The sequence below is a fragment of the Paenibacillus sp. MT86 genome (genome assembly GCF_058792535.1).
In genome coordinates this window covers 2,040,687-2,098,357 of the sequence record NZ_CM179499.1, presented here as the reverse complement: position 1 = coordinate 2,098,357, position 57,671 = coordinate 2,040,687, and the positions used below count along the sequence as shown (strand labels likewise).

At 54.2% G+C, this 57,671-nt stretch carries 46 protein-coding genes and 1 other annotated feature (2 of these 47 cut by a window edge); of the genes, 3 read left to right on the top strand and 43 right to left on the bottom strand.

What is annotated here, in order from left to right:
• From AC3RCL_RS09010 to AC3RCL_RS08940, 15 genes are all read right to left on the bottom strand, one after another.
• On the bottom strand, positions 1-1,758 hold the 5' portion of the coding sequence (locus tag AC3RCL_RS09010; protein ID WP_492535223.1) for an HD family phosphohydrolase. The gene continues 543 nt to the left of window position 1, outside the view; 1,758 of the gene's 2,301 nt are visible here — the first part of the coding sequence; the start codon lies at positions 1,756-1,758; its stop codon lies off the left edge, out of view.
• Between the two features lie 14 nt (positions 1,759-1,772).
• Complete coding sequence (locus AC3RCL_RS09005; protein WP_009590792.1) at positions 1,773-2,744, bottom strand: PhoH family protein; 972 nt, start codon at positions 2,742-2,744, stop codon at positions 1,773-1,775.
• A 6-nt stretch (positions 2,745-2,750) separates the two neighbouring features.
• Complete coding sequence (gene yqfD / locus AC3RCL_RS09000) at positions 2,751-3,944, bottom strand: sporulation protein YqfD (protein WP_492535222.1); 1,194 nt, start codon at positions 3,942-3,944, stop codon at positions 2,751-2,753.
• Positions 3,941-4,234, bottom strand: a complete 294-nt coding sequence (gene yqfC, locus AC3RCL_RS08995; protein ID WP_009590797.1) for a sporulation protein YqfC — start codon at positions 4,232-4,234, stop codon at positions 3,941-3,943. Before yqfC ends, yqfD begins: the two co-directional genes overlap by 4 nt.
• A 194-nt stretch (positions 4,235-4,428) precedes the next feature.
• Positions 4,429-5,004, bottom strand: coding sequence for a YqfB family membrane protein (locus AC3RCL_RS08990; RefSeq protein ID WP_492535221.1), 576 nt, complete (start codon positions 5,002-5,004; stop codon positions 4,429-4,431).
• Between the two features lie 21 nt (positions 5,005-5,025).
• Positions 5,026-6,033 (bottom strand): flotillin-like protein FloA, encoded by a 1,008-nt coding sequence (gene floA, locus AC3RCL_RS08985; RefSeq protein ID WP_009590804.1) that lies wholly within the window; start codon positions 6,031-6,033, stop codon positions 5,026-5,028.
• 93 nt (positions 6,034-6,126) lie between these two features.
• Complete coding sequence (locus AC3RCL_RS08980) at positions 6,127-7,488, bottom strand: NfeD family protein (protein WP_015734195.1); 1,362 nt, start codon at positions 7,486-7,488, stop codon at positions 6,127-6,129.
• A 265-nt stretch (positions 7,489-7,753) separates the two neighbouring features.
• Complete coding sequence (locus tag AC3RCL_RS08975; RefSeq protein WP_006209020.1) at positions 7,754-8,194, bottom strand: GatB/YqeY domain-containing protein; 441 nt, start codon at positions 8,192-8,194, stop codon at positions 7,754-7,756.
• Between the two features lie 16 nt (positions 8,195-8,210).
• Positions 8,211-8,384, bottom strand: a complete 174-nt coding sequence (rpsU, locus tag AC3RCL_RS08970) for a 30S ribosomal protein S21 (protein ID WP_005547957.1) — start codon at positions 8,382-8,384, stop codon at positions 8,211-8,213.
• Positions 8,385-8,568: 184 nt separating this feature from the next.
• On the bottom strand, positions 8,569-8,928 hold the full coding sequence (locus tag AC3RCL_RS08965) for a histidine triad nucleotide-binding protein (RefSeq protein ID WP_015734194.1): 360 nt from the start codon (positions 8,926-8,928) through the stop codon (positions 8,569-8,571).
• A gap of 282 nt (positions 8,929-9,210) precedes the next feature.
• Complete coding sequence (locus tag AC3RCL_RS08960; protein ID WP_492535220.1) at positions 9,211-12,654, bottom strand: AAA family ATPase; 3,444 nt, start codon at positions 12,652-12,654, stop codon at positions 9,211-9,213.
• Between the two features lies 1 nt (position 12,655).
• Complete coding sequence (locus AC3RCL_RS08955; RefSeq protein ID WP_251493627.1) at positions 12,656-13,840, bottom strand: exonuclease SbcCD subunit D; 1,185 nt, start codon at positions 13,838-13,840, stop codon at positions 12,656-12,658.
• A gap of 54 nt (positions 13,841-13,894) precedes the next feature.
• Positions 13,895-18,007 carry a helicase-exonuclease AddAB subunit AddA gene (addA, locus tag AC3RCL_RS08950; protein WP_492536305.1) on the bottom strand — a complete coding sequence of 1,371 codons (4,113 nt, stop codon included), beginning with the start codon at positions 18,005-18,007 and terminating at the stop codon, positions 13,895-13,897.
• Between the two features lie 5 nt (positions 18,008-18,012).
• Positions 18,013-21,543, bottom strand: a complete 3,531-nt coding sequence (addB, locus tag AC3RCL_RS08945; RefSeq protein ID WP_492535219.1) for a helicase-exonuclease AddAB subunit AddB — start codon at positions 21,541-21,543, stop codon at positions 18,013-18,015.
• A gap of 305 nt (positions 21,544-21,848) precedes the next feature.
• Positions 21,849-23,222, bottom strand: coding sequence for a class I SAM-dependent rRNA methyltransferase (locus AC3RCL_RS08940; RefSeq protein ID WP_036666082.1), 1,374 nt, complete (start codon positions 23,220-23,222; stop codon positions 21,849-21,851).
• A gap of 209 nt (positions 23,223-23,431) precedes the next feature.
• Here AC3RCL_RS08940 and AC3RCL_RS08935 point away from each other — a divergent pair, with 209 nt between their 5' ends.
• Entirely contained in the window at positions 23,432-24,403 is a 972-nt protein-coding gene (locus AC3RCL_RS08935) for a Na/Pi cotransporter family protein (RefSeq protein WP_492535218.1), read from the top strand.
• Here AC3RCL_RS08935 and AC3RCL_RS08930 read toward each other — a convergent pair.
• The 18 genes from AC3RCL_RS08930 to gpr all read right to left on the bottom strand — a co-directional run bounded on the left by AC3RCL_RS08930 (position 24,400) and on the right by gpr (position 43,170).
• Positions 24,400-24,855 carry an NUDIX hydrolase gene (locus AC3RCL_RS08930; RefSeq protein WP_015734187.1) on the bottom strand — a complete coding sequence of 152 codons (456 nt, stop codon included), beginning with the start codon at positions 24,853-24,855 and terminating at the stop codon, positions 24,400-24,402. The two genes, AC3RCL_RS08935 and AC3RCL_RS08930, sit on opposite strands and share 4 nt — an antisense overlap.
• An 87-nt stretch (positions 24,856-24,942) precedes the next feature.
• A complete protein-coding gene (mtaB, locus tag AC3RCL_RS08925) occupies positions 24,943-26,286 on the bottom strand; it encodes a tRNA (N(6)-L-threonylcarbamoyladenosine(37)-C(2))-methylthiotransferase MtaB (RefSeq protein ID WP_015734186.1) in 1,344 nt (447 codons plus the stop codon).
• Between the two features lie 2 nt (positions 26,287-26,288).
• On the bottom strand, positions 26,289-27,059 hold the full coding sequence (locus AC3RCL_RS08920) for an RsmE family RNA methyltransferase (RefSeq protein WP_009590785.1): 771 nt from the start codon (positions 27,057-27,059) through the stop codon (positions 26,289-26,291).
• A gap of 72 nt (positions 27,060-27,131) precedes the next feature.
• The gene (locus tag AC3RCL_RS08915) at positions 27,132-27,824 is read right to left on the bottom strand and encodes a site-2 protease family protein (RefSeq protein ID WP_015734184.1); all 693 of its coding nucleotides are present in this window, start codon (positions 27,822-27,824) and stop codon (positions 27,132-27,134) included.
• Positions 27,825-27,826: 2 nt separating this feature from the next.
• The gene (gene prmA / locus AC3RCL_RS08910; RefSeq protein ID WP_015734183.1) at positions 27,827-28,804 is read right to left on the bottom strand and encodes a 50S ribosomal protein L11 methyltransferase; all 978 of its coding nucleotides are present in this window, start codon (positions 28,802-28,804) and stop codon (positions 27,827-27,829) included.
• A 184-nt stretch (positions 28,805-28,988) separates the two neighbouring features.
• Positions 28,989-29,189, bottom strand: coding sequence for a YfhD family protein (locus AC3RCL_RS08905; protein WP_009590798.1), 201 nt, complete (start codon positions 29,187-29,189; stop codon positions 28,989-28,991).
• Positions 29,190-29,239: 50 nt separating this feature from the next.
• Positions 29,240-29,611, bottom strand: a complete 372-nt coding sequence (locus AC3RCL_RS08900) for a hypothetical protein (RefSeq protein WP_176502366.1) — start codon at positions 29,609-29,611, stop codon at positions 29,240-29,242.
• 235 nt (positions 29,612-29,846) lie between these two features.
• A complete protein-coding gene (gene dnaJ / locus AC3RCL_RS08895) occupies positions 29,847-30,965 on the bottom strand; it encodes a molecular chaperone DnaJ (protein ID WP_009590783.1) in 1,119 nt (372 codons plus the stop codon).
• 92 nt (positions 30,966-31,057) lie between these two features.
• Complete coding sequence (gene dnaK, locus AC3RCL_RS08890) at positions 31,058-32,896, bottom strand: molecular chaperone DnaK (RefSeq protein ID WP_009590812.1); 1,839 nt, start codon at positions 32,894-32,896, stop codon at positions 31,058-31,060.
• An 84-nt stretch (positions 32,897-32,980) separates the two neighbouring features.
• Positions 32,981-33,595 carry a nucleotide exchange factor GrpE gene (grpE, locus tag AC3RCL_RS08885; RefSeq protein ID WP_096773032.1) on the bottom strand — a complete coding sequence of 205 codons (615 nt, stop codon included), beginning with the start codon at positions 33,593-33,595 and terminating at the stop codon, positions 32,981-32,983.
• A 59-nt stretch (positions 33,596-33,654) separates the two neighbouring features.
• The gene (locus tag AC3RCL_RS08880) at positions 33,655-35,190 is read right to left on the bottom strand and encodes a TCP-1/cpn60 chaperonin family protein (protein WP_096773031.1); all 1,536 of its coding nucleotides are present in this window, start codon (positions 35,188-35,190) and stop codon (positions 33,655-33,657) included.
• Between the two features lie 13 nt (positions 35,191-35,203).
• Entirely contained in the window at positions 35,204-36,238 is a 1,035-nt protein-coding gene (gene hrcA, locus AC3RCL_RS08875; protein WP_015734180.1) for a heat-inducible transcriptional repressor HrcA, read from the bottom strand.
• A gap of 108 nt (positions 36,239-36,346) precedes the next feature.
• The gene (locus AC3RCL_RS08870) at positions 36,347-36,808 is read right to left on the bottom strand and encodes an N-acetyltransferase (RefSeq protein ID WP_036666086.1); all 462 of its coding nucleotides are present in this window, start codon (positions 36,806-36,808) and stop codon (positions 36,347-36,349) included.
• Between the two features lie 75 nt (positions 36,809-36,883).
• Complete coding sequence (gene hemW, locus AC3RCL_RS08865; RefSeq protein WP_096773030.1) at positions 36,884-38,050, bottom strand: radical SAM family heme chaperone HemW; 1,167 nt, start codon at positions 38,048-38,050, stop codon at positions 36,884-36,886.
• Between the two features lie 207 nt (positions 38,051-38,257).
• Complete coding sequence (gene lepA / locus AC3RCL_RS08860; protein WP_492535217.1) at positions 38,258-40,075, bottom strand: translation elongation factor 4; 1,818 nt, start codon at positions 40,073-40,075, stop codon at positions 38,258-38,260.
• Between the two features lie 89 nt (positions 40,076-40,164).
• The gene (locus AC3RCL_RS08855; RefSeq protein WP_492535216.1) at positions 40,165-40,578 is read right to left on the bottom strand and encodes a hypothetical protein; all 414 of its coding nucleotides are present in this window, start codon (positions 40,576-40,578) and stop codon (positions 40,165-40,167) included.
• A gap of 54 nt (positions 40,579-40,632) precedes the next feature.
• Positions 40,633-42,006, bottom strand: coding sequence for a stage II sporulation protein P (locus AC3RCL_RS08850; protein ID WP_492535215.1), 1,374 nt, complete (start codon positions 42,004-42,006; stop codon positions 40,633-40,635).
• Positions 42,007-42,168: 162 nt separating this feature from the next.
• Positions 42,169-43,170: a GPR endopeptidase gene (gene gpr, locus AC3RCL_RS08845; protein ID WP_015734174.1), complete on the bottom strand. Its 1,002-nt coding sequence runs from the start codon at positions 43,168-43,170 to the stop codon at positions 42,169-42,171.
• A gap of 162 nt (positions 43,171-43,332) precedes the next feature.
• Here gpr and rpsT point away from each other — a divergent pair, with 162 nt between their 5' ends.
• Positions 43,333-43,605, top strand: a complete 273-nt coding sequence (gene rpsT / locus AC3RCL_RS08840) for a 30S ribosomal protein S20 (RefSeq protein WP_009590780.1) — start codon at positions 43,333-43,335, stop codon at positions 43,603-43,605.
• Between the two features lie 242 nt (positions 43,606-43,847).
• Here the strand turns inward: rpsT and holA are convergent, their stop codons facing one another.
• The 6 genes from holA to AC3RCL_RS08810 form a co-directional block, all read right to left on the bottom strand.
• Entirely contained in the window at positions 43,848-44,867 is a 1,020-nt protein-coding gene (gene holA, locus AC3RCL_RS08835) for a DNA polymerase III subunit delta (protein ID WP_096773028.1), read from the bottom strand.
• A 287-nt stretch (positions 44,868-45,154) separates the two neighbouring features.
• Positions 45,155-46,423, bottom strand: a complete 1,269-nt coding sequence (locus tag AC3RCL_RS08830) for a zf-HC2 domain-containing protein (RefSeq protein ID WP_492535214.1) — start codon at positions 46,421-46,423, stop codon at positions 45,155-45,157.
• Positions 46,420-46,968: an RNA polymerase sigma factor gene (locus tag AC3RCL_RS08825; protein WP_009590814.1), complete on the bottom strand. Its 549-nt coding sequence runs from the start codon at positions 46,966-46,968 to the stop codon at positions 46,420-46,422. The genes AC3RCL_RS08830 and AC3RCL_RS08825 overlap by 4 nt, the downstream gene beginning before the upstream one ends.
• A 184-nt stretch (positions 46,969-47,152) precedes the next feature.
• On the bottom strand, positions 47,153-49,867 hold the full coding sequence (locus AC3RCL_RS08820) for a ComEC/Rec2 family competence protein (protein WP_492535213.1): 2,715 nt from the start codon (positions 49,865-49,867) through the stop codon (positions 47,153-47,155).
• 116 nt (positions 49,868-49,983) lie between these two features.
• A complete protein-coding gene (locus AC3RCL_RS08815; protein WP_009590851.1) occupies positions 49,984-50,502 on the bottom strand; it encodes a deoxycytidylate deaminase in 519 nt (172 codons plus the stop codon).
• A gap of 48 nt (positions 50,503-50,550) precedes the next feature.
• Positions 50,551-51,213 (bottom strand): ComEA family DNA-binding protein, encoded by a 663-nt coding sequence (locus AC3RCL_RS08810; protein WP_492535212.1) that lies wholly within the window; start codon positions 51,211-51,213, stop codon positions 50,551-50,553.
• A gap of 171 nt (positions 51,214-51,384) precedes the next feature.
• Between AC3RCL_RS08810 and comER the strand changes: the two genes are divergently transcribed.
• On the top strand, positions 51,385-52,227 hold the full coding sequence (gene comER, locus AC3RCL_RS08805; protein WP_492535211.1) for a late competence protein ComER: 843 nt from the start codon (positions 51,385-51,387) through the stop codon (positions 52,225-52,227).
• Here the strand turns inward: comER and leuS are convergent.
• From leuS to AC3RCL_RS08785, 4 genes are all read right to left on the bottom strand, one after another.
• A complete protein-coding gene (gene leuS, locus AC3RCL_RS08800; protein ID WP_096773024.1) occupies positions 52,208-54,649 on the bottom strand; it encodes a leucine--tRNA ligase in 2,442 nt (813 codons plus the stop codon). The genes comER and leuS overlap by 20 nt on opposite strands.
• 89 nt (positions 54,650-54,738) lie before the next feature.
• Positions 54,739-54,999: a binding site (T-box leader), on the bottom strand.
• Positions 55,000-55,039: 40 nt separating this feature from the next.
• Positions 55,040-55,921, bottom strand: a complete 882-nt coding sequence (locus tag AC3RCL_RS08795) for an AraC family transcriptional regulator (RefSeq protein ID WP_096773023.1) — start codon at positions 55,919-55,921, stop codon at positions 55,040-55,042.
• Between the two features lie 84 nt (positions 55,922-56,005).
• Positions 56,006-57,079, bottom strand: coding sequence for a Gfo/Idh/MocA family protein (locus AC3RCL_RS08790; protein ID WP_492535210.1), 1,074 nt, complete (start codon positions 57,077-57,079; stop codon positions 56,006-56,008).
• A gap of 24 nt (positions 57,080-57,103) precedes the next feature.
• Positions 57,104-57,671: the 3' end of a Gfo/Idh/MocA family protein gene (locus tag AC3RCL_RS08785; RefSeq protein ID WP_492535209.1), read on the bottom strand. It continues 602 nt past the right edge of the window; 568 of the gene's 1,170 nt are visible here — the last part of the coding sequence; the start codon falls outside the window, past its right edge; the stop codon is at positions 57,104-57,106.

Sequence of the window (57,671 nt, the reverse complement as noted above, 5' to 3'; positions counted from 1 at the left end):
CAGCTTCGGTTCTATGGAATCATGCGGATTCTCCATATTGTTCTGGTTCTCGATGAAATAGATCGGGCGCTTGGTTTTTCCGATATCGTGATAATATGAACCGACGCGGCACAGCAGTCCGTTGGCGCCAATCGCTTCCGCAGCAGCTTCGGATAAGTTACCGACCATGACGCTGTGATGGTATGTCCCCGGCGTCTCCGTCAGCAATTTACGGAGCAGCGGATGGTTCGGATTCGACAATTCAACGAGCTTCAGCGCCGAGAGAATGCCGAAGGTGACTTCAAAGAACGGCATGAGCCCGATAACCAGGATCGCCGTTAACAGTCCGCCCGCGATGGCAAAACCGATCGAATACAGCGTTTCCGTTGTAGTCCACGTGTCGTTATTGAGCAGCAGCATAATGAACACGATCAAGGCGCCGAAGAGAGAAGCCATGATGCCGCCCTTCAGCATCGTCGACCGCTGGCTCGCGCGGTGAATCGAGAAGATCGCCACGCAGGAAGTCACGGCCGCGAATAACCCGAACTTGAAGTCGAACAGTTCCCCTTGAACGTTCAATATGACGCTTGCCATGATGCTGAAGATAATGACGCTGAAATAGGCAAGCGAGGTTTCCAGCAGCAGGGTAACCAGAATCGCGCCGATCGCGACAGGCGCCAAATACCCCACGTACATCTGGGAATCGCTTTGCAGAAATGCGGTCAAATGCATGGTGATCAGCGTGATGACGTACACCAGGACCAGCATCAGCAGCTGCGAGTTGTTGTATTTGAATTTGCCCGGCTCCGACTGACGGATGAACATCAGTATGCCGAGGGACAGCAAAACGGACAGGAGCAAAACGCCAAGCTCCGGCCAATAGTTGATGTCGTCCTTCAGCAGCCCGTTCTTGCCGAGCAGCTCGTACAGCTCCGGCGTGATGAGCTGGCCCTTTGCCACAAGGATGTCCCCTTGTTTGATAAAGACGGGCGGGGTGTTCTCGCGAGCTTCAACCTTCGCATTCTTCGTGGCAACCTCGTCATAGAACTTGTTGGCCGTAATCGTTAAACTCGCCAGTTCCTGAACGACTTCCCTGGCGGTCCGATCATTCAACGAGCTGGTGTTCACTCGTTCCGCCACGCGGGTGCGGGCCGTGTCGGCATCCACGATCTCGTTCAGCATCAGCCTGGAGACGATCTCGCGGGCTACGGGCTTCATCTGGATAATATCTTCCGAATTCAACCGCGGTATCTTAATGAACGTTTCCTCGGGAATCCGATAGGTCTGTTCTTCGATGACCCGCTGCATTTCCTGAAGCAGCTCTTTGGAGTAGGCTTCATTCGTGCTGTTGGCCGACACGAAATTTTGCACGAATTCTCTGGCCATCCGCGGAATTTCTTTGCGATAAATTTCCACCTTTTCGGCGGAGCTGATATCCACGTCCTGGTTCAAACGTTCAATACGGTCAAGGATCTGCGTAACCAGAACATCGTTCCGCAGCGGGACGAGAGGGTAAATCGGCTGGACGTTCTCCGCCGCCGCCTCCTGTGCCTTCAGCGTCGCCTTGCTGTCCTCGATTTGAACGGGCGCCACGATATTCTTTTCGCTTTTCGTATTGACCTGGATGTCATAGCGTTCCGGCAAAAGCTTGGATGCTAGACTGATATAAAAGAGCAAAGCAAGCAGCAGAAACAGAATATAGCGTGTTGCCACGCTATATTTCCATCCGCTGTTTTTACTCCATATGGACTTGTCCGTCGATGGTTCTTTGGAGGCCATTGCGACAATCCCCTTTAATCTTGGTTTTCTGCTGCTTTATCATAAGCGACGATGATTTTTTGTACTAAGGAATGACGTACAACATCCTGTTCGGCGAAATAGACGAATCCGACTTCCTCAATTCCGCTTAATATCGTTTTAGCTTCGATAAGTCCTGATTTTTTCCCCCGCGGCAGGTCAATCTGGGTCACGTCCCCTGTAATGACCATCTTCGAACCGAATCCGAGCCGTGTCAGAAACATCTTCATCTGTTCCGGCGTGGTATTCTGTGCTTCATCCAAAATAATAAACGAGTCGTCCAGCGTCCGTCCGCGCATGTACGCGAGCGGCGCGATTTCGATCAACCCGCGCTCCAACGCCTTGGCCGTTTGATCCGGGCCCATAACGTCGTATAAGGCATCATACAAAGGTCTCAGATAAGGGTCAACCTTCTCTTGCAGGTCTCCAGGCAGGAAGCCCAGGCTCTCTCCGGCCTCCACCGCGGGCCTTGTCAGAATGATCCTTTTGACGGATCCTTCCTTCAGCGCGGCTACAGCCAGAACGACGGCCAAATAGGTCTTCCCTGTTCCGGCAGGACCGATGCCGAATACGATGTCCCGCTTCTTGATGGTGGTCACATAGTGCTTCTGACCGATGGTTTTTACTCGAATAGGCTTACCTTTGAAAGTTGTCGTAATCTCGCCCTTGTACAGATCCAGCAGCTGATCGGCTCTCAGATCCTTGGCAAGTTCTACAGCATAAAGAATATCACGCTCGGTCAAAATGTAGCCGTTGCGCACAAGCTGGAGCAGCACTTCAAACAGTTGCTGAAGACTCTCCACATTTCGATGTTGTCCGCGAATCGTGATGACGGCTTCCCGTGAATCGATCGTCGCAGGAATCTCTTTTTCGATTAATTTTAGAAATGTATCTTGTGGTCCGAATAAGGACAGACCTTCTGACGCGCTTTGAAGTAAAATTTGAATGCTGGTCGTTTGCTGTGACAAATAGCCTCATTCTCCTTGATCGTATACTATGGGAAGTTCTTTCGCGATGGTCTCTTCCACCTCAAAAAGCACTTTCATATAAACTTTACCATTCTCTTTCTTATCATGCAAAATTTTTTGGCTTACGAATCTTGAATCGGTCCCATATTTCGCCAAAATATCCCGGCGTGCCCCCTCGATTCCCTCTTTTTTGGCTTCATCCTCGGTAATGGTCCGCTGGACCTCGGTGACCTCCATGATTTTTTCCGTCATCCAGCCGAGCGGCAGCACGCGCGTCCTCCAAGTCAGCGGATCATAGAAGGTCAGGGTCTCCTGCTGCGAATACGGGATTTCCCCGTAGCCCCACAACTGAACGGCACGATCCCCGAACACGATATAGGAGCGCTTCTTTCCTTCGCCCGTATAGACCTTATGCGTTTTTACCAACGGAATTTCGATATCGTATTCATGCCATACCAGGCCCCTCACTTCACCCTTGGCTACGACTCTCTCCGAATTCTCCTCATCCCCAAGAATCCCGGAGATCAGAATGTCGCCCTTCTTCACCCGGCTGTTGATCCCTACTTTAGGAACCCCCTTCTCTGCGTACATTTGAGTAATTACCGCGTCCTGGGTACTGATCAGATGCCTTGGGCTCTGGAGAGGCGGTTTCTCCGGCACGGCTGCCTCGACGATCTGAATGCGTATGCGCGTCCCGTTGCGTTCCACCCCTACCCAAGAGGTCCCCGGAAGACGGACGGTCATATTGCCCGACAGCTTGTCCATCGATTGCAGCTTAAATATCCATTGAAACGGATAAATTCCCTCCTGTTTGGCCGCATCCAGCACATCTTCCGACGCGATCGTCTCATTCCCCTCGACTTCCACGTTCCATACCATGGACGAAAGCGTCAGCAGAATCATAAAAAACGCGACGACGCCGATAACAAAAGCTTTTCGTTTCAACAGACGTCGTGCTTGAAAAGGATATCCAAAACGCTCCTTGATGCGCGTACGGCAGCCTGTCCGTTTTAACAGCGGACGTAGCCCTTTGAAATCTTTCAGCAGCAGCTTAAACTCTGCTGAATGCGCCCCTGTCGGTGTTACGTCCCAAACCGGGGTCCCGGCCTCCGCCAATGAATTGATGAATGCTTCCACATGCTCACCGCGAACGGCGAGCTTCAAATACCCTCGAAGATGGATCATCGTCGGAATCTTCACGGTTTCTCCCCCAATCCTATGTATTGAATATTATGAATGGTGCCAATGATGGTCACTTCGTGGCTTTGAATGGCCTGAATCGCAAGCCCGGTCCCGGAAATCTCCAAAGAACCCTGCGTTAATGACAACACAAGTCGTTCCTCGGAAAAATGCCGGACTCCGCGATGGTTTTCGATATGCAGCTCTTTATTGCCAATCAGGGTCAACCGCGGTAAATCAAATAACAGGTCCTGTGGCAAATCAAGCATTTCTTGAGTCCATTTCTGCAGCTTGCGGCTGATGCGGGACATATGGAGACTTTCCCCCTTCCTGTACTGTACACCTTATGCCCCAGGCAGCCGTTTTATGAGATGAAAAGTAAAAAGACCGCCCCGTCAAAAATCTGACGAGGCGGTCTCCCGCTTCTTTGAATCTATTAACTGCAGCTAATTTCGTAAAACTCACCCAATCTTAGTTTCTGAAAACCCTCAAAAGCGTCCAAAGATTACCGACGAGAGTTCATGGAGCGTTTGGCACGCGGGGGTCCCAAAATTTCGGCCCAAACAATGCCGTTTCGAGCCTGTTCTGCAAGATTCGATCGACTGCTCCTAGTCTGTTCACGATTTTCATCTTGGCTTTCGACAACAGTTTCAGGTAATGCGATGGTCATCCGATTCAAATTAGAGTGAATCCGGGTTAAGTCCTTCTCCATCATCTCGATTCTATGATCTATGCTGTCAGGGTGGAACCTCATCTCTTCCTCACGTCTCGCTCGATCAATCTCTTGATGTTCAAGAGAGTATCCGTTCCCGGTATCCGTTTCTTCTTCATCCAACCGCTCGATCCGGGTGCTTTCCTGAACAGGCGGACGGGAGACTTGTGGAGCCGTCTGTACCCGTCTTGCTTCAGGCCGCTGTGACCGCTGCTGCCCCGGTCTTGCAGGACGGTCCCCTTCGCCGCCGAAGGATGGCATACGAGGGTTTTTCCCCTCCTCGGGGTTCTTTCCCCTTCTTCCGAGGGCGGAGATAATGAAGAAGCCTATAACAGCTACAATGTAAAAATTTTCGATTAACCAGCTCACTATAGGCTCACCTCATCGTGGTTACTTGGTTTTGTTGTCTCCGGAGTTGTCATTATTCTCACCCATCTTACCGAAGGAACCTCTCATTTGCGTATCGGCTTCGATATTCTTCAGGTTCATATAATCCATCACGCCCAGCTGGCCGCTGCGAAGCGCTTCTGCCATCGCGAGCGGAACTTGAGATTCCGATTCCACGACGCGTGCTCTCATCTCTACGACGCGAGCCTTCATCTCCTGCTCTTGCGCTACCGCCATGGCACGGCGTTCTTCCGCCTTCGCTTGAGCAATGCGCTTGTCGGCTTCGGCCTGTTCGGTCTGCAGGTAAGCACCGATGTTTTTGCCTACATCCACGTCCGCGATATCAATAGACAGAATCTCAAACGCTGTTCCTGCGTCGAGTCCCTTGGACAGAACCGTTCTTGAGATCAGGTCCGGATTTTCAAGAACATCTTTATGCGAATTACTGGAACCTACCGTCGTTACGATACCTTCACCGACACGAGCAATAATCGTCTCTTCGCCAGCACCCCCGACCAAACGGTCAATATTGGCACGTACCGTTACACGTGCTTTAACTTTGACTTCAATACCGTCTTTTGCTACGGCTGCTACAACCGGCGTTTCGATCACGCGCGGGTTAACGCTCATTTGCACCGCCTGCAGTACATCGCGTCCGGCAAGGTCGATCGCAGCAGCTCTTTCAAACTCGAGCGGAATATTCGCGCGCTGGGCTGCAATCAAGGCGTTGACCACCCGGTCTACGTTACCGCCGGCCAGATAGTGACTCTCCAGCTGGTTGATATTAAGACCAAGTCCTGCCTTTGTGGCCTTGATGAGCGGATTCACGATCCGGCTTGGCGTTACGCGCCGCAGGCGCATAGCCACCAATGTAATAATCCCGATGCGCACGCCGGAAGCGAGCGCCGAGATCCAGAGCATTAACGGGAAGAAACTGAAAAACACGCTAAGCAGGATAATCGCGACAACCCCGATTAGAAGAATCGGTACCAAAGAACCATCCAATTCCATATTCGTTTACCCTCCAATATTGAATATTTGCCTTCATCACGTAGAACGTTTAAACACGGGCTCTTTTAATACTACACAATTCCGCGCAGAGGTTCACCCTTTTTCTTCCTCTACCACAATTCGGGTACCGTCCGTCTTGATGACGCGGACCGGTCGGCCGGAATCGATGAATCCGCCAAGGGTAACCACATCAAGGCGCCGTCCCTCAAGTTCCATCGTCCCAGCCGGCCTAAGCGGCGTAATCGAAGTTCCGACCAGGCCGATCAGTACATCCCGGTCTTCATTCGGAATATACCCCTGTTCCTTCGATAAGCTGTCGCTGAGTATGAACTTGCGCCATACTCCCCGTTCCTTGAATACGAGGGCAACCACAATGATGGCCACCAGGGCCGATGCCGCCGCAACCCCAAGGGACAGAGCAACATGAGAGGTGCTATAGGCCGCCATGACGACGCCGGCAATCAAGCTGGCTGAGCCTATGATGCCCAGTATCCCGAAGCTTGGCACAAACAGCTCCATCGCCAGCATCACGATACCGATCACAAACAGCAGCCAGGTCTCCCAACCGGCAAATCCGGCCACCTGATTGCCGAAGAAATAGAGCACGAATGCAACCACGCCAAGAATCCCCGGCACGCCGAAGCCTGGAACAATGACTTCGATAATCACGCCGGCGATACCGATGAACAACAGCAGCGTCATAACCCCGGGATGCGTAAGAAATGTAGCCAGCTTCTCCGAGAAGGTCGGCTCCATCCGAAATACGTCCTGCGTGGAGTAGTCCATCCATGTGATGACCTCTTCGGTGCTGTTCGCAATCGTGTCCGCATAGCCTGTCTTCAGCGCTTCATCATGCGTCAAGGATAGACCCTCGCCAGGTTGTTTCGTCAATCCGATTTCAGGCATATCGACCTTCAGATTGATATCTGCCATGCCCATCGCGATTTCTTTGTTTCGACCACCCGCCTCGGCAGCTCCTGCCATCTTGCTCTTCCACCAGGAAACCAGCTTGGCATCTTCGATCCGATTGCCTCTGGCATCCACCATATAAGCCGCGCCGATCATGCTGCCCTCGGACATGGCAATCTTGTCTGCATTGAGTGCGATGTAACTGCCGGCCGATGCCGCATCGCCCGTAATGTAAGCCACGATCGGAATCTCGCTGCCCTTCATCAAGGTAGCAATTTCACCCGCTTGGTCGACAAGACCGCCCGGCGTATCGATTTCCAGGACGATCAGTCCTGCCGCCATCTCTTTGGCTTCCTTAAATCCGCGTTCCATAAAGCTGGTTAAGCCGCGTTCGATCGGCTGCTTCACCGGAATGACGTACACCGACCCGATGTTAGCCGCCATCGCGGATTTCATCGGTGCTGCATACATTCCGATCGATATCAGCATCATCACGACCGCTGCCGTTAACGTCAGGAATCTGCGCATCCACAACTTTCTACTCATCTTTTCCCCTCCTTTTCGACTTAATTCGGCCACCTCTACCTTCATTTCGACAAAACAAGTTCAGCGGCCTGCCTCTTGCATAAGCATATGTATCTACTTGCACCCATATGGTAGTTATTACGAATCAGAAACGATTTCGTTTCAAAAAGTATGCCCATCCATGGAAAAAACCATCGATCAAGGCGCTCGGCTTCTCCAAGCCCTGCTCCTTCACGACAAAGAAAAAACACCCCTTGAGAAAACAAGGGGTGTTTCACTTATGTTGTTACAGAAATTGTTGAACAACTTGATTGACAAGCTTTCCGTCTGCACGCCCTTTAACTTTCGGCATGAGAGCGCTCATTACTTTACCCATCTCGGCTTTTGAAGAAGCACCGGTTTCCTGGATGGTCTGCTGTACAATGACTTTAATTTCTTCTTCAGTAAGCTGTTCCGGGAGGTAGGCGCTAAGGAGCTCAATTTCTGCTTTTGCATCGGCGGCAAGATCGTCGCGTCCCGCTTTTTCAAATTCTTGGAGGGCATCTTTGCGCTGTTTGATTTCACGACTAAAAATATCAAGCACTTCGTTGTCATCCAAACTTCGTTTCAAATCTATTTCAAGATTTTTTATCGTCGAACGAACCATTCGAATCGTTGAGAGTTTGAACTTGTCCTTACTCTTCATCGCTTGCTTCATATCTTCGTTCAATCGTTCGCTAAGATTCATGCTAGTTCAGATCCTCCTAAAACTTTCTCTTACGAGCAGCCTCGGACTTTTTCTTGCGCTTTACGCTTGGCTTTTCATAATGCTTGCGTTTCTTCACTTCAGCCAATACGCCATCTTTAGCAATGGAACGCTTGAAGCGACGAAGTGCAGCATCAATTGTCTCGTTTTTGCGAACTTTAGTTTCAGACACCAGTTTTCCCTCCCTCCGACCAGACCGTCCAAGAGCATTAACACGGTTCATCAAACTTCATTATAGGGCAAACCGAAATAGGGTGTCAACCTTGGGCGTTTAATTTACGATAGTCCGTGCAATGGAAACACCCCCGCGGCGGCCATGCGCTGCGAGGCTGATATATTTCTTCCTATGCAAGAAATTATGTATGAGCCGGGGAAATGCCGGTTAATGCGCCTAAGCGGCGGCCGCCCATCAGGTGATAGTGCACGTGGAACACCGTTTGTTCCCCATCGCGACCACAGTTGTTAATTAACCGATAACCGCTCTCCGCAATGCCCAGCTTGGCCGCGGCCTCTTTAGCCGCTTTGTGCATCTCGCCAATCAGCAGCAGGTCCTCATCCCCAATATCGTTCATGGAAGCGATATGCTTCTTCGGAATGATCAAGACATGAACCGGCGCTTCCGGGTTGATGTTTTGAAATACGAGCACCTTATCATTCTCGAGTATCTTCGTGGAAGGAAGCTCACCTTCTACGATTTTACAAAAAACACAATCCATTCGCGGTTACCCCTTTCATGCGTGTACATGCTTTTATCATATAAGAAAACGGGCAGTGCGTCCAATCAATGGAAGATGATCCATATAAAAAAAAAGAGAAGCACCCCTGGAACGCAGCTGTCCAGTAAGGAGGCGCTTCATCACGAGAGCAAGGGAAAAGAAAGGAATCTCTCATGATCAAGCGCCAGCCCGGTGCTTCCTCTATATGTCGGCTTATCTGTACTATAACAGTGCCTTGTTGCTGTTTCCGTGATTTAAATCACACCGCCTTATGTTTTGCGGCTACATCGATTCGATTGCAATCCGGGATCCCGCTCCCGCCTGTTCCGCCGGCTGTACCACCAGCTTGCGCGGCAGGCGTGCCCGAAGCTCGGGCACATGGCTGATGATGCCGACGGTTAGCTTATCGGTATGGAGGCGCTCAAGCGCGGTGATGACCGTCTCCAGCAGCTCCGGATCCAGCGTGCCGAATCCTTCGTCGAGGAAAAAGAATTGCAGCGGATATTGCCCGCGCAGCTGGATTTGGGCGGAGAGCGCCAAAGCCAAGGCCAATGAGGTCAGGAACGTCTCGCCGCCGGATAAAGTGGATACCGGACGCCGGACGCCGCCGTTGGCATCGTCCCGAATGACAAAACCTCCGCCGGAATCCACCTCAAGCGAGTAGCGCTGCTTGGTCAAATAGCGAAGACGCTGGGAGGCCGACTGGCTCACCTGCATCAGCTGTTCTTCCGCAATATATTCAACAAACGCGTTGCCGCGCAAGCAGGACTGCAATTTGGACAAGCGTTCGCTCTCTCGCTGGAGGTTTAGGCGCCGCTCTTCCAATTCCATGAACCGGACGTGACGCTGGTTCAAGTCTTCCAAATCCCGCTCCGCCCGGGCTCTCGCCTGCAGCGCTTCCTCGTCGGTTGCACGGGCCGCCTGAAGCTCGGCTGTGCACCGTTCCCAGTCCTCTTCTTGGAACGGGCGGGTGCCAAGCTTCAGCTCGACGTCGCGAAGCCTCAGGGTCCATTCCCGCTGCCCGTCCCGATGCGCTTTCACGAGCTGGGCACATCGTTCGCTTTCTTCCGGGGTCAAGCAGGCTTCCATGACGGCATGCTCCGTAGCGAACGGAGAGGCGGCCAGCTGGTTCTCCCAGGCAAGCTTGGCAGCCACGTGCTGCTCCTGCGCGGCTATTTCCGCCTGTTCCGCAAGCGCCGCTTCCTTGGCTGCATGCCGAGCCGCCTCCTCTGCCTTCCTGCATTCGCTCCTGGCTTGTTCCGCGGACTCCTTAAGCAGCTTCATCCTGGACCTGCACTCGCCCAGCATTTCCTCAGCCGACCGGTCTCCGATCCAAGCCTGAAGCCGCTCTTCTTTATCCTTCAGGCCATCCGCCTTTCCTTCCCGCTGCGCATCCCATTGAATCTGCAGCTTTTCGAGCTCAAGCAGCTGCTGCTCCAAGCGGAGGACGGCCTCCTTTTTCTCTTCGATGAATGGAACGCTGCGCTCAAGCCCTTCCTTAATCGATTCGGATTCCGCGTCCTTCTCTTGCATGAGCTGAAAACGGGCAGCTGCCTCTTCCAAAGGAAATTCCGGCTTGTTTTCCTGCCAGGAAGCCAAAATGTCCGCAGCTTCGGTTTCCAACCCGGCTAACTGATCCCGCATCTGGTGCTCTGCCGCTTGCCCATTCTCCAGCGCGGCGCTCTGTTTCATCAGCTCCTGCCGACATGCCAGGAGACTCTGCTGCACCTTGGAAACTTCCGCTCGGCATTGTCCGATGGCAGCAGCTTGAGCATCAGCCGCTTCTATGAGCCAGGCTGTATCCGAAGCAAGCTTTTCCGCGTCGTACGGCCCTTCAGCGACAGGCATGGCGGTTACCGCGGCTTCCATCGATCCGCTCTGCCTGAAGGAAATCGCGTCAATCAATTCGCCTTCTGCGAAAGTGCCGATCTGCGAACGCGATTGACTCGCCAGCGACTCCGCTTCGTTATGCTGCCCCCGCAGAGTCAGTCTGGCTTCCTGGATTTGATGCGTGATCCGCGTCAGCCGGTCCATGCCCTCATCCAAAGTCTCTTCAGGCTGTCCTGCCGAAACGGCCGGTTGCGGATGATGCTGACTTCCGCACACGGGACAAGGCTCGCCTGGCCGGAGCTCGGCGGCCAGCGAAAGGGACAGCGCATGAAGCTGTCTGTCCCGAAGCGATCGGCTCATCGCCTGGCTTACCTCGACTGCGGCGGCGGCGATCCGATCGGCAAATGCCGATGCTTCGGCTGCGTCACGCTGCAAGCCGTCAGCCTGCATGGAGAGCTGTATGTAATCGCGCTGCAGCTCCTGCTCCTGCTTCTGCATGGTACCCAATCTGGCCTCGAGCTCCTTCAGCTTGCCCTCCTGCGATTTCAGTTCGAGCTCGGACTTGTGCTTCTGCCTTCGGACAGCCTCAAGCGCTTGAACCTTCTGCATCGCCAAATGAAGCGCCTGGCGCTCCCCTGAGCGGGTCTCCAGCCCTTTCAGCTTGTTCTGCAGCTCCTCCTGCCGCCTGCGGCCTCGTTCGAGCAGCTCCTGCTCCTTATGCAGCAGAGCGGTTACCCCTTCGCGCTCTTGGCGCGCTTTCGTTCGCTGCGCATCCAGCTTGGCCAGTTCTTCCCGTAATGCATCACGTTCCCGCTGCAATAAAACGGCCTGCTCCAGCTGCTGCTCCCGAAGCACCAGCTTCGGTTCCTCGGCCCGAAGCGCAGCTTGGGCGGCTTCATCCGCCTTCACCGCCTGCTCGGCTGCCTGCTGGGCGGACGCGGCTTGCGCCAGGAGCCCTTCGGCAGTCCGCCGCCGCTGATCCCATGCCTTGCCGGATTCGCGCCATGCCTCAAGCGCGGGGAGAACGGCGGCCGCAGCCCCTGTCAGCTCAAGGCGGCGTTCCAACCGCTGCATCTCTTCCTCATGCTGGGCAAGCTCGTCCAGCTTCCCCTGCAGCCGCCGCTTTTCCATATCCAGCTCGCGAATTTTTCCCATAGCTTCATGGGCTTCCATGGCGGCTTGGAGTTGATTGCGGGATAACGCCGCGTGTTTCTTGGCATGTTCCAGCACCGCAGTTGCTTCCGCCAAAGCTTCCTTGCCTGCACTTCCAAGACCCTGCTGTTCCGCTTCGACCGATTTCAGAGAACCCTCCGTATCCTTAACACGGCGGCTGAGCTTGATCGCAAGCTGATCCCCGTACCGTTCCAAATGGAACAACCGCTGCAGCATCTGCCGGCGTTCGCTCCCCTTCAGGGAAAGGAATTCGGCGAACTTTCCCTGTGGAAGCACGACCGCACGGGTAAAATCGTCCATTTTGAGCCCGATTTTCTCTTCGACGCAGCGGGTGACCTCGGCCAATTTATCCGCCACCACCTGATCCCCTTCGGGGGTAACGCGAATGAAACGGCTCACCGTATTGCTGATGGAAAGCTCGTTTACCCGTTTGAACCTGCGCTCTACCCGGTATCGCTCCAGCCCAGCCGCGGAAGACAACTCAAACGTAAAGGAGACGGACAGACCGTCCTCCGAGTGGTTCATGATGCCCTGGGTTCCGTTAACCGCGCGCTCCACTTTTCCGTACATGGCTAAGGTAATCGCATCCAGCAGCGTGGATTTCCCGCTGCCCGTCGGTCCGAAAATACCGAAGAGCCCGGTTTCGCACAACGTTTCGAAATCAATCTCCTGCGTGCTTCGGTAGCTCTGCAGTCCGGATAACTTCAACAAAATCGGCTTCATTCTAAGACTTCACCTCCGTGCCGTCAGACTCAGACTCCTCTTCCTCAACCAGCTCCAGAAACAAATCGACCAGGTGATCCTCAGGCTCAGCTCCCCCGGTTTGCCGTTGGTAGAACTTTCGGAACAGGTCCGGCAGCGGCAGCCTTGAGCGCTCGCTCTCCAGCTCCAACGCTTCCATCTCCGGGTATACCGGACGAATGTGGACGATGCCGTCCCTGCTCTTGCGCAGCCGCTGAATATCGGCAAGCCCCATGGCCTCCGTTAAGGATACCTCCAGATCAATGAAAGCCTCGGGATCACGCCCCTCATCCAGCCAGCGGTAGACTTCATCCAAGCCGCCTTTGGCCTTCCATCGGACAAGCGGGCGGCCGCTGCTGAGAAACAGCTCCTCAATCACGGGACTTCCTCCCGGCGATACGTCAACCATGGTCACCGATTTCGCCTGTCCCGCTTCCGAGAAGCTGTAGGCCAGCGGAGATCCGCTATAGCGGATCATCCCCTCCCCTTTCACAGCCTGGGAACGATGCAGGTGACCCAGCGCCGTATAGGCAGCGCCGACAGCGAGTGCCGACGGATCAACCGTGTACGCTCCCCCGACTTGAATCGGACGCTCGGAATCGCTCTCGACGCCGCCAAGGACATAGATATGGCTCATCGCCAGATTGACCGTCTGCGGAGAAAATTCCCTTGCCATCATCCTCATCAGTTTTCCGACTCTCTCGCTGTAGGCGCGGCGAAGCTGATCCTCATCCCCGTCGACCGATAACAGCTCGTTGAGCCTGGCCTCTGACGGGTAGGGCAGAGCTGCGATCTTGGCCGTTTCTCCGGTACGGGCTGTGGCAACCGTTACCGCATCGGCGATAGGTGTCCCTATCAGCGTGATGCCTCTGGCTGCAACAAGCGGCGTAACGGATGCAACCCGTTCCGGCTGATCATGGTTGCCTGCAATGACCACCATGGGGCGGCCTCCCTCCGTAAGTCTGGCGGCCGCTTCGTAAAACAGCTGCTCGGCTGACGCAGGCGGATTCACGGAATCATAAACATCCCCCGCCATAAGGATCAGGTCCGCCTGCTGATCGTCCGCCAGCTTAACCAGTTCATCCAGAAAGCGCTCCTGCTCGGCAAGCCGGCTTCGGCCTTCGAGCGTGCGCCCCAGATGCCAGTCCCCGGTATGCAAAATACGCATCGATAATCTCCTCTCCCGCTTCAAACGTCTAACAAAACATAACTTACTGAAAGGTTATACCTGTACGGCATGTCCCCCATCAAAAAAGTACAGCCATTTCTCATGCACAGGTTCGCCTAAAATATCCTCCAAAGCCTTTGCATACAGGTCCAGCTGAAAACGATACTGGTCAGCCAAGGCCGTCAGGCCGCCGCGATGCTCCAGCACCCGGTCGGTCTTATAATCAAGCAGCACAAGGCGGCCGTTATGCCTGAACATGCAGTCCACAACCCCTTGAATCAGCACCGTTTCGTCCCGCAGCAGCTCCATCTCAGGTAATCCTTGGGCCGAATGTTCCGAAATCGGGTCCAGAAAAGCCAGCCCCTGATAAGCTTCTGCCGCTGGGAGTGCATAGGAAAACGGCATCTCGCGCCAGACATCCTCTGCTGACAGCACCCGCTTTCCAAGGTCGCAATCAAAAAGGCTGCTAATCTCGGCTGCTTCCACCGCGGAAGCCTGCTCACCGGTGATGATCTCCTTTTCCACCAGGTAACGGATGGTTTCTTCGATCTCCGCTGTCGGTTCTGCAGCGTCTTCCAGCCGTTGAAGCGGCAGATGCTGCATGATGGTATGATAGACGGTTCCCCGCTCGGCGGGCGTCAGCTTCGTGGACTCCATAAATTTCGGCCGCCGCAGGCTCAGCGTGAAGGAGGTGCTTGCGTCGATACTTTCCCTGCTCTGGCGTTTCACGGCCCGTTCCTCCAATAAATCCAAGGAGGGGCTGTCCTGCAGGGCAAGCAGCTTTTTCATCTCCGTTACGGACGTTTTGGCCGATATTTGACTGACCGCTTCATAACGATAACTCCACGACAACCGCTGATCGATGGAAGCCCGCTGAACATCCGTCCCCTCCTCTTCCGCTTCGGCAATCGCAGATTCCGGAACAGGCTCGAGGCTGCGCAGGGCATTCAGCTTCATCATTCGATTTTCGCTGTCCGCCTGAACGTCATCGCTCATGCCGGTCATGCCCTGTGCCAGGGATTCCGGCGTTTCAATCGAGAATATCCATTGCGATCGGTCTGCCGCTAACGCGCGCGAGCTCGTCTCTTCCGGCAATCCCGCCTGTCCGCGGAGCGGACCCGCAGACGGATGCCGTATCACGGCCGGACCGATCCAATCCAGGTAGCTCCGTCCCCGGGCAAGGACGTAATCCGGCAGAAGCAACTCCGGGTTAAAATCGGCCTGTGCCCAAGCGGACACCTTTTTCGGCAAATCCTTCACCGTGCCGACCAGGATCATCTTCTCTTTCGGCCTTGTAAGCGCAACGTAGAGCACCCGCATCTCCTCGGCCAGCAGCTCCAGCTGCGATCTGCGCCGAATCGCCAGGTTTGGCAGCGTCGGGTAGCTTACGCGCATGCCTTCATCCACGAACTTCGGTCCGAAGCCAAGCTCCTTATGCATCAGAAAGGGGGCGTTCAAATCCTGTTGGTTGAAATTTTTGGACAATCCCGCCACGAACACGACCGGAAACTCCAGGCCCTTGCTCTTGTGAATGGTCATCAGGCGCACCGCGTTGCCCTGGCTTTCCGTGCCTCCGGCCGTGCCAAGATCCCCGCCGCGCTCGCGGAGACGCGAGATAAAGGTCAGAAAACGGAAGAGCCCTCTGGAGGCTGTGTCCTGTTCATACTGCACGGCCCGGTCATATAGGGCGGTCAGATTGCCCTGACGCTGCCTGCCGCCGGGCAAGCCGCCAACCCAATCCAAATATCCGGTTTCGCTGTAAATCCCCCAGATCAGATCGCTCAGGCTTCCCTGACGCGCTTCCTGCCGCCAGCGCTGCAGCCGATCCATAAACAATCCAAGTTTGGCGCCAAGCTCCGCCGATATTTCTATAGCATGGCCCTCCGCCGTTAGCGGGGCATCCGAAAGATGGCTGCCTGCTACGAGCTCATGACCGGCGGCGGCTTCGGCCAGGCCTTCCAGTCCTGCGCCCGGCGTCCATTTTCCGTCGACGAAGCCCATAGGGCGTGCCGGATCCATGACCGGCGGCGCGACGCTTAACGAGACCGCTGCCTTCAGCGCATCGTAATAAGTCCCTTTCGCGCACAGGCGAACCTGTGCCATCTCTTCCTCGGATAATCCAAGAATGGGCGAGCGCAATACCGAAGCCAAAGGAATGTCCTGCCGCGGATTATCGATCACCTGCAGCAGCGATAAGATGATTTCCACTTCCGTAGCCTGAAAGTATCCCTTGTTCTGCTCGCCGAATGCCGGTATTCCCTCCAGCCTTAACTCCTCAATAATTAACGGTGCCCAAACCATGGCGGAGCGCAGCAAAATGACCATGTCTCCGTACCCGGCGGGCCGCATCGTTTTCAACCCTTTATCGTAAACCATGAGCGGCTTTCCGCTTTCGCCTGTCATTTCGCGGATTTTGCGGGCGATGGCGCGGGCTTCCAGCTGGGCGGTTTCCATTTCGAGCGCCTCAGCTTCAAGCTGAACCCCGTCCTCTTCGGAAGCCGATTCATCGGACTGCTCCTCCGGACCTTTTCCGGCACGGTCGATCAGCAGGATTTCGGGCATGTAGGGATTCGCGCCTCCGTTCGTTTCCTGTTCCGGAAAAGAAGCTCCGCATACAAGCTCGGCCCGTTCATCATAGGCAATCTCGGCTACCGATTCGTTCATGATCTGCCGGAACAGCAAATTGACGGCGTCCACCACTTCCATCCGGCTGCGAAAATTACGGGCCAGATCAATTCGGATGCCTGTTTGGGACGTGCCTGTCCCGGAAGAAAACGTCTTGTACTTATCGAGAAACAGTCCCGGTTCCGCCAGACGGAACCGATAAATACTCTGCTTCACGTCGCCGACCATAAACCGGTTGCCCGGCATTTCCCGGGAGATCAATCGTACGATGTCTTCCTGCACGCTGTTCGTATCTTGATATTCATCCAGCAGCACTTCATCAAACTGCTCGCGGTATTCCATCGCCGCATCGGAAGGCATCATATGTCCCGGCACGGAATCGGGATGGCGAAGTATATGGAGGCAGTAATGCTCAAGGTCGTTAAAGTCGACCATGCCTTTGGCCGCCTTGGCCTCCCTGTAACGCTCGCCAAACGCGATCACCGTCTCGGCCAGCTCCATCATCAGCGGCGCTGCCGTATGAAGCTCCCGCAAAAACTCCGATGCCGGACGGCCGAACAATGCATTTTTCAGCTCATTTACGATTTTCTTCACGTTGTCGCGCAGTTCCTTGACCTGCTCCTGCAGCTCCGGCAGCACCTCATCCTTCCGAACGGATTTGAGCTTGCCGAAAGACGCCTCGCGGAAAATGCCGTACAACGATTCCCACGGCGAAGTATCGATGGCCTCCAGCAGGGAAGCCACCAGTCGCAAGTCCTCATCGAGATTGTCCGCATACGGTGTTGGCCCTCCCGGCTGCATGGCAATGGCCTTGGCTTGCTGCAGCAGCCCTGCCGCTCCGTTCAGAGCCAGGCGTGCATCAGCCAAGATGCTCTGGACCCATGGCGTGTTACCGAGGGCTTCCGTATCGGCCACCTGAAAGCCGGCGGCTGTCTCCCTAAGCCAGTGTGACGGCCATGAATGGCTGCGGGAGAAATCGTATAGACGCTGCACGAGACGGTACAGCGCATCGTCCGTTCGCTCGCCGCTGAACCAGTCCGCCAAGCGCAGAAACCGGCTTTCCGGGTCCCCCTCCGCCTCACCGTATTTCTCTTCGAACAGCTCCTCCAGCATATCCTGCCGCATTAAATCCGCCTCATGTTCGTTCAGGATGCGGAATCCCGGATCCAGCGGTATTAACTGATAATATCGCCGAATGACTTCCATGCAGAAGGAGTGCAGCGTTGTAATCGACGCTCTGCCAAGCAAAGCGAGCTGACGCCGGATATGCTCATTATCCGGATCCCGGTCCAGCTCACGGTCCAGCGCTTCCCGGATCCGTCCCCGCATTTCGGCAGCGGCGGCTTTCGTGAAGGTAGCCACAAGCAGCCGATCTACGCTGAACCCGGCGGCATCGTCCAGGATTTTGCGAATGATCCGTTCAACCAGCACGGCGGTTTTCCCTGAACCTGCCGCAGCTGCAACCAGCATATCGTCGCCCGACAGCGCAATGGCTTTCCACTGGTCGTCGCTCCACATGCTTCCCTCGGGTTTTGCTATCATCTCTCTCACCGGCTCTCTCCTCCCTTCGGATGTCCAAGCATATCCCACACCTGATCTTTGCCCGGTTTGCCCAGCAGCTGGTATTCGCTGCCCTCAATCGCGTCGTCGAACTGACATACGGGCCGGAAAGAACAGAACGTGCAGGCGGTCTCCTGCTGTATCCGGTACGGTTTAATCGCGACATCGCCGCCTGTGATGCGGGAGCCGATGTTCAGCATGTTCTCCCGCACGGCGGACAACAAGGTCTCCCACTGGTCAGGCGTTGCCACGGCCGCGCTGCTGTAGAAGCTGCCGTCCGTTTTGACGGCGACGGGCAGGATGGCAGAGTGCCCTTTTTCAAGGAACGAATCCATGAGGGACACCGCTTCGCGGTCTGCCAGGAGCAGGCCTTTCATTTTGTAGCGCTTGAGCAGCTCCTCCGCCGCCTGCTCCGGCGTCATGCCGTTGGCGGACTGCAATACCGGATCATGCACGTGGAAGTACAAGGTTCCCGCAGGCAGGGCCTGCTCGCCCAGCCATTCCTCCGCAAACGTCAGCAGCACGTCCAGATAGGTCAGCATCTGCAGGGATAGGCCGTAATAGACCTCATGCAGCCGCAGATCCTTCTGGCTCGATTTATAATCGATGACCCGAAGCATGATGCCATGCTCGCCTCGAGCCATGTCGACCCGGTCTATGCGCCCGACAATCTCCATCTTGGTCCCGTTCGGCAATTCAAACGCCAGGGGAGGCAGCGGCTTTCCGGGACCGAAATCAAGTTCAAGGCCGATCGGCTCGAATTTGCCGCGCCTCGCCTGCTCTCCCAATATGACCGACGCTCGGCCCACGATGTTTTTAAGCTTTCGCGAAATATAGCCGTACCGCTTGGAGCTGAGCAGGATTTCACCCTGCAGCATGGGTGCGAGCCGATCCACGGTCGCTTCCGCTTCGCGCAGGCATTCCTCGGCGGTCAGGTCTCCCCAGCTTCGATGCTGCGATTGGAACTTGACGGCCATGCTGCTCAAGGCAGCATGGAACAGCTGTCCGATGTCGGGAGCCTGAAGCCTGTACAGCTGCCGCTCTCTCAGCTTCAACCCATGGGAGGCAAAATGGGAGAACGGGCAGGCAACAAAGCGCTCCATCCGGGATACGCTTGTCCGCAGCTTCGTTCCGTACAACTGTCTGCTGGTTTCCAGCTTGAGAGGCCGGGCTTCATTCCGGTAAGACAAGGAGGAGAGCATGGTCGTGAGGCGGGGCCGCAAACCCGGCTGCTCCGCATACCAGTTGTAAACATGCCACCACAAATCCGGGATCTCCTCCCCATTCCTCCAGTCGCGAAGCCGGCCCGCTAAATAAGCAAGCGTCTTGTCTGGACGGACCGCATAACCCTCCTGCTCAAGGGCCGATTGCCCGGCATGCGGTCTTGGAAACAAAGGTTCCTCTTCCAGCTGGAACATCAGCTTCAGATGCCGCACCACCTCGGATGGCAGTAACGGCTTGCCTTCATCATCCGCTGCAGGGTAGCTGACCCACAGCTGTTTGCTGGCTGAAGTCAGCGCATTATAGATCAGAAACCGTTCATCCAGCAGTCTTCGGGATATGCTCGGGGCAAGCTCCAGCCCGCGGTCTTCAAGATGAACCCGATCCGGCTCCGTCAGGATGCCGTCATCCTGGAACTGGGCCGGGAGCACGCCGTCGTTAATGCCGAGAAGGAAAGCATATTTCACCCCGCCCGTCCGCGTCCGGTCCATGCTGCCGATGAGCACCTGGTCCAGAGACGGAGGCACAAGAGCCATTTTCATTTCCGTAAGTCCCGTACCCAGCACGCCGGTAAACAATTCGGTGCTTAGCTTCTCCGCGCCCATCATCTCGACGATTTGGTCGAGCAGGCCGAGCACGGCTCCCCATACCTGGCGATGTTCCCGGGCTTCCTCAGGACGCCCGGCATCCAGTGCAGCCCGGCTTAACAGCTCCAGCTTCTCGGGCACAGCGCACTCCTCCAGCAGCCGATAGACCGCGGTGCTCTGATCCATCGCGCTCGCAGCCTTTTTCATCCGCTTCTCGAACGCATGCAGCGGTTCCGTTATCACCTTCCTGGCGTACTCGATCGCCGCCATGCCGTCCTGATTGCGGATCTCGCTTTCCCCCTCTTCTAAAGAAAGGCTTGGAACTCCCTTCCAGGGACGGCCGTCCGTCCAGCGCGTGCCCTGGATTCCGGAAGCCAGCACATGGTTCTCCAGACGGTCCATGTCCTCACGGGTAAGCGAACCGTCCAGCGGCAGCAGCAGATCCGTCTTCACGCAGCGGAATACGTCCTCATAACGCCACCGGCGTCCGACGACATCAAGCGCTGAGCGAATGAACTCGACCAGCGGATGGTGAAGCTCGCTCCGCTTCTGATCGAGAAAATAGGGAACGCCGTATTCTCTGAACAAAGGACCCATCAGATGCTCATAGTCCCCCATATTCCGGACAAAAACAGCCATTTCGCGGTATCTTGCCCCTTCCTCCTGTGCCAGCCGCAGCATTTCGCGCAGAGCTCCTTCGATTTCGGCCCGGCGATGGCTGGCAGCGTGTAAAAGCAGACCTTTCCTCCCGCGGTTTGGACTGCTCGCTGTGTCCGGGCCTTCATCCGGTTCCGCCCATCGTCTCTTCCGATCATAACCGCGCTCAAGATGGGCAAGCATGGGAGATTCCTGAAACCGCGGCAGAACATCGGGATGAAGAATGCGGTGCTCCGCCTCCAGCCCGATCTCATCGATAATCCCTTTGAGCTTTATGTACGTCACCGCAGTAGGATGAAAGAGATCCAGCTCATGCGGAACCGTCCCGTTCCTGTAAGGCTTGTCCAGCGTCAGCGCGATCGTCACTCGCTTGGCGTGTGCGATGATCTCCCGCAGCACCCGGTACTCCTGCGGCGTAAAGCCGTGGAAGCCGTCGATCCAGATGTCGGCACGCTTGATATATTCCGATTCGGTCACACCCTCAGCCAATGAGGCCAGCGTGTCTTCCTCATCCATGTAAAACCGTGAAATTTCAACCTCGAAATCGCGAAAGACCGTTACGATGTCCTCCAGCTTCCGCCGCAGCATCGGTGAATTCCCGGAGCCGGATACCATCTGTCCCAGCTGCTCCTCCACGCATGAGGCGTCAATGCAATAGCGCTTCATTTCCGTGTACAGCTCGCTCAGCTTGCCGATAAAGCCATGCTGCTCTCCCGAGGCGCCGAACATGTGGAGCTCTTCCTTGCGCCTCCGCAGAATTTTATACAGCAGCATCCGCTTGCCTTCCTCGCTGATCGCCACTTTCGCGGCTCCGCCGGTTTCCTGCATGACGCGGTAAGCCAGACGGCGGAAGCTAAGCACCTGCGCGCGCATCATGCCGCGAATGCCTCCCGCATTGACGAGCGCGTGCTCCGCTTCATAGGACCCTTGCTCCGGAACGATCAAGATCATCGGATCCCCCTTGGGATTATGCTCCAACCGTTCGATCATCTCTTGGCGGATCGACGTGCTCTTGCCGCTGCCCGACCTGCCGATAACAAATTGAACGCTCATGCTATGCCTCCTTTACATCTTGCCGAAAGAGACTCATTCACCTTCAAAACCAGCTGCTGATCCGGTGAAATCATGCCCTTTGAATCTAGTAGTTCAAGATCAAAAATGTATGTCAAATCTTGCGTGATGGTTCGGCTCTATCAAAAAAGATGCTGATTACTAGTATAACATAAGTCCTGATTGGTGGAACATACGTTTGGATTTCATTCCCATTCCCAACGATTTCGGACATATGAAAAAGGACCCTGCCATCGTGGTTATCCACCATTGCAAGATCCTCTATATGAACCGCCAAGCTGGGGTGTTTACAGTTTTGATTTGCTGCGCACTTCAAAGACGGCGAATTTCAAATAATGTCCCTCGTCGACCCCAAGAATTTGCGGATGGTCCTTGCCGGCCGCACGCCATTCCACCAATCTCAGAATTTTGCCGGCATCCTTCGCCGCATCCTGGATCGTCTCCAGGAACAAATCCGGCCGCATATGGTACGAGCAGCTTGCCGTAACCAGATATCCGCCCTCGTTGACCAGCTTCATGCCGTGGAGGTTGATATCCTTGTACCCGCGGCAAGCCCCCTTGACAGCCGACCTGGTTTTGGCAAACGCCGGCGGGTCCAGAATGACCACGTCCCAGGATCGCCCTCCGCCCGCGGTCAACGGTTTCGAGGTATCCACTTTCTGGTCCCCTTGGGCACGTAGCTCGCGCTCTTCCAAACCCTTTACCTGGCTGCGCAAATATTGGAAGGCGTCATCCACCACAAATTCCACGCGATCCTGGAATCCGTTCAATTCCACGTTCTCTTTGGCACTTTCGATGGCATGCTCCGATATGTCGAGGCAGGTGACTTTCTTGGCGCCGTATTTGCATGCATGCAGCGTGAAGCTGCCCGTATGCGAAAAGCATTCCAGCACCGTTGCGCCGTCCCAATACGGGAACGTAACTTCTTTTCCGCTTTTGTTTACCGGCAGGGTCTTCGTCTCACCGTCCCGCTCCACGGCCTGAAGCGTAATCCCGCTGCGGCTTCCCCAACCGGTCATTAACGGTTTGATGGATGCCCGGTTCTCCCGCTGATCAAAGAAATATCCGGTCTTCTGACCCTCTTCGATATCCACTTTGATCTTCAAGCCGTTCTCCGTCACGACGACGTGGCGGGGACACTCCCCGTAAAGAGTTCCCTTCCGCTGTTCCAGCCCTTCCAGTTCCCGGATGGAAACGTCGCTGCGCTCGTAAATTCCTTTCGGCTGTACCACTTCGACAAGCGCCTCCACGATGTCCGCACGGCATCGATCCATGCCCAGCGTCAGTAGCTGCACGACCAGCACGTCGGCAAAACGGTCCACGATCAGCCCCGGCAGAAAATCAGCCTCGCCATATACCAGCCGGTAAGCATTCTCGTCTCCGATAAACCGCTCCCGGTGTTTCAGGCATTCCTCAAATCTGGCTGCGAAAAAAGCCTTGTCCATCGCTTCGACCGGTTCATACGAAACGGTGCGCACGGTGATTTGTGATTGCGGATTGTAATACCCGGAGGCAAGAAAACGGCCTTGGTGATTGAACACCGATACGATATCGCCCGGCTCGGGCTCGCCCTCGACAGAAGCAATCTCGCTTTTATACACCCAAGGGTGCCCCTGCTCCAGTCTCTTTTTTCGACTGCGCTCCAAAATAACCGATGGCACTGTATTTCACTCCTTAAAATTATCCCCTGGTTTATTGCAATAGGTATGCATGTCCGCCAAGGGTCATATACGTAATTAAGAAAAACGTCGACCGACGTGCTTTCACAGTTACCCGACCGAGTGAAGAGATCGTTTTCTTGCGATGACCGATGACTTTCGGCTTTGCTGGAAACTCCGCTCCCACCTTATTTTACAAAAAGGAGAACATCATGCTATCCACGCTCTGGTTTCCCGTCTGTTATGGTCTTGTCCTGTTTCTGTTCGGCATGAAGGTCATGGAGGTCGCCCTCCAGCGCTGGGCCGGACCGCTCTTGCATAAGTGGCTCCACAAAGCGACATCCACGCCCCTGAAAGGCATGGTTGCCAGCACGGCGGTTACGGCCCTGCTGCAGAGCAGCACCGCCGTAACCGTGCTGGCGATAGGCTTTGCCAATGCCGGATTGTTAAGCCTGTCCGGTACCTTGGGCGTTATTCTCGGCACGAACATCGGCACGACGGTAACGACCGAACTCATCAGCCTGCAGATCGGACAAGCCGCCATGCCACTGCTTGTCCTCTCGCTGATGCTGTGGGTCGGGGCCGTTCTTGTCAGCGAACGCGTACCTGCGAGTCACGACAAGTTAAAAAACCAGTTGATCCGCAGCCAATTTTTATGCCTCGCTGTCGCCGGATTTTCACTGGTGCTGCTCGCGATACAAATCATGCAATCCATTGGGCCGACCCTTCAAAGCCTCGGGTTGTTCCAATGGTTCCTTGACCACGCCTCGCAAAGCGTCCTCTGGGGCATTGCAGCCGGTGCGATCCTGACGGCTTTGATGCACAGCAGCGCCGCCGTCATCGCCATGGCTATGGGGCTCGCCACCAGCGGAGCGCTGCCTCCCGAGATCGGCGTGGCGATCGTGCTGGGCTCCAATGTCGGCACCTGCGTGACGGCACTCATCGCAGCGATTGGCAGCAGCCGCGCCGGACGATTCGTGGCTTGGTCCCATTTGGGGCTTAATATCGGCGGAGTCCTGCTCTTTATTCCGTTCACAGCGGGATTAACCGCCGTATCCGGATGGTTAGCCGCAGATCCGGCCGGACAAATCGCCCATGCGCAAACCCTGTTTAACATCGTATGCTCGCTGATCGCGCTTCCTCTATGCTATCTGCCTTTCTGGAACAAGCGGTTGCCGTCCTAAAATTTCATATCTTCATCCGCCGGGATAGCGACTTCAAGCAGCATCAGCGCTTTACGCAGGATGATATCGTTGTTATTGTACCCGTTGCTCCGCTGCTTCCTCCATGCGGCAAGAGGCTCGAACCAGTCCACCCCGTTGATTTCCTCGATTTGGGGTTTTAGGATGCCTCCTTCTGCCTTAACGAGGTAGTAGTGAACTTCCTTGTCGACCTGGCCGAATTCGGGATGATGGTATTTATATGCAATAATGTCCACTGGAGAAGTGATGGATCCGACTATACCTGTCTCCTCGCGTATTTCTCGGAGAGCCGTCTGCTCGACGGTTTCACCGGCTTCCATCTTGCCTTTGGGAAGCGAGGTTTTTCCATAACGGTCCAAGATGAGTTGGATCTGAAGCGCCCCTTCATAATAACGGTATACAACGCCGCCCGCGGAAATTTGTGTATATGCCATGTCCTGTTCCTCCTTCATGTACAACAAGGACTCCACTTCCGGTAGCCAGGAAATGAAATCCTTGTCTGGTATGGCCGCTATGGAATATTACTGGGCAGCTGCCTTTAATCCATGATCCATGACGCTGAGGAGTTCGCCCTCGCATTCATTTACACCGGCTTTGGTTACTTTTACGCGGCACAGCTTGCCTTCGAGATCAGGCGATCCGTTGAATACAAGCTGCAGGTAGTTGTCGCTGTAACCCTGCATTTTACCGCCTTTGGGAGCACCCTTGTATTCGCGCTCCGGTATCACGTTCAGAATCTGGCCCACGAAACGCTCGGCATAAGCCAGCTGAAGCTGCTCCGACAAGTCGATCAGATCGTGCACACGCGCATTCTTCACTTCCTCGTCCACCTGATCCTCCATTCGTGCCGCCGGCGTGCCGGTACGCTTCGAATACGGGAATACATGCATTTCCGAGAATTGAATCGCCTTCATCAGGTCATATCCGTTCCGGAACATCTCATCCGTTTCGCCAGGGAAGCCGACGATGACGTCCGTCGTAATGCCCACATCCGGCATCGCTTGACGAATCAGGCCCATCTTGTTATAGAATTCTTCCGTCGTATATTTACGGCGCATCCGTTTTAGTACCGTATCATCCCCCGCTTGGAGCGGAATGTGAAGATGGCGGCACATTTTACTGGAGCGGTTCAGCACGTCCAGCATCTTCTCATCGATCTGGCTTGCTTCAATGGAGCTGATGCGGATCCGTTCCAAACCGTCAACCCGATCAAGGTCCCACAGCAAATCGGACAATCTGTAATCCTCGAGATCATCCCCATATCCGCCGGTGTGGATACCGGTCAGCACGATTTCCTTATAACCCGCTCCGACTAGCTGATGCGCCTGCTTGATGATGCTCTTCGGATCACGGCTTCGCGACAAACCGCGGGACCAAGGGATGATGCAGAACGTGCAGAAGTTGTTGCATCCGTCCTGAATTTTCAGAAATGCGCGAGTACGTTCCGCGAAATCCGGTACGTCCATTTCCTCGAATACCCGGGTCTTCATGATATTACGCACGGCGTTAATCGGCTGGCGCGTCTTTTCGATGTCATGAATGAAATCCATGATTTTCTCGCGATCCTGGTTCCCGATGACGAGATCCACGCCCGGAATATCCAGAATTTCGGCCGGCGAGGTTTGGGCATAACAGCCCGTTACGGCCACGATCGCCTCGGGATTTCGGCGAACCGCGCGCCGGATCATCTGGCGGCTCTTCTTATCCCCTGTGTTGGTAACGTGGCAGGTGTTAATCAAATAAACATCTGCGGTTTGTTCGAAGTCCACCTGGTCGTAGCCTTCATTCTTGAAGTATTGCCAGATGGCCTCGGTATCGTAAAAATTGACTTTGCAACCCAACGTATAAAACGCTACGGATGGCATGTTCAAACGCCCCCCATTTCTCCAGATTCGTATAGTGCACAGGCCAGCGCCGTCATGCCGGCGGTCTCGCAGCGAAGGATCCGCCTTCCGAGTCCCACGGCTACGGCTCCCGCAGCTTCGGCCGCTCGGCATTCCTCTTCCGTAAAGCCGCCCTCGGGTCCAACGACCAGCAGCAAGCTGGCAGGCTTGGCCGATTCACGCAGCGCCTGCTCTGCAAAAGGCTTCAGCACGTCCCTCAGCTGGGAACCCTGCTCTTTTTCATAACAAAAATATACGGCATCATAGCCGGAAAACGCTGCAAGCAGATTTTTCCACGTCAGAGGCTGTTCTACAGACGGAATCCGGTTGCGATGCGCCTGTTCAGCCGCCTCCTTCGCGATTTTGCGCCAGCGCTCCAGCCGCTTCCCTTCCTTTTTGGCATCGTACTGAACGATCGTTCTTTCCGACAGGAAGGGAACAAAGGACACCGCGCCGATCTCGGTGCACTTTTGGATGACGGTTTCCATCTTGTCGCCTTTCGGCAAACTCTGGGCAATGCTCACTTGCAGACGCGGTTCCTGCGACATCTCCATGGGTTCAATCACAACGGCAAACACGCTGCCTGCATCGATGCGCTCAATCTCCATCAAGGCCTCGCGGGATACCCCGTCGCTCACGATCAATTTATCGCCAAGCCTGCCTCGCATGACCTTGGCAATATGACGGGCATCGTCGCCCGTAATCTCAACACGGTCTCCCTCGAATTGTGCGGGAGTCACAAAATATCGCTGCATCTCTATCCTCACCTAACTCAAAAATCGCCAAACCCCATCATACAACTTTTCACGCAAACTGACCAGAGTAAATCAGAGCCGGTAACCGCCGGTCATCATAATGAACATGTCCAAAATTTCGGAAGACAGTGCATACGCCGCATCATAAAGAGGTTTGATCGTATAATTCTGAAATACGGGCAACAGTATGATCAACAAGAATACAAGAATCGACCATTGCTCAAACTTCTGAATCTTCGCACTTATCCGTGGAGGGAGCGCATTCTCTAGAACTCTATAACCGTCCAGCGGAGGCAATGGTATCAGATTGAACAGGCATAAAAAGAAATTGAGCAATATAAATATATTAAAAAATAAATGCACCGCTTGATCTGTTTTAGTAATTCCCTCCGGAGGAATAACCCCTGTTTGATAGAGGATAGCGTAAACAAGTGCCCCCACTAAGCCCAGCACCAGATTGCTAAGCGGACCGACCGCCGCAACAATGATGCTCATGCGGCGGGGGTTGCTAAAATTCTCTCGATTGACCGGCACCGGCCGTGCCCAGCCGAAACCTGCAATCAGCAGGAGAAGAATCCCCAGAAAATCGAAATGCACCGCCGGATTCAGCGTGACCCTGCCCAGCAGCTTGGCCGTCGGGTCTCCGAATTTATTGGCGAAATAGGCATGCGAGAACTCATGCACGGTAAATGCGATGATCAAAGCAATCAGGTAAAAAGGAAGCTGCTCCAACGGGTAAAATAGCAGTTGGTCCAAAAAATCCATAATCAGTTCTTCCTCGCCACGAATGCAACCCAATCATCCTCACGGCAAATATCCGCAATTTCGAAACCGGAAGCAATCAAAGCCTTCTCCACGATCTCTTCCTTGTTCTTGTAAATGCCCGAAGCGATATAAGCCCCTCCCGGTTGAAGAGCCTGGTATACGTCGTCCACGAACAGCAGAATAACCTCGGCCAAGATGTTTGCCACCACGATTTGTACCGGCAGCGTCACGCCCAGATCCGAGTCATCGGACGAATCCGTGAGTACGGAGAGCAGGTCGCTTTCCTTCACCGTAATCCGGTCTTCCAGGCCGTTCAGGCGGGTGTTCTCCGTCGCGCTGGATACCGCGACCGGATCCAGGTCGAGAGCCAGAATTCGTGAAGCGCCCAGATGCGCTGCGCCGATGGAGAGAATGCCTGAGCCTGTCCCGACATCGATGACTTCCTCTCCGCCCTTGATCACCATCTCCAATGTACGCAAGCATAACGAAGTCGTCGGATGCGTTCCTGTGCCGAAGGCCATGCCCGGGTCCAGCTCGATGATGGACTCGTGCTCTGATTCCGGGGTGTACTCTTCCCACGTCGGTTTGATGGTCAGCCTGTCGGAGACGCGGATCGGTTTGAAATACTGCTTCCAGGCCGTAGCCCAATCATTCTCGTCCACCGTCTTCATCTCATACCGCACTTCGCCCGTTTCGATACCGAATTCCTTCAGCTCGTTGACGCGCGGCGTTATTTCATCGAGGATCGCTTCCAGCGTTACCGTCTCGTCGAAGTAACCTTTGATGACGGCCTGACCTTCAGGAATATCGTTAAACGGAACGATCTCGTCAAACCACTGTCCCAGAGAGGTGTCCCGCTTTTTGTTCGTAGTACCAGACTCCTCGATCGAAACGCCTCCGGCTCCCGCTTCATGCAGGAAATTCGTAATCATCTCCACGGCTTCCTCCGTGGTATGTATCGTTAATTCACGCCATAACATGTGCAATAGTTCCTCCTCATTCATACGTAAGTATCATTGTACTATATTGAGGACCCCGGATACAAAGTTTGCACTAAAATACCATGATAACTTTTCAAAGACATTCATCAAATTCAAAAAAGCCCTGCTGCAACCTCATTAAAAGAAGGCAAGCGGGCTTTTCCACATTCCACATCGGTAGCGATTAATCTACATTTTTACTGGTTTCATCCAAAATTTTCTTCAATTGGCGTTCATCTGCTGCCTCGCTTCGACGCAGCGCTTCCACATCATCGTGATCGGCTTCCATAGCCGAAAACTCAACATCCTCCGCCTTGGCGGACTGCAGCGCAATCATCTTCTCGGTTTTGCTCGAGATCTTCCCTTTTTTTACGCGTCTCATCATGGGTGTTATTCTCCTTTCCGATATCAACACTCAGAGCGGTGCCTGGAACCTTAAATCATGCCGCCGGATTCTTCGATTAACCGCATGGCTTGCGGGAAGACGCTTTCGTCCAGTACAACCGTCAGCAAAATATCCCGGCCTTCGGTTCCATCCTCACCGCCGGTGCTCATCCCGCTGGCCGCTGGGTCCGCAGCTCCGAGAATTCCGGCTCCCGGCCCCGAAATATCCGCATTTAAGGTCATCGTTGTTAAGCTTGCGATGTTGCCTGTCAACGGATTCATCGGATTGTTGAGCTCCCCGCCGGGATCGGCGCTAAACCGGTCGATGGACATATCGGCAACGCGCAGCGACTGCAATTTGCGGGCGGCATGCCGGGCTTCTTCCGGACTTTTGAAATAGGCCAAAATGTTTTTCTCTGCCACTTCATTCACCTGCATTTCCTATTCAAGATTGCATCTTCCGAGATGGAACTATCCTAGGTTGCTTCATTGTCAAACCTTTTATTCTTGAGCGATACGAACCTGTAAAGCAGCGGGATATCCCTGCTGCTTCTTCTGCCACAAACCAAAAAGCAGCAGGCCAAAGGTAGGGAAACCTTTAGAGCCTGCTGCTTTTTGCTATTTTGCTATGCTATGAGGGAATTACCCCTATCGTGGATTAATCACCGCGGAAAGCTTTTTTTACACGGTCAAAAAAGGACTGTTCCTGTTCATGGGTCTGTTCGCCATCAAGCGAAGCGAATTGACGAAGCAGCTCTTTCTGTTCATCGCTGAGCTTGCTAGGCGTAATGACCACAACCTTGACATGCTGGTCACCCTGTCCCATACCGCGCAGCCGTGGCACCCCTTTGCCTTTCAAGCGGAAGAAAGTTCCCGTCTGCGTGCCGGCCGGTATCTTCAGCTTCACTTTCTCGGTTAGCGTCGGAATCTCGATCTCGTCGCCAAGCGCGGCTTGGGCAAAGGTAAGCGGCACTTCGCAATAAATGTCGTCCCCTTCGCGTTCAAAGAAGTCATGCGGCTTCACGCGGATTACGATATACAGGTCGCCGGCCGGACCGCCGCGGAATCCGCCTTCGCCTTCGCCCGTCATGCGCAGCTGAGCTCCGTCATCCACGCCTGCAGGTACACGAACGTGAATCTTGCGCTGTTTCTTCACCTTGCCGTTGCCGTTACAAGTCGAGCAGCGGTCTTTGATGATCTTCCCTGTTCCGTTACAGTTCGAGCAGGCGCGGCGGTTCACCATACGTCCAAACGGCGTATTTTGCACGACCTCCTGCTGCCCGCTTCCGTTACACACCGAGCAGGTATGCGGCTGCGTGCCCGGCTTCGCTCCCGAGCCGTGACATGTATCGCATGTCTCCGTTCTCGGAATGGTAATGTCCGTTTCCTTGCCGAATACGGCTTCCTTGAATTCAACCGTCATCGTGTATTGCAGATCGTTCCCCCGCTGAGGCGCGTTCGGATCACGGCGTCCATTGCCGCCAAAGAACATATCGAATATATCTCCAAAACCGCCGAAATCACCGGAGAAACCGCCTCCGCCCATGCCTTGGTTCGGATCTATATGACCGTACTGGTCATAACGCGCACGCTTCTGACCATCGCTCAATACATCGTAAGCCTCTTTCACTTCCTTGAATTTGGCTTCCGCGTCCGCCGCTTTGTTCACGTCCGGATGATACTGGCGGGCCATTTTGCGGTACGCCTTCTTGATCTCATCGTCCGATGCATCCTTGCCGACACCGAGCACCTCATAATAATCACGCTTATCAGCCACGGTTTCACCCCAATCTCTTTATTACTCTTTACATAAGGAAAGCCAAAGTGCGAAGATGCGCAGCTTTGACCTTCCCATACAATCTATTCAGATTAACCTTTGTTTTTATCTTCGTCAACAACCTCGTAATCTGCATCCACGACGTTGTCTTTCTTAGGAGCGCCGGACTCGGCACCTTCAGCACCTTGTTGTTCTTGTGCCGCTTGCTCATACAGCTTCACGGACAGCTGCTGTACGATTTGAGTAAGCTCCTCTACCGAAGCGTTAATCTCTTCCAGGTTATCGGATTCAAGCGCCTTCTTCACTTTGTCTTTCGCTTCGTTTGCTTTTTCCACTTCGGAAGCATCGACTTTGTCGCCCAGGTCCTTGAGTGTTTTCTCGGTCGTGTACACGAGTTGGTCGGCATTGTTGCGAGCCTCCACCAGCTCTTTGCGTTTACGGTCTTCTTCGGCATGAAGCTCAGCGTCTTTCATCATTTGTTCAACTTCAGCGTCGCTCAGGCCGCTGGAGGACGTGATGGTGATCTTCTGGCTCTTGCCGGTACCTTTATCTGTTGCCGACACGTTTACGATCCCGTTGGCATCGATATCGAAGGTAACCTCGATTTGCGGAACGCCGCGCGGTGCAGGAGGAATGTCTCCGAGCATGAAGCGTCCCAGCGTTTTGTTGCCGGCTGCCATTTCGCGCTCGCCTTGCAGCACGTGAATTTCCACGCTCGGCTGGTTATCCGCATAAGTGGAGAACACTTGGGATTTGCTTGTAGGAATCGTCGTGTTGCGGTCGATCATTTTGGTGAATACGCCGCCTGCGGTTTCGATACCGAGGGACAGCGGGGTCACGTCGAGCAATACGACGTCTTTAACGTCACCGGTCAATACGCCGGCTTGAACCGCTGCTCCAAGCGCAACCACTTCGTCCGGGTTTACGCCTTTATGAGGCTCTTTGCCCGTCAATTTTTTGATCGCTTCCTGCACGGCAGGAATACGAGTGGAACCGCCGACCAGGACAATTTTATGAATATCGTTCGCTGTCAAACCTGCATCGCTGAGCGCTTGACGAGTCGGTCCAAGCGTACGCTCTACAAGGGAAGCGGACAATTCTTCGAATTTGGCGCGGGTCAGGTTGATCTCAAGGTGCTGAGGAACGCCGTCTGCAACCGTGATGAACGGCAGCGAGATCGTTGTTGTCAGTACGCCGGACAATTCCTTTTTCGCTTTTTCCGCTGCGTCTTTCAGACGTTGAACGGCTGCTTTGTCTTTGCTCAGATCGATGCCTTGCTCTTTCTTGAATTCGGCTACCAGATAGTCGATGATCACTTGGTCGAAGTCGTCGCCGCCCAGTTGGTTGTCCCCGCTGGTTGCTTTTACTTCGAAGAAGCCGTCGCCCAGTTCCAGAATGGAAACGTCGAATGTACCGCCGCCAAGGTCGTATACCAGGATGGTTTGGTCTTCGGATTTCTCCATGCCGTAAGCCAATGCCGCAGCCGTCGGCTCGTTGACGATACGCAGAACTTCAAGGCCCGCGATTTTGCCGGCATCCTTGGTCGCCTGACGCTGGCTGTCATTAAAATATGCGGGAACCGTAATAACCGCTTGGGTTACAGGCTGGCCCAGGTATGCTTCCGCATCGGATTTCAGCTTCTGCAGAATGATGGCGGAGATTTCTTGCGGCGTGTAGTCTTTGCCGTCGATGGATTCTTTGTGATTCGTGCCCATATGGCGCTTAATGGAAATGATGGTGCGATCCGGGTTGGTGATCGCTTGGCGTTTGGCTGTATCCCCGACGATGCGCTCGCCGTCTTTCTTAAATCCGACAACCGACGGGGTTGTGCGGGCACCCTCCGGATTCGGGATAACTACCGCTTCCCCACCCTCCATGACGGCTACGCAGGAGTTGGTTGTTCCTAAGTCGATACCAATAACTTTGCTCATGTAAAATTTTCCTCCTTATTCATTCATGCGAATCCCCGCATGACATTCATCATTTTTATATGATAAACGACTATCGAAAGTCGTTTACATGCTCACTTTGACCATGGCAGGTCTCAATACTTTATCTTTTAACATGTACCCTTTCTGCACTTCCTCAACCACGATGCCTTCCTCGTACTCATCGCTCTCCACCTGCATGATCGCTTGGTGGTACTCCGGATTGAACGGCTCGCCCACACTCTTCATCGCGCTCAAGCCTTCGGTAGCAAGAACGGATTCCAATTGACGGAAGATCATGCTGACGCCCTTGGAGAAGGATTCAAATTCCGGGTTCTCCTCGGATGCCTGGAGGGCACGCTCAAAGTTGTCGATGACGGGCAGAAGCTCCGTAATCAGTTTGGAGGAAGCATATTTGCCCAGATCCTCTTTCTCCTTCTGCGTGCGGCGGCGGAAATTATCGAAATCCGCTTGTACCCGCAGGGTACGCTGCTGCTGCTCCTGCAGCTCGGCCTGAAGTTTCTCAAGCTCGGCCGAACCTGCGGCTTCATCAGCCGATTCCGTTACGGGAATCTCCTGCTCGGGATTCACGGCCTCCTCCGGAGACCCGCTCTCACCCGTGTTTGGCGTGTTTTCCAAAGTTTCTTCGATCGTTTCTTCTGTAACTGTATCTTGAACGGCATCCTTGTGCTCATTATTCAAGACGCCTTCACCTCCTTCATATTCTAAACCAGACGTTCTATAACTCATCTATCTTAGCGTTATTCGCCTATTTCCTTCATCTTGATCACATGATGAATCCGCAGCACGGCAGCCGCAACCTCGCCGGCTGCCCGCAGGCCGTGAAGTTTGACCGGGGCCGGATCCAGCACGCCCAGCTCTTCATAGTCGACAACCCGCCCACTGTCGCAGTCAATCCCCATGCAGTCGGAGTCGGCTCGGATTTGTGCGGCTCGGACCTCCTCCATCTTCTCAAGCGGATTATAACCGGCGTTCAGAAGAATCTGCGACATCGGCTTTCGCAGCGCGGCGGAAACTGCCTCCATGCCGAAGGCTTCCATGCCTTTCTGGGCTTCCCGGATCCGTTCCAGTTCATAAGACACGGCCAGTTCGCTTGTCCCGCCGCCTGGAAGCACCCCGCCGGATACGGCAGCCTGCAGTGCCGAAGCGGCATCGCCCGCAATCCTGGCGGCCTCCCCTACCACTTCCGAAGTGCTTGCCCCGACGATCACCGTCACAATGCGGTCCTTGCTGCCGCAGGACAGACGGATTTTTTCGATGCCTTCATCATAAGCGACGCGCGGGGTATGACCCAGAAGGGCCGCAAGCTCTTTCGAGTCTTTATGTAACGCCTTGCGGCGTATCGGTGTAGCTCCCGTCATGTCGCTTACCTTGCGGAGATCCGCACGCGATACGCGCGGTACCACCATCATCCCGTGATCCAGGCAAAACTGCTCCGCATCCGGATGAATGCCCTTTTCGAGGAGGATGAGTTTTACGGATAGTTCGGACAATCTGTCCAAATCCGACGCGAACACTTTTCTCAGATCCATATACTGCGCGAATCCGGCTTCGGTTGTAAGCGCCTCTTCGTCGATGTCGTCGGGCTCCAGGGAATCATACAGCACCAGCACTCTGGCATCGTCGTAGGACTTGGACTCCCTGGCGAAGATCGGCCGCTGCCGGAGCAGAACCCCCTCGAACACTTCATTCTCGGCATTCTCCAGCGCAATTATACTGTCTGCGAGCGAGTAGGAAGGATCCTGCAGACGGTCGATTCCGGCTTTGCGCGCGGCTTGCATAACCAGCTCCACGATGTCCTTCCGTTCACGCCCGGCGACATGCACCGTCCGTTCCAGCAGCGGATCATCCAATCCGCCGATCAGCCGGACACGCTTCGACAAGAGCTGCATCGATTTCTCGACTCCCTGGCGCAGGCCCTCAACCACCTTGGAAGCGGGCACCCCGCGCGTGATGCGGGATACCCCTTCCTGCACGAGGGCGCCCGCAAGCACGGTTGCCGTTGTGGTACCGTCGCCGATTTTCTCCTGCTGCGCCCGAGCCACCTGAATCAGAAGGCGCGCGGCGGGATGGGTGACATCCATTTTGTCCAGAATCGTCACTCCGTCATTGGTGATGACCACTTCGCCGCGCGGGCCAACCAGCATGACGTCGAGCCCCTTGGGGCCAAGCGTGCCTTCTACGGCGGACGTAACTGCGCGGACGGCATTGCTGTTGTTCAGCAGCGTGGAATAACGCTCGTCTCCGTCCACTTGGCTATGTTGTCCTTGGCTCATCTGTCTCACTCCTTTATTTGTACCAGTGTGACAGCAGCTTCGTCAGGTCATGGGATAACACATTCAAGATGCCGATCACCCGTGCATATTCCATTCTTGTAGGACCGAGAATGCCGATCGAACCAAGCGCTTTGCCGTCGATCGAATACGTCGCAGTGATCAAACTGCAGTTCGAAATGGCCTCATGCGTATTCTCCGTGCCGATCTTCACTTGGACACCATGCTCCCCGGGAGCAGGTGCCATGAGCTTCATCAGTGCGGGAGTCTGCTCCAGAAGCTCGAATATTTCCCTAACCTTATCAACATCCTTGAACTCCGGCTGGTTCAGCATGTGGGTCGTGCCGCTCAGATAGACCCCCCGGTGATCCGGTTCGTTGTTGAGAGCGATATCCAGCATACTCATCAGATCCTCATAATGTGAAATATGCCGCTGCATTTCCTCGGCAATTTCCGAATACAAACGAGTCTTGAGTTTATATAGAGGCACATTGACCAGCTTCTTGTTCAGAAGATTTACCACTTGCTCCAGTTCCGATACGGACACGCCCTGCGGAATCGAAACAACCTTGTTCTCGACTTGCCCTGTGCTGGTAACGATGATGGCCACCGCTTGATCCTCATGTAGAGGAAGAAGCTGGAAATGGCGCAAAGACGTATGAAAAACTTCCGGTCCCAGCAGGATGGAAGTGTAATTAGTCATTTGAGACAGAATGCCGGCTGTATGCTGTATCATCTGCTCCATCACGTTCAGCTTTTCTGCAAAAAATGATTTCATCATATGCAGTTCCGCAGGGTTCAAGGAAAACGACGACGTGAGATGATCAACATAATATCGATATCCTTTATGCGACGGTATTCGTCCGGCTGAAGTATGGGGCTGCTCCAGAAACCCGAGCTCCTCCAGATCAGCCATCTCGTTGCGAATGGTTGCCGGGCTGTAGCCGACGTCCCCTCGCTTGGAAATGCTTCTTGAACCAACCGGCTCGGCAGAACGGATATAGTCATCCACAATGGCATTCAAAATCATGCGCTGACGATCTGTTAACATGTCGCTTCCCTCCTTGCTGACTGCTCATTTTCGCTTTCGTTAGCACTCATCGCCATCGAGTGCTAACCGATATAACAAAAATACCAAACCGACCTGAGGATTGTCAAGTCAGTTCAGTACTTTAAGAACAGCTATTTCGTCACAAGCATGCTGCTTCTTGCAGTGGATGCAGTCGGTCCATACCTTCTCCGGAAAAATCTCCTTCTCTACGACGGCAAAGCCGTTTTTGATGAAAAAAGATACCTCATACGTCAAGGCCATTACTTTTGGAAGCTCGCGGCGTTTCGCTTCTTCCAGAAGGGTGTCCACCAGCATGGAGCCGATGCCTTGCCCTTTATATCCTTCCGAGATGCCGAGCGAACGGATCTCGACCAAATCGCTTCCCAGCTGACACAATGAACCGCAGCCAATGACGTGCCCTTCGGATTCAGCTACAACGAATTCTCCGATTTGTTTCTCCAGCACTTTTTTGGACCGGGGGAGCATAATCCCCTTCTCGGCATAACCCTGAATCATCTGATACAGCGGCTCGACATCCTCTAACTTTGCTTTTCTGCATACCGCCGACATGTTGTCCGTCTCCCCTTTACACGCTCCGTCATGTTATGAATAAATATACAACAGAGCGCATATAAGTTCAATAGATTAATTTGTCGTCAGGCTTCCTATGAATTCGCCAAACACATCGTTGCCAAACAAAATGCCTTTGCTGCTCAGCTTATACCCGTCTTCGGTGGCATCGAGGAGGCCCGCGCCTACCATTTTATTCAGCGGACCGGCAAAAACATCCTCCATGGAGATCCCGAACTGCTCCCGGAACCGGCTGCGCGAGACGCCGTCCAGCACGCGCAGCCCGACCATCAGGAAATCCTCCATCGCTTCTTCCTTAGATATCTCAAAGCTCTCCAATCTTGGAAGGCCTTTATTGGCTGCTTCATTATAGGGATTGACCCCTTTGATGTTCACATGGCGCTGACGGCCGACATATCCGTGCGCCCCCGCGCCTAGGCCGTAATAGTCTTCGTTGCGCCAATACGTCATATTATGCCGGCTCTCGAAGCCGGGTTTCGCAAAGTTGCTGATTTCGTACTGCTTATATCCGGCAGCCTTCATCCGTTCCATTAAAAGAAGGTACATATTCAGCTCGTCCTCCTCATCCGGAAGCGGAAGCTGGTTTCGCTGGTACATCGTATGGAACAGCGTATTCTCTTCGACCTTCAGGCTGTAGATTGAATAATGCGGGAGTTCGAGCTCCAATGCCTTATCCACGCTTTCCGCAAGCATGTCCAAGGTTTGATTCGGGAGACCGAACATCAGATCGATGGACATGTTGTCAAAGCCTGCTCTTCTGGCGTTATCGAGACTTCGGTATACGTCATCCGTATCGTGAATTCTGCCGATGCCGGTCAGCAATGTGTTCTGGAAGGCCTGCACCCCGAAGCTGATCCGGTTCACCCCGCCTTGGCGCATGACGGACAGCTTCTCCAGATCCGTGGTGCCGGGATTCGCCTCCATTGAAAATTCGATGCTATCGGACCATTCCGGAAAATGGCGCTTCACGCTCTGCAAGAAGTATTCCATTTCGTTCGGCTTCAGCACGGTTGGCGTCCCGCCGCCTACAAAGATGCTTTTGATTCGTCCCGGCGGATTAGCCTGAACGGTCAGCTCCATTTCCTTATCCAGCGCTCGCAAATAATCCATTACCGGCTGATCCTTTAACACGTAGGAATTGAAGTCGCAGTAAAAACATTTATTGGTACAGAACGGAATATGGATGTACACCGCTTCCGTCCGTTGATCGTTTGCCGTCATTCTTTTCTTGCCCCCTCATATACCGCTCTGGCATGACTTACTTTAAGTAACTTCTTGAAAGTTCCTTCTCTACTATAACGCTATGCCTCTTGGAATGAAAGAAAGGAAAGCCGAGAATCGGCTTTCCCATCATTTACATCGAGAAGGCTATACAGGCAAGGAGCGGCTCTTTAACTCAAAGGCCTTCCCCTGCCATTGGCTTCCTAATTACTTGTCGTCGATTTTCAGAACGGCCATGAAGGCTTCCTGCGGCACTTCGACGCTGCCCACCTGCTTCATCCGCTTCTTACCTTCCTTCTGCTTCTCCAGAAGTTTCCGTTTACGGGAGATGTCGCCGCCGTAACATTTGGCAAGCACGTTCTTGCGCATCGCTTTAACCGTTTCGCGGGCCACGACCTTGGTACCGACCGATGCCTGAATCGGCACCTCGAACATTTGGCGAGGAATCAGCTCGCGCAGCTTCTCGCAAATCGCCCGGCCGCGGTGGTAAGCGCGGTCCTTGTGCACGATAAAGGACAGGGCATCCACCTGCTCGGCATTAAGCAGAATGTCCATTTTGACCAGATTGGACCGGCGGTATCCGGACAGCTCATAATCGAATGAAGCATATCCTTTGGTGCTCGATTTCAACTGATCGAAGAAATCGTACACGATTTCCGACAACGGAATTTCATAGGTAATGGTGACGCGCGTCGTGTCCAGGTATTCCATGTTGACGAATTCGCCGCGTTTGTTTTGGCAAAGCTCCATGATCGCTCCGACATAATCATTCGGCACGATAATGGCTGCTTTAACATAAGGCTCTTCGACATAATCGACCTTGCCGACCTCAGGATAATGGGAAGGGTTATCGATTTGAATCTGCTCTCCGTTCGTCAGCGAAATGCGGTAAATCACGCTCGGCGCGGTCGTAATCAGCGGTATGTTAAACTCGCGTTCGATCCGCTCCTGAATGACGTCCATATGAAGGAGGCCCAGGAATCCGCAGCGGAAGCCGAATCCGAGCGCGCTGGACGTCTCCGGCTCAAAGCTGAGCGATGCATCGTTCAGCTGCAGCTTCTCGAGCGCCTCGCGCAGATCGTTGTAGTCCGATGTTTCGATTGGATACAATCCGCAGAACACCATCGGATTGATTTTGCGGTAACCCGGGAGCGGCTCGGCCGTCGGACGCTTGGCATCCGTTACCGTATCCCCGACCTGCGTATCGCCAACGCTCTTGATGCCCGCGACGATGAAACCGACATCGCCGACGTTAAGCTCGTCCACGATGGACATGCGCGGCTTAAAGGCACCCACCTCGATCACCTCGAAGGTTTTGCCGGTAGCCATCATCTTGATCTTGGAGCCGGCCTTGATGCTGCCGTCAATGACGCGAACATATACGATGACGCCCTTGTAAGGATCATAATGGGAGTCGAAAATCAGCGCTTTCAGCGGTTCTTCGGAACTACCCGTTGGCGCAGGCACTTTCTGAACCACCTGCTCCAGGATTTCCTTGATTCCGATGCCCGCTTTCGCGGAAGCCAAAACGGCATCGCTGGCATCGAGCCCGATCACATCCTCGACCTCCTGCTTCACCCGTTCGGGATCGGCGCTCGGCAGGTCGATTTTGTTAATGACAGGCAAAATTTCAAGATTGTTGTCCAAGGCCAGATATACGTTGGCCAATGTCTGCGCTTCGATTCCCTGCGCGGCATCGACAACGAGCAGCGCGCCTTCGCAAGCGGCCAGGCTTCGGGATACCTCATACGTGAAGTCGACGTGTCCCGGAGTATCGATCAGGTTCAATATATACTCCTCGCCGTCATCGGCTTTGTAGTTCAGGCGAACCGCCTGCAGCTTGATGGTAATTCCGCGCTCTCGCTCCAGATCCATCTGATCCAGTACCTGCTCCTGCATTTCACGCGAAGTTAATGCGCCCGTAAATTCCAAAATACGGTCGGCAAGCGTCGATTTCCCATGGTCTATATGTGCAATGATACAGAAATTACGAATTTTTTGTTGTCTTACTTGTACGTCTGTCATGCCTAACCCCCAACAACCACCAGATGTTTGAATCAACTTATTATACCAGTTGAGGGGATGCACAGCAATGCTGAGAATAAAGGCGAAATTTATTCGGTAATCGATCCGAACATCGACACGACCCAGCGGATGCTTTGGTCAGAGAGCTGCTGAAGCAGTCCGGCCGTTTTGTCGGCAAGCACATCGGCAGGCGGTTGGGAGCGTTCGGGGAGCAGGATGTCGCTGGGCGACGGCTCGTATTCGGACAGTGCCGTCTTACGGGCGTCCGGTTCCTGGTCGACGGATTCAGGGGCGGGAGGATGCTTCCGCGTCCCTCCCCATCCATTCCCCTGGGCCGTACCGCCTTGCGGATCCTGAACATGGCCTTGCACCACGGTCTGCGTTCCCCCGGTACCGTCGGCCGGCACTGGCCCTTTGGCCCCTCCAAGCTGCATGCCGACCAATATGCCGATGCCTGTCCATATGATTAGCGCCACAAACCGTTTTCCCAATCTCGACATCATAAGCCCCTCCTTGATTTACCCCTTCATTCCTGCTCCGTTAATGACCCCTTACCTTCAACCTGCTTTGGATGCTTTATCCTCGGCACCTTTATCTCTACCGTCCTTGGCTGCTGAAGCCGACTGCTTCTTCGCTGGATCACTCTCTTTTTTCACACTGGCCTTCTCGGCTTCTTGTTCCTGCCAGTACACGTCGGCGATGATGTCGGCCAGCGCTTCGGCCGTCCGCTGCAATTCTTCCTTCGTATTGTCGATGCCGCCGATTTCGATCAGGATGCTGTTCGGGGACAAGGATTGGTTGTACTCTCCGTTCCCTTGGTCCGCCGATTTGCCCCACACGCCCCGGGAAACGCCGGGATAGGACTTCTCCAGCTTGGCATTGATTTTGCTTGCAAACGCCTCGTTCTGTCTCCAGTTCTCGTTCGCATGTCCGATGATGAAGTACACCTTGGCGTAATTGACGCCGTTTACGGTAGCCGTCGTTTTGTTGTATCGCTGCGAATCCCGGTGGATATCGATCAGATAGTTGATGCCGTCGTTCTGGGACATGGCCTCCATGGCCATCTGGCGCGAGTATTTATAAGAATAGTTATAGTTATATCCTTCCACGGTAGATTGATAATCGCTCTTGTCGTGCAGGGTGCCGATTCCGTTGGCTTCAAGCCTTTTGCTCAGGAAGCTGCCCACCAGCATGACGTTCTTGGTCGGGGATACCGCCCCCGGATTATCGGATGGATGCGAGAGCAGCGGGTTATACGCCTCCTGCGGGTGGGAATGATAGATGAGCACGGATTTCTTCCCGTTCGTTGTCTTTCCGTCCTTGGAGGTGCTTCCGGGTTCATTCTTGCTGCCGGGATCGTCCTTCCCGCCCTGATCCGGAGCATCCTCGCCCTTTCCTTCATTGCCGCTGTTCCCTTGTTCGCCTTGCGTCGGCTCTTCCCCGGTCTCGGCGGGCTCTCCCTCCGCCTGCTCTTCCGCCGGATCCGGCCGGTAATCGGCCGGTGCCTCGCCATCCTCGTTACCGGAGCCGTGCGACAGCTGAACCGGTTGATTAGCCTTCATGCCGGGAAGCTCTCCCGCAAGGAGGCTCTTCGGATCCTTCGGGTTTACGCTCGTCAGGAGCTCAAAGACGAACGTGGACATTTTTTCGCCGGAGAAGCTCGAGGTCTCTTTGGAAGCCGTCATATGCGGCATCTCCATGCCGATCATATCGATGAAAAAATGGCTGGATAACGAAGCGGCCAATCCTTTCATCGACGACACGGGCGAGGAATTCATCCGCTGTTCCGCCATTCCCCCGAGCCCTAGCAAAATAAAAAATATAAGAGAGCCTAGCATCAGTATAATTAACGTACGCCCCATGCTCAGACCTTCCATGACCTTCCGTTTCATTCTGGCAATATTCCAGATGCGGAACTTGCGATTGTTCATAGCGATGTCCTCCTCGGTTCGCCGGGAGATGCCGACCTCATCCAGCCGTTCCCGCGACTCTGTAATCTCTTATACTTCAAATCTATGAACCGGGGAGATTCGATAGAACTAGATCCTGGAAAAATATAAAAGCTCCGATAGATTCGGAGCTTTTACTATGGGTCAGTGGGTATACGCGCCTACATTGCCGGGATCCACGGCTTCATGGAGCGCCGCGTTCAGGCCGGTCGCCACGATGTTGGCGATATCTTCTATAAATTCGTCAATCTCCTTAGGCGTTACGATAAGGTCATGGCCCAGCGGCTCCAGAACCTCCTTCACCAGGGCGAGGCGCTCGCCTTCGGGGATATCGTGCAGCATTCCCATAATCTTGCCCGTCTCCGGCGCGCCTTCCCCGAAGTGGGATTTCATCAGCTCAATCGCATTATTGACGATGGTGGAAGCGTAGCAGACGGTCGGAACGCCGATCGCAATGCACGGCACCCCGAGAATTTCTTGGGTCAATCCCTTGCGCTTGTTGCCGACGCCGGAGCCGGGATGGATGCCGATATCCGCAATCTGGATGGTCGTGTTCACCCGCTCCAGCGAACGCGAAGCCAGTGCGTCGATGGCGATGATCAACTCGGGGCGCGTTTGTTCCACGATGCCTTGAACCGTTTCGCTCGACTCAATCCCCGTCAGGCCGAGAACGCCCGGCGCAACGGCGCTTACCTGGCGATAGCCCGGGGCCACCCGATCCGGCATGAGCTCGAAATACTGGCGGGTCACCATCACGTTCTCCACCACGAGCGGTCCCAACGAGTCCGGCGTCACGTTCCAGTTGCCGAGCCCGACAATGAGCACGCTTGCCTTGGGTCCAATCCCGATCCGGGACATGAAAGCTTCAAACTCGCGGGCAAAAACAACGGATACCTGATCCTGAAGCCCCGTATCGCCCTTGCGAAGATCGGGAACCTCCAACGTGACGTAATGCCCCTTCACCCTTCCGATTTGCTGAGAGGCAGCATCGTTCTCCACATCCAGCCTTGTAATCTTGATTCCGTCCTCCTGCACCACGTCCTCCATAACCCCGGGAATGGGCGCGCTTCCTGTGCCTCCAGCCAGTTCTCTTGATTCCACGGCCAGATCCGTTCGGACCGAGTATTTTTGCAGATCCAGATCCATCTAAATTCACACTCCTCCTCATATTGTTAGTAGTGTGCGAGAGTAAGGGAGAGATTATGCAGAAGTCCGAATGAGTATTGCTTTTTGTCCACCCCCATGCTAAAATATTTTAAGTTGTGAATCATTTCGCTCTATTGAAATGCCTTACAGGAGGTGAATGTAATGCCAAACATCAAATCCGCGATTAAACGTGTAAAGACAAATGACAAACGCCACGCGCTTAACATTTCTCAAAAATCCGCGCTTCGCACAGCTGTTAAAACTGCTGACGTAGCGTTGAACGGTACAGAAATCGAAGCTGCTAAAGTAGCTTTCCAAGCTGCTTCCAAGAAGCTTGATAAAGCCGTAACGAAGGGCCTGATCCATAAGAACGCAGCTGCCCGCAAGAAATCCCGTCTGGCGAAAAGACTAAACGCTCTTACGTCCCAAGCGTAAGAAACGTTTGTTGAATACGACATGGAAAAAGCCCTGAACAGTTCACGCTGCTCAGGGCTTTTTGTGATTAGAAAAACGTTCACCGATGCACACTCTTCCGAGGATTGACCGCTTATAGCGGATGTTTTTCATGCGGGGTCAACTTGGTTTAGCTCTGCAGGTCATACTTTCTGATCTCTAGATGAAAAAGAACGTACGTCCGCTCGCGCGTCCCCGTACGCTCTTGACTTATTTCGGTTCGCTTACGCACCAAGCCGCAGCAGAAACAACTCGATTCCGAGCACCTTATCCACGGCCCCGGTCTTCATCTGGTAATCCAGATTGGCGAGATGGTTCAATATGCCTTCAAGACGTGCCGTCTGAAACTTGCGGGCCTGCTCGCCAGCAATCTTCACCGCATAAGGATGCACCCCGATTTGGGAAGCAATCTGCTGCTGCGAGTAGCTCTGGGTGGATAACGTCTTCACCTGAAGAATGATTCGGAACTGTCTGGTAATCAGGGCCGCAATCTTGATGGGCTCCTCACGCTGCTTCAGCAGCTCATAATAGATCCCGAGCGCCTTGTCCAATCGGAGATTGGCGATATCCTCCACGAGCGCAAACACATTCTGTTCCGTGCTGCGCGCCACCAGCATATCCACGGTTGCAACATCAATGGCTCCGTCGGCTCCCGCATACAAACACAGCTTCTCGATTTCACCCGATAAAGCCTGAAGACTGGTTCCCGCATTCCGAACAAGCGCTTCCGCCGCGCCTGCGCGCAGCGTGCAGCCGCCTTTCTTCACCTGCTGGTCCACCCAGCGAAGAAGTTCGTCCCCGCCCAAAGGCATGAAGGAGAGGGCAACCCCCGACTTCTTGACCGCCTTGACTACCTTCTTGCGCTCATCCAGCTTTTCCTGCCCCACCATAAAGACAATCACGCTATAATCTGCGGGATTGGTCAAATAATCCAGCAAAGCCTCTGGACGATGATCCACTTTCCCGTTATCTTTTGCAGCCGTAAAAAAAGCCGTATCCCGGACGAATATCAGTTTTTTCTGAACCATAAAAGGAACCGTCTCGGCTTCCTCTACCACGGTTTGTATCGGAACTTCCCCTAAATCCATGTGAACCAGCGCAAAATCCCGGTCTTCTTTCGGGATCAGCTGGGCTTCCAGAAATTCGGCGAACTCCTTCATCTGGAATTTCTCGCTGCCGTACAGCAAATAGACGGAAGACACGTCTCCCTGCTTGACCGCCTTGGCCGCCGCTTTGGCATCCATCGGCGTCCCCCCTTTCTACTCTGTACACTATACCAAAAAACAGTGCCCGAATGCGATAGACGTCCAACATAAAAAACGAAATCGCCCACGCGAAAACAAAGAGACCTCGGCTGTAGGCAGCGGCAAGGTCCCTTCGTCCCAACACATCTATATAAACGCCGGCAAGCATGCTCTAGAAACACCTCGCCGCCGGTCATACGACGGTAGTTGGTATAATGCTCTCTCTAATATATTGTATTCATATCTCCCGGCATTGGTGCGCCGAATGTATTTATATCTGTATAATTCTATGGTTTAGGCTGCTTCTGACCCGCAGACGCCGGCGGCTGAGCCTTCTCTATGGAGTAGACGGATTCAACCAGCTCTTTGTTCGTCTGTACCTTGTACTTGAACGTTAAGCCGTCCTCGGACCATTGACCGGATACCCAGCTTCCGCCAAGCGGAATCCTCTCGACCGTTTCGACCGCTTCAGCTGAAGTCTGGTCTCCCGACGGCAGGCGATAGATCACCAGATATTCTGCCTCCAGGGAGGCCCTGTACAGACCATCCGGGGACGGCCATTGTTCCGGCACCATCGCCAGCCCTTGGTACGATCCGGTGGAACGGTCGGAAGATTCCGTGCTTCCAGCGCCTGCATCGCCGGCAGGGTCGCTGATCGGCGGCACCATCTCGGTTTGGACGTCCATTGCTTCATTAGGCGAAGTCTGGATGCTCATGCTCTCCGAGTTCTGCCCAGGCTCGTCGGCCGGAGGGTTCGAAGGGCTTGCGTCATTTTTTTTGGGTACCTCATTGCTGCTTGTTGCAGGTTGGTCTGGCGCTTGAGGCTCCCCATCATTGTTCTTCTGAACCGGAGCATCGGGGACTGCTGCATCTTCCCTGGTGTCTTTAGCCCCATCCGATGGCTCTGTCTTCTCCTTTGATTCGTCGTTCGGGCCCGGATTCGGATCGGATTCCGACGATTCCGGCGGCGAACTCCGCAAACCTGCGGAAGGATCGCTCCCCTCGTTCGCCGTACCGCCAGTCTCCGCGCCGCCATCGGCGGCAAACGGCTGAACCATATCCTGAATCTCCGTCTCGGCCGAATCCTCATTCGCTCCCGCGCTGGTCGTGCTCGCCTCTTCATACGGAATCTCCGCATCGGATAACATCTTCGGTTCATAATTAAAAATAGCGACGCCGAGAATAAGTACAGCGGCGGCAGCCCCGATCGCCGTTCTTCCGCCAACCGTGCTCCACCAGCTGCCCGCACGCCGCGGACGCCGAATGTCCGGCATCATTTCGGCAGGCTCCTGGCTTTTCACGGCCGGAGGTGCGACAAGGCTCTCGCGATCACGGTCGATGGCATCCAGTTTAGGCATGATAGCGTCTACCAGACTGACAGGCGGGGTAACGGCCGGAAGATCTTCAAGCTCTCTGTTTAATGACTTTAATATGTTAAAGGTCTCCGCACACTCGGGACACACGGCAATATGCTGATACATTTGGGCCGTCTCATCGGAAGTAAGATCCCGGTCCAAATAGCGGTGCATGCGTTCCACCACCTCTTGGCAATTCATCCTGATACACCACCTTTCTGATGCTCTTGGAGCATATTCTGCAGCTGCTGCCTGGCCCTGAACAAATAGGATTTCACCGTATTGAGCGGAAGGTTCAGACAATCAGCGATTTCGTTGTAGGACAGGTCCTGCAAATACCTTAAGACAATGACCGTGCGATGATGATCCGGCAGTTGGTTAATGGCCTCCTGGATATCCTGGGCCAGATAGCCCGACATCACTTCCCTTTCCACGTCGAGATGATCCCGAAACACCATGTCATGCTCATCGATGGAAACCGTCGGCTTCGTTCTGCGGAATTTATCGATGCATATGTTGGTAACGATCCGCTGGACCCAAGTCTTGAACTGGGCTTTCTCCTCATAGGAGTTGATCTTCGTATATACGCGTATCAGTGCTTCCTGGGCTGCATCCATGGCATCCTGTTCATTGTTTAAAATGTAATAAGCAGTTCGGTAAACATGTTGCTCAATTTCTCGCAATAGGGTGATTAGAGCGTCGCGATCGCCCGATTGAGCGGCTCTTATGAGTCCCTGCTCCACCACAGTGGATCCCCCTCTCCCTGCATACATACAGACGGATAGAATTAAAAAATGTTGCAGTATGTAACCTATTAATTTTTTCAGGAAACTTCATCTAACTATACCAAATATAAAGATTATAGTCATCCGCTGCATTTTCCTATAAAGATCATACTACGAAACCCGGTCCCAGGAACAGCGGTCGTCTTCATGGAATCTTCGTTCGCGTCTCAATATGCCCGTTCTTGATCCTCATCTGGATTTCGCCATGAAGATTGGTTTGATAGATGATGGATTGAAAACGTTCCAACCGGCCGACCACGTCCGGATGAGGGTGACCGTACATATTGTTGACGCCGGCAGAAATTACCGCAGCCGTCGGCTTCCATGCATTCAGCCATGGCGCGGATGTGGATGTCTTGCTTCCGTGATGGGCCACCTTCATGACGTCGATCCGGTCTTCGGCAGCAAGCCGTGAGGCTGCGTCATCTTGGGATTGCCCCTCCAGGTGCTGCAGTATTTTCCGTTCGGCTGCTTGATCCGTATCCCCCGTAAATAAGACGCGGCTGCCGTTCATCTGAAGGACAAATACTAGTGAAGCATGATTTTGCTCCTTAATCAACGGTAATGCTTTGATGACTTCTCCACTTTCTGGGAAAAGAGGGGATAAAAATCGGATCTCCGTGTGACCGTCAAGTTTCCATTCGGATTCCGCTCCTGCCCGATATACGGGAATGCGCTGTTCAACCGCGGATAACATCAGCTTCCGGAAGGAAGCGGATTCGGTCAAGGTCCCGTTAAACACGACGGATTTCACGGGGATTTCCTGCAAAACAGCCAGGAGTCCCCCTATGTGGTCCTGATCCCCGTGGGTCATGATGACGGCTTCAAGCTGGTGCACGCCCCGTTTTTTCAACAAAGGCACCACCACTTTCGCTCCTACCTCGTACGGAGCTTTCCTTTCCTTCCAGGCATCCTTCTCCTTGCGAAAATTCACCGTCCCGCCACCGTCAATGAGAACATGCTTGCCCGAAGGCGTTGTGACCAATATCGAATCTCCCTGTCCCACATCCAGGAATTGCACCAGTCCCGCCCCTTGCGTAGACGGCGACTGATAGCCGCTGTACAGCAGAACAATCAAAATCCCGGTCAGCAGGGCTATCGCAGCTCCGGGGGCATACCGTTCGATATGATGACTGGCACGAAGGAAGCCTCTCCATCGCAAAGCACCGGCCAATCGACCCACGATCGGCAGCGTGTCCACGCCGGACAAGTCTGCTCTACCGCCCCATGGCGGGCGTCCGTCCAATGGCTCCGTATCATTCGAACCGTTCTGCCCACCCTCGGGATTCTTGAATCTCTTGTTCAGGATGGACAGCAAAGCATACAGGACAACGAAATAACACAGTATCCAGGCTAACGACGGAGACGGCCACAATGTCATAAAAACCGAGGAACCATTCATCCATTCAACGATCCGGAACGTGATATGGTTTAACCATTCGGTCACGGCGGCCAGCCAGCCCGCCCCGCGCATCCATACCCATCCCATCAACAGAGACACCATGCCTAAAGGCAGAACGACCAGGCTAATGACCGGAACGAGGATCAGATTGGCGAAAACGGAAATAAGCGAGACCTGGTTGAAGTAATAGATGGTGAGCGGAAAGGAAATCAGCTGCGCCACGACCGTTATGCCGACGGTTCCCCCCAGCCAGCGGGGCAAGAATGCCAGCAGCGGCATCAGCTTGGGCACGAATATCATCAAACCCGCCGTCACGATGAAGGACAGCTGAAAGCTGACGTTCACGAGAAAATACGGATTCCACACCAGCATGGCAAGCGCGGCCACGCTGAGGATATGCAGCCCATCCTTCAAAAGCCGCCGCCGCGCAGCATACAAACCGATCATTCCCATGATGCCCGCGCGCACGATGGAAGGACTCGCCCCGGTCAGCAGGACATATACGGGAATCAGCCACATCACCACAGTCAGCGAGGCCTCCCTCGTCATTCGAAGGGTTGTGCATACGAATAGCAGGCATCCTACAACCACGGCCACATGCATGCCCGATATCGCAAGAATATGAGTCAATCCCAAACGCGAGAACTCCATGAATGTATCGGGATCCAAGTCATCCTGATTGCCAATGACGAGTCCCTTCATATACCCCGCATGGATGCCGCCGTACAATTGATCCAGCTTGCTTCCAAGCTTGTCGCGAAGGGCATCATTCCATCTGAGAACATGGCTTAATTTCCAGCTGTCTGGCGGTTCGATCACCGCTTGGTCCGAGCCCTTCACTTTGACGATCCAATGAATCTTCTGAGTACGCAAATACTGAAGGTAATCAAACCCGCCAAAATTGCGGGCCACTCCAGGCCTTTGCATTTCCCCGCTCAGCTGTATGCGGTCCCCGCGCTGCCATTGGTTCACAATCTCCAGCTCCGTTTTATCCAGCAGTTTTACTTGGACCATAACGATATCGTCTGTATTCAGCATCATGCTGTCATTCGGATCGGCTTGTTTTTGCACAACCGGGTGATTGGATTGGATCAGATCAGCCCGCTGCAAGGTTACCTGGAAATCAGCCCGGTCGCCATCCACCTCGACAGGAGAAGAAATCACCCCGAACGCAGTAACAGGAATGGGTTCAGTCGACTCTTCCGCTGCAAGGACCGACTCGAGATCACTTACATTCGCCGCATCATGCCATTCCCAGTACGAGCCCGATACGCACAATGAGAACAGCATGCAGATCGTAAACAGGCGCCCTGCGCCCACCCACTGGCATACAGCTAATAATAGAAGAATTAGACCGACCGCAATCACGGCGAGCTTCCATCCGTCATACAGGCATGCAGCACCGCTGCCGATCACCCATAACACGGTAAACACAAGTAATGGCCTTCGTTTCATCATTGAATGTATCCCCTTCTTGACGAAATAAAAAAAAGAACCCTTGCCTGCAAATCGCAGTCAAAGGTTCTTCCTCCATAACTTTCTATTCCTATCATTCGCAATCGTCAATGCATGATTTATTCCGCTACCGTCATCAAAGTTTCGCGCGGCGGCTCGTATGCTTCAAGCTGCCGAAACGAAATCCCCTTCTGTTCCATCATGCGGGACACCTTGCCGGAGTCCTTGGGATAAGGACGATGGAACACAACCTCGACAATGCCGCTGTTGGCAAGCATGTTCGCACAGGTCCAGCAAGGCTCGTCTGTCACGTACACCGTACTACCCTCCCTGTCGATCCGGTCCGTGAACAGCAGCAGATTCTGCTCGGCATGAATCGTGCGGATGCAGCGCTGCTTCTTCACCATGCTTTCCTTGCCGTCCTGCACGACCAATTCATAATCCTCCGCGATCATACAACCTGCTTCCGAGCAATCCGGCACCCCCATCGGCGCGCCGTTATAAGCCGTCCCGAGCAGCTTCTTGCCCTGCACCAGCACCGCTCCCACATGACGCCGAGGGCATTGAGAACGGGTAGATACCATAAAGGCAATATCCATGAAATAAGTATCCCAATCTTTACGTTGATCTGCACTCATCATCTGTCACCTGTTCCTTGTCAATATCTCCTTTATTGTAGCACATAGCTAAAGTCCTACGTAAGGCTTCATCTTCTCCAGCATTTTGGGCCCGATGCCCTTTACGTTCATCAAGTCGGCCTGAGTTCGAAACGGGCCGAACTGATTCCGGTAATCGATAATCGCCTTGGCCTTGGCCTCGCCAATGCCGGGCAGCTCCATCAGCGTGGCTGCATCCGCCGTATTCACATTGATCAATCCGGACGGATCCGGAATGGACGGCGGCAGCGCTGGAGGTTCATTGGCAGAGACCGGTTGACCGACAGCCTCCGGCGGGGATGAAGCCGGCGAAACGGCTGCCTGATCAGAAGCTGAAGATGGTGAGGCTTCCGCTCCTTGGCCGTTCCCGGCCGCAGCAGCCGAGTCCAGACTTGGCACCGGTTCCTTCGCGTTCGTAGCGGGCTCGCCTTGTCCACCCTGAGCGGTCTTTGCAGCATCAGCAGAATCCGTTCGAGCGTCAGCAGGGGCTGCAGCCCCTCCCGCATCCTTATCCCGGGAATCGGAAGCAAGCGCCTTCGCACTGGCGCTCTCCTCCATGGTCATGACTTGCTCCAGCTGTTCGTTTAACGGCTGCCAGCCCTCGATTCCCTGTTCCGTACCGCCGGCAAACAAGATGAGTCCGCAGCCCGCAAGCGTTGCGGCAAGACTCCAACCTAAAGATATCCGTTTCATCCAAGACCTCTCCTTAACTTCAAAGTTCAATTCGTACAAACTCTGGAATAATCTTCGGCTTCCCCACCGGAATCGCATGAAAAACCGTCATGAATCGGCATCTTCCCCGCATACATTAGACGTAAGGACGGTACATTTCTGCCGTAAAGCGCGAAAGGAGGGAACATACACATGAAGGTCGGTTTTATCGGTACGGGCAGCATGGGTAGTCTGTTGATCGATGCCTTCATTCAATCGGGCGCACTCCTGCCTGAGCAGATTCGGGTCAGCAACCGAAGCCCAGAAAAGCCGCTGCAGCTGGCAAAACGTCATCCCGGTCTGACGGTATGCAGCTGTAACACGGAGACGGCTTCTCAAAGCGACCTGCTATTTTTATGTATCAAGCCGTTGGAATTCAAAGCGGTCATCGGCGAAATCAAGGATCGGCTCGAAACCCAGCAAATCGCCATATCCATCACAAGTCCGGTCCAACTGATCCATCTGGAATCATCGCTGCCCTGCAAGGTAGCGAAAATCATACCGAGCATCACTAACATCACCGGAGGCGGAGCATCGTTATGCATGTATGGTTCCCGAATAAAAGAAGAAGACAGGCAGCTTATAGAAAGCCTCCTGTCTTATATCAGCAGGCCGCTCAATATACTGGAATCGCACACGCGAATCACTTCCGATTTCTCCAGCTGCGGGCCTGCTTTTTTAAGTTTATTCATGGAAAAATGGATCGACGCTGCCGTTGAAATGACCGGAATCGACCGCAGGTCCCTCAATGCACTAGCCGGCGAAATGCTGCTTGGCACCGGCAAGCTGCTAACGGAGGAGGGCTTCTCCCCCGAAGAGCTGCAAAAGCGGGTGGCGGTTCCCGGAGGCATCACGGCCCAGGCTCTGGCACTGCTGGAATCGAACCTGAACGGGTTGTTCTACCAATTGATCCAAACCACACACGACAAGTATGAGGAGGATTTGGCCAAACTGGATGCTGCCTTCGGTTTTACGATTAACCGGCCACGATATTGACCAGTTTACCCGGTACGGCAATGATTTTGCGAATACTCTTGCCTTCCAGCGCCTGCTTGACATTTGGAAGGGAGAGGCTATGTTGTTGCATGGCTTCTTGGTCCATGTCTTTCGCGATTTTGGCGCGTTCCACGATTTTGCCGTTGACTTGCACCACGATCTCGACTTCTGCCTCTACGGTCCAAGCCTCGTCAAACTCAGGCCATGGCACGTAAGTTACGCTCTCCGTGTAGCCTAAACGGCTCCACAGCTCTTCAGCCAGGTGAGGGGCAAGCGGGGAAAGCAGTTGGACGAAGTTCTCCATCGCCTTGCGAGGAAGCACTTCGCTCTTGTACCCCTCGTTGATGAATATCATCAACTGGCTGATCGCTGTGTTAAAGCGCAGATGCTCAAAGTCGTCGGTCACTTTCTTAATCGTTTTGTGCAGCGTGCGTTTGAATTCGTCCGTACCCTCGCCATCCACGATTTTAGGATTCAATTGACCGTCGTCTCCGATGAACAGACGCCATACGCGGGAAAGGAAGCGGTGCGTTCCTTCAACGCCGTTGGTGTTCCATGGCTTCGTCGCTTCCAGCGGCCCCATGAACATTTCGTATACGCGCAGCGTGTCAGCGCCATACTCGTTCACGATATCGTCCGGATTGATGACGTTGCCGCGGGATTTACTCATTTTCTCATTGTTGTTCCCCAGGATCATGCCCTGATTGACCAGCTTCTGGAAAGGCTCCTTCGTATCGACGACGCCCAGGTCATACAATACTTTGTGCCAGAAGCGCGCATACAGCAAGTGCAGCACAGCATGCTCCACGCCGCCGATGTACAGGTCAACAGGCAGCCATTCCTTCTGTTTCTCCTTGGAGCACAGTTCGTTATGGTTATCCGGATCGATGTAACGCAGGTAGTACCAGCAGCTGCCGGCCCATTGCGGCATCGTATTGGTTTCGCGGCGGGCTTTCATGCCCGTTTCGGGATCAACCGTCTCCACCCACTCCGTCACGTTGGCCAGCGGCGATTCGCCGGTTCCGGACGGTTTAATCTGGTCTACATCCGGCAGAAGCAATGGAAGCTGATCTTCCGGCACGGTCTTCATCGTTCCGTCTTCCAGATGCAGAATCGGAATCGGCTCGCCCCAATAGCGTTGACGGCTGAACAGCCAGTCGCGCAGACGGTAGGTTACCTTCTTCTTGCCCTTGCCCTCTTTCTCCAGCCATTCATTCATCGCCTGAATAGCCTCTTCATTATCCAGCCCGTTCAGGAAGCCGGAATTCACGTGCGCGCCGGTGCCGGTATATGCTTCCTCCTCGACGTTTCCGCCTTGAACGACTTCAATGATCGGAAGACCGAATTGCTTCGCAAACTCCCAGTCCCGGCTGTCATGTCCCGGAACCGCCATAATGGCACCGGTGCCGTAGCCGGCAAGCACGTAATCCGCGATCCAGATCGGTACCTTGGCGCCGTTTACCGGATTGACGGCATACGCGCCCGTGAATACGCCGGTTTTATCCTTGGCCAGATCCGTCCGCTCCAGGTCGCTTTTACGTGCTGCCTGATCCTGATAAGCCTTCACCGCTTCGCGCTGATCGGCTGTCGCAATTTTGTCCACGAGGTCATGCTCCGGTGCCAGGACGCAGTAGCTTGCCCCGAACAGCGTATCCGGACGAGTGGTGAACACCTCCAGATGACCATCATACCCTTCGATGTCAAAACGGACCTCGGCGCCCGTGGATTTGCCGATCCAGTTGCGCTGCATATCCTTCAAGCTTTCGCTCCAGTCCAGCTCGTCCAGATCCTCCAGCAGGCGATCCGCATATTCGGTAATGCGCAGGATCCATTGGCGCATCGGCTTGCGTACGACCGGATGGCCTCCGCGTTCGCTCTTGCCGTCGATGACCTCCTCGTTCGCCAGCACGGTGCCGAGCGCTTCGCACCAGTTCACCGGAACCTCGGCCACATAGGCCAAGCCGCGTTTATAGAGCTGGATAAAGATCCACTGCGTCCATTTGTAATATTCCGGATCGGTGGTGCTGATCTCGCGGTCCCAGTCATACGAGAACCCGAGGGATTTGATCTGGCGGCGGAACGTATCGATATTCTGCACGGTGAACTCCCGAGGATGTTTGCCCGTGTCCATCGCATACTGCTCTGCCGGCAGGCCGAAGGCGTCCCATCCCATCGGATGAAGCACGTTGTATCCGCGCATCCGCTTGTAGCGGGACACGATGTCCGTTGCCGTGTATCCCTCCGGGTGACCTACGTGCAGGCCTGCGCCCGATGGGTACGGAAACATATCCAGCGCGTAAAATTTCGGTTTGGACGAGGAATCTTCCGTTTTAAAGGTTTTGTTCTCATCCCAGTATTGCTGCCACTTCGGTTCGATGGCCTGCGGCTGGTAGCCGTGGCCGGTTGGTTGATTGTCCGTCATACTTCATTGCTCCTCCTTCACAGTCGAGAGGCAAGGCCTGCGCCATTGCCCAAAAAAACAAAAAAACCTCATCATCCATAGCGTTGATCGCTAGGGACGAGAGGTTTGATTCCCGTGGTACCACCCTAGTTAGCCAAAGGCATGCTTTGCCTTTCGCTCCCTTTGCATCCTTATCGCGGATAAGACGACGATGCTTCATCGGCCGATTCTGCCGGAATACAGCCCTCCGACGGCCGGGTTAACACCATTGCTCCGAGGCGAGTTCATCCCTATCGTCAACCGGTTTTCACCAGACACCGGCTCTCTGCATGATCGAAATTGGAACGATTGATCCTCATCATCGCGTTCATATTACCGTTTTAATGTGGCTATTATACCCAAAAAGCGCGGTCAAGTCAACGAAAGCTCTTCTCCGCTTCTGCGGTAATGTTCCGGCGTGGTCCCGACCATGGCCTTGAACATCCGGCTGAAATGGGCCAAATGCTTGAAACCGGACGCCTGGCTGATCTCCGTTATGCTCAGATGGGGGTGGAGCCTAAGCATGATTTTGGCCTGGTTGATCCGCCGGTGATACACATATTTGAACACCGTCGTTCCGGTCACTTCCTTGAATAAGGAGGATAAGTAGTGTTTCGTGATATGCATGTCGCGGGCGATTCCCTCCAGCGTCAAATCCAGCATATAATTTTCCTCGACAAACGAGACGACATGCTGGACATGCCGCTCCTTCTCCGAGATCGAGTCGTGATCCTGCACGGCGGCCTGGCACCAATCGGCGATGACGTACATCATCTCCTGGATTCGAAGGGTCATCCGCTCCTGGCGAAAGCCGGCCGTGGAGGACGACAGGCGGTGTATATCGGCCAGCATCCCTTCGAATTCTTCCCGGTTCTCCCCCGTCAGCGTCATGCGATGATTCCGCAGCGTTTCGAAGGGGTCCAGCAATATCGATTTGGCCGTCTCCGAAAGCCCCCTGCAGACCCAGGCCGGATCAAAATGCAAAATGCTCCTGACATATCTGGAATCGGGTTCAACGTTCGGACAGTGCAGCGTAAGCCCGTTCATCAGGAGCAGATCCCCCGGTTTCAGGGTGAACACGGAATCGCCGATCAAATACGTGCAGCGTCCCTCATGGAAATAATAAATTTCATAAAAAGCATGCGAGTGAAACCGCCCTCCCGACAGCGGCTGTTCATTGTAGTAGGTCAGATCGAACGGCGCTTGAAGCTGCATGCGGTCAAAGCCTGGCATCATATCGACAGATGAGGTCATTTAGAGAATCGCCCCTTTAGCGATTTTGGAGTCGTCTAACCCCCAACCCTCAACGTAACGGGGTTTTCTCTATTATAAATGATTTTAGGGAATACGCACGGCTTCATTTTGGGCAATCACGCACAATTCTCCGGCCTTGAAGGCATGCTCCTGGGACATGGCATGTTCCGTGCGTTCCAGGCAGTCCAGGATAAGCTCCCCGAAAAACGGATAGCCCACTTTCCCCTGGAGTTCCATATGAAACTCTCCTTCACCGTTAACCAAGTACAGATGATCCCCCTGCGGATGCCTTGCGATATCGATGTATTTGCGAAGCTCGATGTATCCTTCCGTTCCCAGAATAAAGGTTCTGCCATCTCCCCAAGTGCCAAGTCCTCCGGGCGTCAGCCAATCGACGCGGAAATAATTGGTGGCTCCATTGTCTCCCACCAGCGTTGCATCTCCGAAATCCTCCAGCTCGGGGTATTCCGGATTCGCATAATTGCCCACCTTGCTGCTGAGCACCTTGGCATCGCGGCATCCCGCATAAAACAAAAATTGTTCGATCTGGTGGGAGCCGATGTCACACAGGATGCCCCCGTACTGTTGATGACGGAAAAACCAGTCCGGGCGGGAGGACGCATTCAAACGGTGCGGTCCGGTTCCCATCACTTGCACCACTCGCCCGATCGCCCCGTCCTGAATCAGCTTCCCGGCATGGACGGCACTCTCCACATGCAGCCGTTCACTGTAATAGACCATGTATTTCTTGCCCGTCTCCGCGGCTTTCGCGCGTGCAGCGTTCACCTGCTCCAGCGTGGTGAACGGCGTTTTATCCGTGAAATAATCCTTGCCGTGCGACATGACCTTCAGGCCAAGCTCGCATCTCTCCGAAGGAATGGCGGCAGCCGCCACCAGTTGAACTTCGGTATCTTCCAGCACCTGGGCCTCGGAGGAAGCCACGGCAACCTCCGGGTATGCCTTGCAAAAAGCAGCAACCTTGGCGGGGTCTGAGTCATACACCCACTTCAGCGTCGCCCCGGCCTCAATCAAGCCGTTGCACATGCCGTATATATGGCCATGCTCCAGCGACATGGCTGCAAAAATAAATTCTCCGGGCTTGCACACCGGCTGGGCCTTGCCCACCGGCGCATAGAGCATTCCATTGCTGCGGTCCATACCAAGAGCCTCCCCGATTGTAATTTAATAAGCGCCAAACGTCTTGCTCATATCCACCGGCCCGATCTCCTTGACCGTTTTCCGGGTGGACGAATTCGCTATCCGTTCTTGCAGCATCTCGTAATACAGATCTTCGTCCAACGGCAGGTCGACCCAATTGTCGGTCCAGGTGGACAAATGCATGGCATTGGACAGGGTCAATCCGTGGATTCCCTCTTCGCCCGGCGCAATCAATGGCGTTCCGTGCAAAATGGCGTCCGCAAAGTTCTGGATGATGCCGTTATGCTGCGGATTGTCCCCCGAAATCGGCACCTCGCATTTCCAGCATTCCGGTTCGCCGAAGCCCCCGGTATACTGATGATTGAACTCCGGTTCAGGCACCCGGAGACGCCAGAAGGTAAGCTTGCCGTCCTCGATGACGATTTTACCGCGGTCTCCCGTCACTTCATACCGATTCGTGCCCGGCGCTTCCCCCGTTGTCGTAATGAAGACGGCCGTGGCGCCGTTCTCGTATTCCGCATAAGCCGTCACGTCGTCTTCCACTTCAATGTTCCGGTACTTGCCGAACGAACAAAATGCGCGGATTCTTTTC

What these genes read in the sequence shown, in the direction of transcription:
- AC3RCL_RS08960 (WP_492535220.1), bottom strand. Translation starts at nt 12,654, where the DNA reads ATGAAGCCGATTTTGTTGAAGTTATCCGGACTGCAGAGCTACCGAAGC.
- prmA (WP_015734183.1), bottom strand. Translation starts at nt 28,804, where the DNA reads ATGTTATGGCGTGAATTAACGATACATACCACGGAGGAAGCCGTGGAG.
- AC3RCL_RS08915 (WP_015734184.1), bottom strand. Translation starts at nt 27,824, where the DNA reads ATGGATTTTTTGGACCAACTGCTATTTTACCCGTTGGAGCAGCTTCCT.
- hemW (WP_096773030.1), bottom strand. Translation starts at nt 38,050, where the DNA reads ATGACGGCAAACGATCAACGGACGGAAGCGGTGTACATCCATATTCCG.
- AC3RCL_RS08790 (WP_492535210.1), bottom strand. Translation starts at nt 57,079, where the DNA reads ATGGACCGCAGCAATGGAATGCTCTATGCGCCGGTGGGCAAGGCCCAG.
- leuS (WP_096773024.1), bottom strand. Translation starts at nt 54,649, where the DNA reads ATGACGGACAATCAACCAACCGGCCACGGCTACCAGCCGCAGGCCATC.
- AC3RCL_RS08880 (WP_096773031.1), bottom strand. Translation starts at nt 35,190, where the DNA reads ATGAGCCAAGGACAACATAGCCAAGTGGACGGAGACGAGCGTTATTCC.
- AC3RCL_RS08850 (WP_492535215.1), bottom strand. Translation starts at nt 42,006, where the DNA reads ATGAACAATCGCAAGTTCCGCATCTGGAATATTGCCAGAATGAAACGG.
- comER (WP_492535211.1), top strand. Translation starts at nt 51,385, where the DNA reads ATGAAGGTCGGTTTTATCGGTACGGGCAGCATGGGTAGTCTGTTGATC.
- AC3RCL_RS08955 (WP_251493627.1), bottom strand. Translation starts at nt 13,840, where the DNA reads ATGCGTATTTTGCATACCGGGGACTGGCATCTGGGGCGCACGCTCGAA.
- AC3RCL_RS08965 (WP_015734194.1), bottom strand. Translation starts at nt 8,928, where the DNA reads ATGGATTGTGTTTTTTGTAAAATCGTAGAAGGTGAGCTTCCTTCCACG.
- AC3RCL_RS08830 (WP_492535214.1), bottom strand. Translation starts at nt 46,423, where the DNA reads ATGAATTGCCAAGAGGTGGTGGAACGCATGCACCGCTATTTGGACCGG.
- hrcA (WP_015734180.1), bottom strand. Translation starts at nt 36,238, where the DNA reads ATGTTAACAGATCGTCAGCGCATGATTTTGAATGCCATTGTGGATGAC.
- AC3RCL_RS08855 (WP_492535216.1), bottom strand. Translation starts at nt 40,578, where the DNA reads ATGATGTCGAGATTGGGAAAACGGTTTGTGGCGCTAATCATATGGACA.
- AC3RCL_RS08920 (WP_009590785.1), bottom strand. Translation starts at nt 27,059, where the DNA reads ATGCAGCGATATTTTGTGACTCCCGCACAATTCGAGGGAGACCGTGTT.
- AC3RCL_RS08820 (WP_492535213.1), bottom strand. Translation starts at nt 49,867, where the DNA reads ATGATGAAACGAAGGCCATTACTTGTGTTTACCGTGTTATGGGTGATC.
- AC3RCL_RS08810 (WP_492535212.1), bottom strand. Translation starts at nt 51,213, where the DNA reads ATGAAACGGATATCTTTAGGTTGGAGTCTTGCCGCAACGCTTGCGGGC.
- AC3RCL_RS08980 (WP_015734195.1), bottom strand. Translation starts at nt 7,488, where the DNA reads ATGAGTAGAAAGTTGTGGATGCGCAGATTCCTGACGTTAACGGCAGCG.
- AC3RCL_RS08935 (WP_492535218.1), top strand. Translation starts at nt 23,432, where the DNA reads ATGCTATCCACGCTCTGGTTTCCCGTCTGTTATGGTCTTGTCCTGTTT.
- AC3RCL_RS08930 (WP_015734187.1), bottom strand. Translation starts at nt 24,855, where the DNA reads ATGGCATATACACAAATTTCCGCGGGCGGCGTTGTATACCGTTATTAT.
- addA (WP_492536305.1), bottom strand. Translation starts at nt 18,007, where the DNA reads ATGATAGCAAAACCCGAGGGAAGCATGTGGAGCGACGACCAGTGGAAA.
- gpr (WP_015734174.1), bottom strand. Translation starts at nt 43,170, where the DNA reads ATGGATCTGGATCTGCAAAAATACTCGGTCCGAACGGATCTGGCCGTG.
- addB (WP_492535219.1), bottom strand. Translation starts at nt 21,543, where the DNA reads ATGAGCGTTCAATTTGTTATCGGCAGGTCGGGCAGCGGCAAGAGCACG.
- AC3RCL_RS08815 (WP_009590851.1), bottom strand. Translation starts at nt 50,502, where the DNA reads ATGAGTGCAGATCAACGTAAAGATTGGGATACTTATTTCATGGATATT.
- AC3RCL_RS08905 (WP_009590798.1), bottom strand. Translation starts at nt 29,189, where the DNA reads ATGATGAGACGCGTAAAAAAAGGGAAGATCTCGAGCAAAACCGAGAAG.
- mtaB (WP_015734186.1), bottom strand. Translation starts at nt 26,286, where the DNA reads ATGCCATCCGTAGCGTTTTATACGTTGGGTTGCAAAGTCAATTTTTAC.
- yqfC (WP_009590797.1), bottom strand. Translation starts at nt 4,234, where the DNA reads ATGTCCCGCATCAGCCGCAAGCTGCAGAAATGGACTCAAGAAATGCTT.
- AC3RCL_RS08795 (WP_096773023.1), bottom strand. Translation starts at nt 55,921, where the DNA reads ATGACCTCATCTGTCGATATGATGCCAGGCTTTGACCGCATGCAGCTT.
- AC3RCL_RS08975 (WP_006209020.1), bottom strand. Translation starts at nt 8,194, where the DNA reads ATGAATCTTAGCGAACGATTGAACGAAGATATGAAGCAAGCGATGAAG.
- dnaK (WP_009590812.1), bottom strand. Translation starts at nt 32,896, where the DNA reads ATGAGCAAAGTTATTGGTATCGACTTAGGAACAACCAACTCCTGCGTA.
- lepA (WP_492535217.1), bottom strand. Translation starts at nt 40,075, where the DNA reads ATGACAGACGTACAAGTAAGACAACAAAAAATTCGTAATTTCTGTATC.
- holA (WP_096773028.1), bottom strand. Translation starts at nt 44,867, where the DNA reads ATGGATGCCAAAGCGGCGGCCAAGGCGGTCAAGCAGGGAGACGTGTCT.
- AC3RCL_RS08870 (WP_036666086.1), bottom strand. Translation starts at nt 36,808, where the DNA reads ATGTCGGCGGTATGCAGAAAAGCAAAGTTAGAGGATGTCGAGCCGCTG.
- floA (WP_009590804.1), bottom strand. Translation starts at nt 6,033, where the DNA reads ATGGAATTGGATGGTTCTTTGGTACCGATTCTTCTAATCGGGGTTGTC.
- rpsT (WP_009590780.1), top strand. Translation starts at nt 43,333, where the DNA reads ATGCCAAACATCAAATCCGCGATTAAACGTGTAAAGACAAATGACAAA.